58 protein-coding genes, 2 tRNA genes and 1 other RNA gene (2 of these 61 running past the window's edge) are annotated in these 57671 nt (G+C 49.9%); 46 read left to right on the top strand and 15 right to left on the bottom strand.

The features are described 5' to 3' along the window. The 4 genes from XMM383_RS08300 to XMM383_RS08315 all read left to right on the top strand — a co-directional run. On the top strand, positions 1–2202 hold the 3' portion of the coding sequence (locus tag XMM383_RS08300; protein WP_173494979.1) for an efflux RND transporter permease subunit. It extends 837 nt beyond the left edge of the window; 2202 of the gene's 3039 nt are visible here — the last part of the coding sequence; its start codon lies off the left edge, out of view; it ends in the stop codon at positions 2200–2202. Between the two features lie 95 nt (positions 2203–2297). Then, positions 2298–3266, top strand: coding sequence for an IS5 family transposase (locus XMM383_RS08305; RefSeq protein WP_173494980.1), 969 nt, complete (start codon positions 2298–2300; stop codon positions 3264–3266). Between the two features lie 242 nt (positions 3267–3508). Then, positions 3509–4108 carry a hypothetical protein gene (locus XMM383_RS08310; RefSeq protein WP_173482836.1) on the top strand — a complete coding sequence of 200 codons (600 nt, stop codon included), beginning with the start codon at positions 3509–3511 and terminating at the stop codon, positions 4106–4108. A gap of 226 nt (positions 4109–4334) precedes the next feature. Further along, positions 4335–4610 (top strand): hypothetical protein, encoded by a 276-nt coding sequence (locus XMM383_RS08315; protein WP_173498369.1) that lies wholly within the window; start codon positions 4335–4337, stop codon positions 4608–4610. 672 nt (positions 4611–5282) lie between these two features. Here the strand turns inward: XMM383_RS08315 and ssrA are convergent. Both ssrA and smpB read right to left on the bottom strand, forming a co-directional pair. After that, positions 5283–5642: a transfer-messenger RNA gene (ssrA, locus tag XMM383_RS08320) on the bottom strand. Positions 5643–5685: 43 nt separating this feature from the next. Next, on the bottom strand, positions 5686–6162 hold the full coding sequence (gene smpB / locus XMM383_RS08325; protein ID WP_173480194.1) for an SsrA-binding protein SmpB: 477 nt from the start codon (positions 6160–6162) through the stop codon (positions 5686–5688). Positions 6163–6275: 113 nt separating this feature from the next. Here smpB and XMM383_RS08330 point away from each other — a divergent pair, with 113 nt between their 5' ends. Together XMM383_RS08330 and XMM383_RS08335 are read left to right on the top strand one after the other, a co-directional pair. After that, positions 6276–6707 carry a type II toxin-antitoxin system RatA family toxin gene (locus XMM383_RS08330; RefSeq protein WP_173494981.1) on the top strand — a complete coding sequence of 144 codons (432 nt, stop codon included), beginning with the start codon at positions 6276–6278 and terminating at the stop codon, positions 6705–6707. 8 nt (positions 6708–6715) lie between these two features. Continuing rightward, entirely contained in the window at positions 6716–7015 is a 300-nt protein-coding gene (locus XMM383_RS08335) for an RnfH family protein (protein ID WP_173494982.1), read from the top strand. A gap of 31 nt (positions 7016–7046) precedes the next feature. Here the strand turns inward: XMM383_RS08335 and XMM383_RS08340 are convergent, their stop codons facing one another. Further along, on the bottom strand, positions 7047–7367 hold the full coding sequence (locus XMM383_RS08340) for an outer membrane protein assembly factor BamE (RefSeq protein ID WP_173480197.1): 321 nt from the start codon (positions 7365–7367) through the stop codon (positions 7047–7049). A 67-nt stretch (positions 7368–7434) separates the two neighbouring features. Next, the gene (recN, locus tag XMM383_RS08345) at positions 7435–9111 is read right to left on the bottom strand and encodes a DNA repair protein RecN (protein WP_173494983.1); all 1677 of its coding nucleotides are present in this window, start codon (positions 9109–9111) and stop codon (positions 7435–7437) included. A 166-nt stretch (positions 9112–9277) separates the two neighbouring features. Between recN and grpE the strand changes: the two genes are divergently transcribed. The 5 genes from grpE (at position 9278) to dapB (ending at position 14777) form a co-directional block, all read left to right on the top strand. After that, the gene (gene grpE, locus XMM383_RS08350) at positions 9278–9868 is read left to right on the top strand and encodes a nucleotide exchange factor GrpE (protein WP_173480738.1); all 591 of its coding nucleotides are present in this window, start codon (positions 9278–9280) and stop codon (positions 9866–9868) included. 105 nt (positions 9869–9973) lie between these two features. Beyond that, complete coding sequence (dnaK, locus tag XMM383_RS08355) at positions 9974–11899, top strand: molecular chaperone DnaK (protein WP_173489029.1); 1926 nt, start codon at positions 9974–9976, stop codon at positions 11897–11899. Between the two features lie 114 nt (positions 11900–12013). After that, positions 12014–13144, top strand: coding sequence for a molecular chaperone DnaJ (gene dnaJ, locus XMM383_RS08360; RefSeq protein WP_173494984.1), 1131 nt, complete (start codon positions 12014–12016; stop codon positions 13142–13144). A gap of 3 nt (positions 13145–13147) precedes the next feature. Continuing rightward, complete coding sequence (cysE, locus tag XMM383_RS08365; RefSeq protein WP_173494985.1) at positions 13148–13945, top strand: serine O-acetyltransferase; 798 nt, start codon at positions 13148–13150, stop codon at positions 13943–13945. Between the two features lie 22 nt (positions 13946–13967). After that, on the top strand, positions 13968–14777 hold the full coding sequence (gene dapB, locus XMM383_RS08370; RefSeq protein WP_173482666.1) for a 4-hydroxy-tetrahydrodipicolinate reductase: 810 nt from the start codon (positions 13968–13970) through the stop codon (positions 14775–14777). Between the two features lie 175 nt (positions 14778–14952). On the opposite strand, the gene XMM383_RS08375 is transcribed toward dapB, so the two are convergent. From XMM383_RS08375 to XMM383_RS08385, 3 genes are all read right to left on the bottom strand, one after another. Then, positions 14953–16185 (bottom strand): glycine betaine/L-proline ABC transporter ATP-binding protein, encoded by a 1233-nt coding sequence (locus tag XMM383_RS08375; RefSeq protein ID WP_173494986.1) that lies wholly within the window; start codon positions 16183–16185, stop codon positions 14953–14955. Next, positions 16178–17074: a proline/glycine betaine ABC transporter permease gene (locus XMM383_RS08380; protein ID WP_173482989.1), complete on the bottom strand. Its 897-nt coding sequence runs from the start codon at positions 17072–17074 to the stop codon at positions 16178–16180. The genes XMM383_RS08375 and XMM383_RS08380 overlap by 8 nt, the downstream gene beginning before the upstream one ends. Positions 17075–17151: 77 nt before the next feature. Next, the gene (locus XMM383_RS08385; protein ID WP_173482988.1) at positions 17152–18147 is read right to left on the bottom strand and encodes an ABC transporter substrate-binding protein; all 996 of its coding nucleotides are present in this window, start codon (positions 18145–18147) and stop codon (positions 17152–17154) included. Between the two features lie 203 nt (positions 18148–18350). Here XMM383_RS08385 and XMM383_RS08390 point away from each other — a divergent pair, with 203 nt between their 5' ends. After that, a complete protein-coding gene (locus XMM383_RS08390) occupies positions 18351–18833 on the top strand; it encodes a MarR family winged helix-turn-helix transcriptional regulator (RefSeq protein WP_173480206.1) in 483 nt (160 codons plus the stop codon). On the opposite strand, the gene XMM383_RS08395 is transcribed toward XMM383_RS08390, so the two are convergent. After that, complete coding sequence (locus XMM383_RS08395; protein WP_173480207.1) at positions 18827–19144, bottom strand: helix-turn-helix domain-containing protein; 318 nt, start codon at positions 19142–19144, stop codon at positions 18827–18829. The two genes, XMM383_RS08390 and XMM383_RS08395, sit on opposite strands and share 7 nt — an antisense overlap. Further along, entirely contained in the window at positions 19144–19725 is a 582-nt protein-coding gene (locus tag XMM383_RS08400) for an NUDIX hydrolase (protein ID WP_173480208.1), read from the bottom strand. The genes XMM383_RS08395 and XMM383_RS08400 overlap by 1 nt, the downstream gene beginning before the upstream one ends. Before the next feature lie 53 nt (positions 19726–19778). Between XMM383_RS08400 and XMM383_RS08405 the strand changes: the two genes are divergently transcribed. Together XMM383_RS08405 and XMM383_RS08410 are read left to right on the top strand one after the other, a co-directional pair. After that, on the top strand, positions 19779–20375 hold the full coding sequence (locus XMM383_RS08405; protein ID WP_173494987.1) for a CoA pyrophosphatase: 597 nt from the start codon (positions 19779–19781) through the stop codon (positions 20373–20375). Next, positions 20375–20593, top strand: a complete 219-nt coding sequence (locus tag XMM383_RS08410) for a DUF1289 domain-containing protein (RefSeq protein WP_173480210.1) — start codon at positions 20375–20377, stop codon at positions 20591–20593. Before XMM383_RS08405 ends, XMM383_RS08410 begins: the two co-directional genes overlap by 1 nt. On the opposite strand, the gene XMM383_RS08415 is transcribed toward XMM383_RS08410, so the two are convergent. Together XMM383_RS08415 and XMM383_RS08420 are read right to left on the bottom strand one after the other, a co-directional pair. Then, positions 20541–21818: an HlyC/CorC family transporter gene (locus XMM383_RS08415; protein ID WP_173480211.1), complete on the bottom strand. Its 1278-nt coding sequence runs from the start codon at positions 21816–21818 to the stop codon at positions 20541–20543. The two genes, XMM383_RS08410 and XMM383_RS08415, sit on opposite strands and share 53 nt — an antisense overlap. A 65-nt stretch (positions 21819–21883) precedes the next feature. After that, positions 21884–22678 (bottom strand): inner membrane protein YpjD, encoded by a 795-nt coding sequence (locus tag XMM383_RS08420; protein WP_173480212.1) that lies wholly within the window; start codon positions 22676–22678, stop codon positions 21884–21886. A 161-nt stretch (positions 22679–22839) separates the two neighbouring features. Here XMM383_RS08420 and ffh point away from each other — a divergent pair, with 161 nt between their 5' ends. The 22 genes from ffh (at position 22840) to XMM383_RS08530 (ending at position 45179) form a co-directional block, all read left to right on the top strand. Next, positions 22840–24222, top strand: a complete 1383-nt coding sequence (gene ffh / locus XMM383_RS08425; RefSeq protein WP_173482986.1) for a signal recognition particle protein — start codon at positions 22840–22842, stop codon at positions 24220–24222. 168 nt (positions 24223–24390) lie between these two features. After that, a complete protein-coding gene (gene rpsP, locus XMM383_RS08430) occupies positions 24391–24639 on the top strand; it encodes a 30S ribosomal protein S16 (RefSeq protein ID WP_173480214.1) in 249 nt (82 codons plus the stop codon). 20 nt (positions 24640–24659) lie between these two features. Next, entirely contained in the window at positions 24660–25193 is a 534-nt protein-coding gene (rimM, locus tag XMM383_RS08435; protein ID WP_173480215.1) for a ribosome maturation factor RimM, read from the top strand. Positions 25194–25196: 3 nt separating this feature from the next. Beyond that, the gene (trmD, locus tag XMM383_RS08440) at positions 25197–25937 is read left to right on the top strand and encodes a tRNA (guanosine(37)-N1)-methyltransferase TrmD (protein WP_173480216.1); all 741 of its coding nucleotides are present in this window, start codon (positions 25197–25199) and stop codon (positions 25935–25937) included. Positions 25938–25965: 28 nt separating this feature from the next. Further along, entirely contained in the window at positions 25966–26322 is a 357-nt protein-coding gene (gene rplS / locus XMM383_RS08445; protein ID WP_173480217.1) for a 50S ribosomal protein L19, read from the top strand. A 127-nt stretch (positions 26323–26449) separates the two neighbouring features. After that, positions 26450–27784 carry a hypothetical protein gene (locus XMM383_RS08450; RefSeq protein WP_173489034.1) on the top strand — a complete coding sequence of 445 codons (1335 nt, stop codon included), beginning with the start codon at positions 26450–26452 and terminating at the stop codon, positions 27782–27784. Continuing rightward, positions 27784–28710: a site-specific tyrosine recombinase XerD gene (gene xerD, locus XMM383_RS08455; protein ID WP_371731422.1), complete on the top strand. Its 927-nt coding sequence runs from the start codon at positions 27784–27786 to the stop codon at positions 28708–28710. Before XMM383_RS08450 ends, xerD begins: the two co-directional genes overlap by 1 nt. A gap of 35 nt (positions 28711–28745) precedes the next feature. Further along, positions 28746–29462 carry a DsbC family protein gene (locus XMM383_RS08460; RefSeq protein WP_173480219.1) on the top strand — a complete coding sequence of 239 codons (717 nt, stop codon included), beginning with the start codon at positions 28746–28748 and terminating at the stop codon, positions 29460–29462. A gap of 239 nt (positions 29463–29701) precedes the next feature. Further along, entirely contained in the window at positions 29702–31003 is a 1302-nt protein-coding gene (locus XMM383_RS08465) for a homoserine dehydrogenase (protein WP_173480220.1), read from the top strand. A 12-nt stretch (positions 31004–31015) separates the two neighbouring features. Continuing rightward, positions 31016–32410, top strand: coding sequence for a threonine synthase (gene thrC / locus XMM383_RS08470; protein WP_173480221.1), 1395 nt, complete (start codon positions 31016–31018; stop codon positions 32408–32410). A 35-nt stretch (positions 32411–32445) separates the two neighbouring features. Further along, positions 32446–33243 carry a YdcF family protein gene (locus XMM383_RS08475; RefSeq protein ID WP_173482984.1) on the top strand — a complete coding sequence of 266 codons (798 nt, stop codon included), beginning with the start codon at positions 32446–32448 and terminating at the stop codon, positions 33241–33243. Continuing rightward, positions 33240–34970: a single-stranded-DNA-specific exonuclease RecJ gene (gene recJ, locus XMM383_RS08480; protein ID WP_371744231.1), complete on the top strand. Its 1731-nt coding sequence runs from the start codon at positions 33240–33242 to the stop codon at positions 34968–34970. Before XMM383_RS08475 ends, recJ begins: the two co-directional genes overlap by 4 nt. A gap of 21 nt (positions 34971–34991) precedes the next feature. Beyond that, complete coding sequence (locus tag XMM383_RS08485; protein ID WP_173480223.1) at positions 34992–35174, top strand: hypothetical protein; 183 nt, start codon at positions 34992–34994, stop codon at positions 35172–35174. Beyond that, the gene (nfo, locus tag XMM383_RS08490; RefSeq protein WP_371731420.1) at positions 35162–36049 is read left to right on the top strand and encodes a deoxyribonuclease IV; all 888 of its coding nucleotides are present in this window, start codon (positions 35162–35164) and stop codon (positions 36047–36049) included. Before XMM383_RS08485 ends, nfo begins: the two co-directional genes overlap by 13 nt. After that, positions 36046–36681 (top strand): NUDIX domain-containing protein, encoded by a 636-nt coding sequence (locus XMM383_RS08495; RefSeq protein ID WP_173480224.1) that lies wholly within the window; start codon positions 36046–36048, stop codon positions 36679–36681. Before nfo ends, XMM383_RS08495 begins: the two co-directional genes overlap by 4 nt. After that, positions 36674–37126: a DUF1249 domain-containing protein gene (locus tag XMM383_RS08500; protein WP_173480225.1), complete on the top strand. Its 453-nt coding sequence runs from the start codon at positions 36674–36676 to the stop codon at positions 37124–37126. Before XMM383_RS08495 ends, XMM383_RS08500 begins: the two co-directional genes overlap by 8 nt. Then, positions 37126–37713 (top strand): YqiA/YcfP family alpha/beta fold hydrolase, encoded by a 588-nt coding sequence (locus tag XMM383_RS08505; protein ID WP_173494988.1) that lies wholly within the window; start codon positions 37126–37128, stop codon positions 37711–37713. Before XMM383_RS08500 ends, XMM383_RS08505 begins: the two co-directional genes overlap by 1 nt. Before the next feature lie 12 nt (positions 37714–37725). Continuing rightward, entirely contained in the window at positions 37726–39618 is a 1893-nt protein-coding gene (gene parE / locus XMM383_RS08510; protein ID WP_173480227.1) for a DNA topoisomerase IV subunit B, read from the top strand. A gap of 206 nt (positions 39619–39824) precedes the next feature. Continuing rightward, positions 39825–40964 carry a glutamine-hydrolyzing carbamoyl-phosphate synthase small subunit gene (gene carA / locus XMM383_RS08515; RefSeq protein WP_173480228.1) on the top strand — a complete coding sequence of 380 codons (1140 nt, stop codon included), beginning with the start codon at positions 39825–39827 and terminating at the stop codon, positions 40962–40964. A 46-nt stretch (positions 40965–41010) separates the two neighbouring features. Continuing rightward, a complete protein-coding gene (gene carB, locus XMM383_RS08520) occupies positions 41011–44232 on the top strand; it encodes a carbamoyl-phosphate synthase large subunit (protein WP_173480229.1) in 3222 nt (1073 codons plus the stop codon). Continuing rightward, positions 44229–44711 carry a transcription elongation factor GreA gene (gene greA / locus XMM383_RS08525; RefSeq protein ID WP_173480230.1) on the top strand — a complete coding sequence of 161 codons (483 nt, stop codon included), beginning with the start codon at positions 44229–44231 and terminating at the stop codon, positions 44709–44711. The genes carB and greA overlap by 4 nt, the downstream gene beginning before the upstream one ends. Positions 44712–44762: 51 nt before the next feature. Then, on the top strand, positions 44763–45179 hold the full coding sequence (locus XMM383_RS08530) for an acyl-CoA thioesterase (RefSeq protein ID WP_173480231.1): 417 nt from the start codon (positions 44763–44765) through the stop codon (positions 45177–45179). Between the two features lie 262 nt (positions 45180–45441). On the opposite strand, the gene XMM383_RS08535 is transcribed toward XMM383_RS08530, so the two are convergent. The 4 genes from XMM383_RS08535 to yhbY all read right to left on the bottom strand — a co-directional run bounded on the left by XMM383_RS08535 (position 45442) and on the right by yhbY (position 48870). After that, positions 45442–46755, bottom strand: a complete 1314-nt coding sequence (locus XMM383_RS08535; protein WP_173482976.1) for a TRAP transporter large permease — start codon at positions 46753–46755, stop codon at positions 45442–45444. Next, a complete protein-coding gene (locus XMM383_RS08540; protein ID WP_173482975.1) occupies positions 46752–47264 on the bottom strand; it encodes a TRAP transporter small permease in 513 nt (170 codons plus the stop codon). The genes XMM383_RS08535 and XMM383_RS08540 overlap by 4 nt, the downstream gene beginning before the upstream one ends. Before the next feature lie 15 nt (positions 47265–47279). Beyond that, a complete protein-coding gene (locus tag XMM383_RS08545; RefSeq protein WP_217361972.1) occupies positions 47280–48323 on the bottom strand; it encodes a TRAP transporter substrate-binding protein in 1044 nt (347 codons plus the stop codon). A 244-nt stretch (positions 48324–48567) separates the two neighbouring features. Then, a complete protein-coding gene (gene yhbY, locus XMM383_RS08550) occupies positions 48568–48870 on the bottom strand; it encodes a ribosome assembly RNA-binding protein YhbY (protein WP_173480234.1) in 303 nt (100 codons plus the stop codon). Between the two features lie 98 nt (positions 48871–48968). Between yhbY and rlmE the strand changes: the two genes are divergently transcribed. The 10 genes from rlmE to infB all read left to right on the top strand — a co-directional run. Continuing rightward, positions 48969–49592, top strand: coding sequence for a 23S rRNA (uridine(2552)-2'-O)-methyltransferase RlmE (gene rlmE / locus XMM383_RS08555; protein ID WP_173494989.1), 624 nt, complete (start codon positions 48969–48971; stop codon positions 49590–49592). A gap of 52 nt (positions 49593–49644) precedes the next feature. Further along, positions 49645–51636, top strand: coding sequence for an ATP-dependent zinc metalloprotease FtsH (gene ftsH, locus XMM383_RS08560; protein ID WP_173494990.1), 1992 nt, complete (start codon positions 49645–49647; stop codon positions 51634–51636). 56 nt (positions 51637–51692) lie between these two features. After that, positions 51693–52562 carry a dihydropteroate synthase gene (gene folP / locus XMM383_RS08565; protein WP_173494991.1) on the top strand — a complete coding sequence of 290 codons (870 nt, stop codon included), beginning with the start codon at positions 51693–51695 and terminating at the stop codon, positions 52560–52562. A 1-nt stretch (position 52563) separates the two neighbouring features. Beyond that, entirely contained in the window at positions 52564–53913 is a 1350-nt protein-coding gene (gene glmM / locus XMM383_RS08570) for a phosphoglucosamine mutase (protein WP_173482973.1), read from the top strand. 77 nt (positions 53914–53990) lie between these two features. Further along, on the top strand, positions 53991–54353 hold the full coding sequence (gene secG, locus XMM383_RS08575) for a preprotein translocase subunit SecG (RefSeq protein WP_173480239.1): 363 nt from the start codon (positions 53991–53993) through the stop codon (positions 54351–54353). A gap of 7 nt (positions 54354–54360) precedes the next feature. Next, positions 54361–54445, top strand: a tRNA-Leu gene (locus tag XMM383_RS08580). Positions 54446–54490: 45 nt separating this feature from the next. Next, positions 54491–54567: transfer RNA gene (locus XMM383_RS08585), tRNA-Met, on the top strand. A 235-nt stretch (positions 54568–54802) separates the two neighbouring features. Next, on the top strand, positions 54803–55258 hold the full coding sequence (gene rimP / locus XMM383_RS08590) for a ribosome maturation factor RimP (protein ID WP_173480240.1): 456 nt from the start codon (positions 54803–54805) through the stop codon (positions 55256–55258). Positions 55259–55290: 32 nt separating this feature from the next. After that, complete coding sequence (gene nusA / locus XMM383_RS08595; RefSeq protein WP_173480241.1) at positions 55291–56784, top strand: transcription termination factor NusA; 1494 nt, start codon at positions 55291–55293, stop codon at positions 56782–56784. Positions 56785–56812: 28 nt separating this feature from the next. After that, positions 56813–57671: the start of a translation initiation factor IF-2 gene (gene infB / locus XMM383_RS08600; RefSeq protein ID WP_173494992.1), read on the top strand. The gene runs 1649 nt beyond the window's last position; the window shows 859 of its 2508 coding nt (coding positions 1–859); its start codon is at positions 56813–56815; its stop codon lies beyond the right edge, outside the window.

Consider the following 57671-nt stretch of genomic DNA (forward strand, 5'->3'; position numbering starts at 1 on the left):
CATGAAGCGATTACGTTGGCCGTGTCAGCTTTGAATGATGTCAATATTGTAGAAGTTGGTGAGCGTGTAAACGCCAAAGTTGAGCAATTACTCAGTGAACTGCCGGCCGGTATCACATTGGCCCCCATATATGATCAAGCTGCACTGGTAGACGAATCGGTACAAGGTTTTATTAACAACCTCATTTTGTCAGTTACTGTGGTAACACTCACCTTAATGGCATTTATGGGTTGGCGTAGCGGCATGGTAGTGGGTTCTGTATTACTTATTACAGTTATGGGCACCGTGTTGCTGATGTGGTTAATGGGTTTGCAGCTTGAGCGGATTTCATTAGGCGCAATGGTTATCGCCATGGGCATGTTAGTCGACAATGCGATTGTAGTGGCAGAAGGTATGTTGCTACGTATGCGTCAGGGTAAGTCTGCGATTGAAGCTGCTAGCTTTATCGTCAAGCGTACTCAGTGGCCATTGCTTGGCGCTACGGTTATCGGCATTGCGGCGTTCTCCGGCATCGGATTGTCAGATGATGCAACAGGTGAGTTTTTGTATTCATTGTTTGCCGTTGTTATGGTTTCTTTGCTACTAAGCTGGGTGCTTGCGGCGACCGTTGTGCCGTTATTTGGTAAGTACTTCTACAAAGTAGGCACTGAAGAAGAGTCTGATACCAGTAATGGCATCGTATATACAGGGTATTTAAAGGTGCTCACGGCAGCGCTGAAATTACGTTGGATCACCGTTGCAGTACTGCTGGCGATTACTTTGGTGGCTTATGCCGGCTTTGGTATGGTTAAGCAAGGCTTCTTCCCAGCATCCAATGCACCACTGTTTTTTGTACATTACTGGGGCCCACAATCTCAGGACATAAGACAAACTGCAGATATTGTGGCAAAAGCTGAATCTCTAATTCTTAACAGTGAACATGTTGTGTCGGTAACTAGTTTCATTGGTCGTGGTGCTGATCGTTTTACACTTACTTATGGTCCGCAGCAGCCCAATGAAAGCTACGGTTTCTTCCTCGTCAGGATGGAGTCACGTGATCAGATTGACGCTTTAATAGAGGACTTATCTGCTCGTTTGCCTAATGTTGATTTGGATGCGCATTTTTATACCGAGCGGATGCAATTTGGACCGGGTGGCGGCGCTAAGATAGCCGCTCGTTTTTCAGGCCCTAACACTGAGGTGCTAAGAGAGTTGGCTGCTAAGGCCGAAGCCGTCATGTTGCAAGATGGGCAGATCCGCGATATTCGTCATAACTGGCGAGAAAAAGGAATGGCGCTGAATGCGCATTTCGATGCGTTTAATGCTGGGATTGCAGGTGTTTCGCGCACAGATTTTACTCAAGCCATTCAATATGCATCTATTGGTGTTGAGCTGGGGCGTTTACAAGACGGTGACTACAGCTACTCTATTCGTGCAAAAATGGCAGGACTCAATGTGCCAGAGGTCGATGCAATAGAGAATAGCCAGGTATGGAGCTCAGGCCAGCGAGAATATATACCCTTCTATCAAGTGTCAGAGGGGCTAGAACTGGTTAACGAAGAAACGCAAATTCACCGTCGTAATCGATTAAGAACGATAACAGTGTTGGCAGAGCCGGGTTTTAATGAAACCGCAGGAAAGGCATTTACACGTATTCAACCGCGCATTGAGGCGATTCCATTACCAGATGGGTATTCACTGGAGTGGGGCGGCGAATACGAGTCCTCTCGAGATGCTCAACAAGCGTTGGGTACTGGTCTTCCGGTTGGCTTTTTGGTCATGCTACTGATTTCAGTGTTGTTGTTTGGTCGAGTACGACAGCCATTGATTATTTGGTTAATCGTGCCGATGGCAGCTGTTGGTGTTGTTAGCGGGCTGCTTGCTACTGATATGCCGTTTGGCTTTATGTCCTTGCTAGGTTTCTTGAGCTTATTTGGCATGTTGATCAAAAACGCCATCGTGCTGTTAGAAGAGATAGATCTGCAAATCGCTGAAGGACGCGCGCCGAATACTGCCATTCTAACGGCAAGTGCATCAAGGTTACGACCTGTAGCGTTAGCAGCAATAACCACTATTTTGGGTATGGCGCCATTGCTGTCTGATGCGTTTTTTGCGGATATGTCGGTAACGATAATGGGGGGACTAGCGTTCGCTACAGTACTGACATTGATAGCAGTACCTGTGTTTTACAGTATTTTCTATCGGGTGAGTTACCGAAAATAATGGTTGGTGTTTACGTTGGGTATACAGCTATGGATGTTGCGAATAAGTCCTACTGCCTGAGAGAATCCACGTCTTTCTCCTGATCGGATCATCCAATGGATCACCAACTCACCTTTGCTGATAGCGAGTTCAATCAAAAACGCCGCAAGACTCGGAAAGAGGTCTTTTTAGGGCGAATGGATAAGTTGATTCCATGGGCTCGTTTGGAATCGATCATAGAGCCGCACTATCCTAAAGCTGGCAATAGTCGCAGACCCTATCCGCTATCGACGATGCTGCGGATCCATTGCATGCAACATTGGTACAACCTAAGCGATCCTGCCATGGAGGATGTCCTCTATGAGATAGCCTCTATGCGCCAGTTTTCAGGACTATCGCTAGATAAGACGATTCCTGACCATACTACGATTATGAACTTTCGACATTTGCTGGAGCGCAAGGGTCTGGCACGAAAGCTATTCGCCGAAGTTAACCAGTGGTTAGTTGAAGCAGGAGTTCTCCTGAAAGAAGGCACCTTGGTTGACGCCACAATTATCGAGGCTCCAACATCAACTAAGAATAAATCAAGAGATCGTGATCCAGAGATGCACCAAACGAAGAAGGGTAATCAATGGCACTTTGGACTCAAAGCGCATATTGGAGTGGACGCTCGTACTGGATTAACTCACAGCCTCACAACAACATCGGCAAACGAGCACGATTTGAATCATGCCGATACCCTTCTTCATGGCGAGGAATCGTTTGTCTTTGCAGACTCTGGCTATCGCGGTGCTCATAAGCGCGAAAGTCTGAAATCTGGGAAGGCTGACTGGCATGTCGCTGAACAGCCTGGGAAGATCCGTGCCTGGAAAAAACACCCAAGGATAAACAAAGAAAAGATCCGCACTGAATATCTGAAAGCCAGCATACGGGCTAAAGTTGAACATCCGTTTCGGATCATCAAATGCCAGTTTGGTTTTGTAAAAGCTCGCTACCGAGGCCTACACAAGAATGATGGTAAGTTGGCGATGCTGTTTACTCTGGCGAACATTGTGCGTGTAGATCAGATGTTACGGGCTCGATAGCAGGGCAAATCCGTCTGGAATCTGCCAATCAGCTTCCAGACAGTGAAATTTAGGGGAGTTCTGGCTCAAATCCAGCGAAAATGGTGGCTAAAAGATCTGATTACCGAAAACTGGATACTTGATCGTAGGTTCCCTAGCCTCACTCAACTGAAGGGGCATTCTGTTGTGGTCTTTGCGCCGAAATGCTGAGTTGTGTTAGATAAAAAGAACTAATCAGGTTTTTATGACAGGAGACGTTGTTGGTGGCAAAAGATTCAAGGTTAGACGAACTGCTTGAACGACTTCGCAAAGCTGAAAACGATGTTTCGGAAGAGGTCGACCGGCTTCTCGAAGAGCACAAACAACGATTTCACTACACCTTTGAGCGAGGTAAGGTTAAGTTTGAAGAGGCCTTTGCAGACCTTCAGCGTCGTTACCGAGTTGGATCATGGCAATATCTTCGCGAAGCAAAATTAAGTTACATACTCTCAGCACCAATCATTTATGGCATGGTCGTCCCGATCGCATTGCTCGATCTTTCGTTAACCATCTACCAACAGATCTGCTTTCGACTATACGGAATACCACGCGTGAAGCGTGCGAAGTACTTTGTGTTCGACCGTCACCTATTGCAATACCTGAATACGATCGAGAAGTTAAACTGCGTTTATTGTGGCTACGGAAATGGGGTAATGGCTTATGGTCGCGAGATCACCGCTAGAACTGAGCAGTTTTGGTGTCCGATAAAGCACGCTAGACGTCCAAGAGGCTGGCATCAGCGTTCTGACAATTTTTTCGAGTATGGCGATGCAGATGCATGGAAGGAGAAATTGAAGCGAATTCGTCAGGAGTGGCGCGACTAGTCTTGGTTGTCCTGATGGGTTAGGAGTCATAAAAAGTACACGATTTAATGGTACGTTTGCGACTACTATGATTCTATTGCTTAACCTTGCTCGGCTTTCCGCATGACCACCGTCTTGATACTTGATAAAAACGATACGAGTTGTGCCATGATTGAGCACTTACTGAATATGTCGGGCTTTAAAGCGCATGCCTGCCTGCGAGCGAGCATCACAGGCGTTTGCTCTGTTGATGAGGTACTTAAATACCGAAGTTTTAGTAGTCGATTACTGGTTAATAGACGAAACGGCCATAGAGTTCTGTTCAAGACTCATTCGCTTTGATCTGAAAATACCGCTCGTAGTGATTTTGAGTGATGATGACAACGAAGCCATCAAACGAGAGTGCGAGAGTGTTGGTGCAGTGTTCTTGTCAAAATCTAAGCTTTACAGCCTTCCCGTAATTCTCAGTTCTAGAATACCCGCAGGTGTCGCCAAACCGTTGGGTCTGTCGTTCAATGGTTGACCGGGTTTGAGGCAGCCTCCCGTTTGAGGGCAGAATTCTTCGGGTTTTCCTGAGATGAGAGTAGGAATAGGATCTCTCTGCAAATGTCGGCTTCAGGGAAATCTATCAGATCGTGTAAGTGCTGCAATGTGCGCTTATCAGCTCTGAGAAAATTGGAAGCTAATGTCTGGTATTGCGCAGTCATTCACAGAGTTATTGGGTTCACTTGTTCACGCGGTTCCAGAGGGTAAAGCACAGCCTTCAATTCCGAGAGGCTAAATACTAATCCCGATACTTGCAGTCACTTGTCACTCTACGTTCGTTAGTTTGGCTAACGTCCGCTTCTGAGGATTCTCTTCAGTAGCCTTTGGGTCGCTGTTTACACTTTGCAACTATTCACCGTTTTGAGGCTAGGGTCCGGAGTGTGCCGACTCCGGCAGATCTACGGTTTGGATGCCTTCCGTCTGCTATAGAGAAATCATCACAAACCTGTAACGGCTGAAATGTGCGCTTAACCGCCATCTGGCGTTCCGTTGCAAATGACGCCTAAGTGCCGTTCTGAGACACTCAGCTGGAATGCTCGCTGTACCTTTGTAGGTTAAATTAAGTTGATTTAAGCGTTTTCTTTTTTGTGGGAATAGTTGTGGTAATAATAAAAAAGGGGCAATTAAGCCCCTGATTTATAAAGGTATTTGGTGGAGGTGGCGGGTTTCGAACCCGCGTCCGTCAATCCTCTGCCTCAAGCTCTACATGCATAGACATCTCTATTGAGTTAACCCGTCACGAGCCGAGAGTCAGGCTGTTATGGGCGAGCCTTTTTGAGTTTTAACCCTTTGCCTTAAGGCGAAGTCTCCGGGCGATTCTATCTCATATGACACTGCCGAAACTCTGAGTTATAGACACCTTAGAGGGCAGCGCTAGCAGGCTTAGGCTGCTAGAGCGTAGTTATCGTCGTTTGCAACTATAACTGTGTGATGAGGGATTTACGAGAATCATCACATTCTCGACATGCACCTAAGGGTTCGCAATCGGCGTCGAATCCAAGTCACCCCCAGAACTGGCCAGTATAGCGTTTGCTATCTGGGTTACAAGAACTCTATTGGTTCTTGCTGAGAACACGCTGTTTTTCACGGTTCCAATCGCGCTCTTTTTCAGTCGCACGTTTGTCGTGAAGTTTCTTACCTTTTGCTAAACCGATCTCACACTTAATTTTGCTCTCTTTCCAGTAGAGGCTCAGTGCGACACAGGTGAAACCTTTGGCTTCGACTGCACCGGCTAGGCGGTTCAGTTCTGTGCGGTTCAGCAACAGTTTGCGTGGTCTAACCGGATCTGCAACAACGTGTGTGCAGGCGGTTTTTAATGGCGAGAAGTGGGCACCTAATAGCCAAGCTTCACCGTTTTTAAAATCGATGTAAGACTCAACCAGTTGTGCGCGGCCTTCGCGTAGGCTTTTGACTTCCCACCCGGTCAGCACAAGGCCAGCTTCGAATTTATTTTCGATGCTGTACTCGAATCGTGCACGTTTATTTTGGCAGATGGTGTTTCCGCCAGGAGCTTTCTTCTTTTTTGCCATGCGGCGGATTATATAGAGCTGTTGTAAGCAAAGGAAGGAATCCTCTTGTTCAAAGCGTATATAAACTGGACAATAAGCAGCTTGTAACTGTTATTTGAGACTTGCCACCCGTTATGACGGTCGTAAATAGAACCGCCCTTGTATTACACACCGCTGAGCAGATGTTTGATCTGATCAACGATGTGCGTCGCTACCCAGAGTTCCTGCCTTGGTGCTCTGGCACGGAAGTGATCGCTGAGAGTGATGATATGCTCGAAGCGACACTGAAGCTCGCTAAAGGGGGGCTTAGTTATGATTTTACGACGCGTAATCGTCTGGTCCGTCCCGCTTCAATGACCATTGGTTTGGTTAATGGCCCCTTTAAAAGTCTTGAGGGGGTTTGGACGTTCACTGAGTTGTCAGATGAAGCTTCTAAGGTAGAACTCAATCTCAGTTTCGAGTTTGAAGGCAAGCTAACTGGAATGGCGATGTCTAAAGTGTTTAATAGTGTCGCGACAACTTTGGTGGATGCCTTTGTGTCGCGCGCTGATCAAATTTACGGATGAGGTGATCAGTGATTAACGTTGAAGTGGCCTATGCTCTGCCGACTGAGCAGAAGATCATTGCTCTGCAAGTAGAAGAGGGTACAACGGCATATGATGCGGTTGTTCGCTCGCGCATTGCTGAGCTGTATAAACAGATCGATATCAACAGTGACACAATGGGTATCTTCAGTCGTGCGATCAAGGACCCTAAAGCAGAGGTCTTGCGTGACGGTGATAGAGTAGAGATCTACCGCCCGTTAATTGCTGACCCTAAAGAGGTTCGCGCTCGTCGAGCAGCCGAAGCTAAAGCCAAAAAAGCCAACTCGTAAGTTGGCTTTTTTGTATTCGTTGAGCTCTGCGTTACTGAGGTTTCAGATCGCCTTCCAAACGCACCAGCTTGTCGTTTTCAAAGTAGACGCGAAACTGACGTAGCTCTACCACTTCATCCTCTTGTACCAACTGGAAGACATAGTCCCATCGGTTCTGGTTGAAGGTATCCGTTAACAGGGGTGTTCCTAGCACATAGCGAACTTGGCTCGGCGTCATTCCAGGGCGAAGCTGATCTACCATCTCTTGTGTCACCTGGTTGCCTTGCGGAACATCCATTTTGTACACGCCTGGAAAGGTTGTACAGCCGGTCACGAGAGTAGCAAGAAAGGCAGAGATGATGAGCTTGCGCATGTTCAGGTTGTTCCTGTTACTGTTCAAAGTGGCATTAGTTTACACGCCACTGTTTGAATCGACCAGTCTATAGCGCGCTGGTCAGCATCTCTTTAGCGTGCTCAAGGGTGGTATCAGTCATCTCAAGTCCACCCAGCATTCGAGCGATCTCATTAATGCGCTGATTTTCGGTGAGTGGTGTGATTTTGGTCTCAACCGAACCGGTGTCTGCGCCTTTGCTGACAAACAGGTGTTGGGTTCCTTGTGAAGCCACCTGAGGTTGGTGTGTGACACAGAGAATCTGTGCTCGTTCACTCAAATGACGTAACAGTCGGCCAACGACTTCGGCAATGCCTCCGCCAATACCGACATCGACTTCGTCAAAAATGAGTGTCGGGGTGTCAGTCGTCTTAGCCGTTACAACTTGAATCGCAAGGCTAATTCGTGACAGTTCACCACCCGAGGCAATTTTGGCCAGCGGTTTTGCGGTTTGGCCCTGATTGGTATTGATCAGGAACTCAATCTCTTCCAAGCCCTGAGCCGTAATGTATTTAGGATCGATATCACTCAAACTGGCTGTGAAACGCGCGCTGTTCATGCCCAGCATGGCAAGTTGTTCATTCACCTCTTTATCAAGCTGTTTGGCTGCTTTGCTGCGTAGTTTGCTGAGTTGGCGAGCTTTCTCAATCAATGCGGCATTAGCCGTAGCAACCTCGGATTCGAGTTGCTCTAAGTTCTCATCGACATGAGCCAAAGAGTCGAGTTCAGTATTTAGTTGGTCTTTTAATTCCGGTAACTGCTCTGGCGCAATGCGGTGTTTCCTGGCTAGATCGTAGATGCTGGTTAAGCGATCTTCCACCTCTTGTAAGCGCTCAGGGTCCAACTCAACTCGTTGAACAAAATGGCTCAACTCGCGTTCGGCCTCTTCCACTTGAATCAGAGCAGCGTTTAGCATCTCGGCGGTCTGCTGTAGTGCAGGTGAGTCCGCTTCGATGTCGCCCAATAGGTGCAGTGCTTGGTTGAGTACCGCTGTGGCGTTGCTCTCTTCACCCTCGCTAAGAAGCATCTGGATCTGTTGGCCACTGTTAAGGATTGACCCTGCGTTGGAGAGTATCTTCTGCTCCTCTTCTAAGGCTTGCAGTTCACCTGTTTGAGGGTCTAAACGGTTGAGCTCTTCCGTTTGATAGCTCAGCAGTTGCAGTTGCGCATTCGCCTCTTCACTCATGTCTTGAAGGCGTTTCAACTCACTCTGCTTTGATTGCCACTGGGTAAAGAGTTTACGTACTTCCTGTGCTGTCTCATTGGCTTTGGCGTAGTTGTCTAGCAGGGTGCGGTGAAAATCACGCTTTAATAGTCGTTGGTGTTCGTGCTGGCCGTGTATATCGACAAGCAGCTCACCCAGCTCTTTGACGCGGTTCAGTGGGCAGGGGTGGCCATTAATATAGCTACGGCTGCGACCGTCGGCACTCAGTGTACGGCGTAAAATACACTCGTTAATCTCTTCCGACTCTAGCTCATTCGCCTCTAACCAGCGTTTCGCTTCGGGTAGTGCTTGTATATCGAACGCGGCGCTAATCTCAGCTCGTTTTGCCCCTTCTCGGACAGAGTCGGCTTCAGCGCGTTTGCCTAAGGCTAATCCCAGTGCATCAAGCATGATCGATTTGCCGGCACCGGTCTCACCGCTGACGACGGTCATGCCCGATTTCAGTTCTAGGTCGAGTGTTGAGACGATCGCAAAGTTTCGGATGCTGAGTAGCGTTAACATGGCTTAATACCTGTTTAGATATACAGTTACTGTATTTTTAACCAATGTTTGTGTATTAGGCAATAGAAAAGTGCAGTCTTAGGTCAAAAAAGCGCGTGGAAGGGTTGAATTTCAGATGGTCGATACCACATAGGAGACAAGATTGAATGATTCTGGAGATAACACCATGGCGAATGAAGATCAGACACACCAAGATCAGGTTGAAGAGAGTCAAGTCGACGCGACGGCTGAAGAGAATCTTGTGGAGCCTGAACTGGTTGAGACGGAAGAGTTAACCGTTGAATCCCTTCAAGAAGAGCTAGCCGCTGCGAATGCGACGATTGCTGAGCTGCAAAAACAGCTGGCAGAGCTTGAACCTCGTGCCCAAGCGGAGATCGCTAACCAGCGCCGTCGTGCTGAGGTTGAGGTGGATAAAGCGCGTAAGTTTGCTGTTGAGAAATTTGCCGAAGAGCTACTGCCGGTCATCGACAGTCTAGAGCGCGCTATTGAAGCGAGCCAGGTTGAAGATGAGGTGGTTAAACCGCTTCGTGAAGGCGTTGAGATGACGCACAAAATGTTCATCGATGGCGTTGCTAAATTCAATCTAGAAGTGATCAACCCAGAGGGTGAGGCGTTCAACCCAGAGCACCATCAAGCGATGTCGATGGTTGAAGCGGAAGGTGCAGCACCAAACTCTGTTATTGCGGTGATGCAGAAGGGCTACCTACTTAATGGTCGCTTAGTTCGTCCTGCGATGGTGATGGTCGCTAAAGGTTAAGACCTTTTTATAAACCAGACTTGATATTTGAAAGACCACACCCATATAGGGGTTAAGGTAAAACAGTTTTAAGCACCCAACGCGGTGTCATTAGGAGATTTAAACATGGGTAAAATCATCGGTATTGACCTAGGTACTACCAACTCGTGTGTAGCAGTACTTGAAGGCGATAAAACTAAAGTTATTGAGAACGCTGAAGGCGATCGCACCACTCCGTCGATCATTGCCTACTCAGCAGAAGGCGAAACTCTGGTTGGTCAGTCGGCGAAACGTCAGGCAGTTACTAACCCAGACAACACTCTATTTGCGATCAAGCGTCTAATCGGTCGTCGTTTTGAAGACGATGTTGTACAGAAAGACATCAAAATGGTGCCTTACAACATCGCTAAAGCGGACAATGGCGATGCGTGGGTTGAGGTAAAAGGCGAGAAGCTAGCACCGCCTCAGATCTCTGCAGAAGTTCTTAAGAAGATGAAGAAGACTGCTGAAGATTACCTAGGCGAATCGGTAACGGAAGCGGTTATCACGGTTCCTGCTTACTTCAACGACTCTCAGCGTCAAGCAACAAAAGATGCGGGTCGTATCGCAGGCTTAGAAGTTAAACGTATCATCAACGAGCCAACCGCTGCAGCACTTGCATACGGCATGGATAAAGCAGCCGGTGATCGCACGATTGCAGTGTACGACCTAGGTGGTGGTACTTTCGATATCTCGATCATCGAAATTGCAGACGTTGATGGCGAGCACCAGTTTGAAGTACTTGCAACCAACGGTGATACATTCCTAGGTGGTGAAGACTTCGACCTTGCGGTTATCAACTACCTAGCAGACGAGTTTAAGAAAGAGTCTGGCATCGATCTACACAACGATCCGCTAGCGCTACAGCGTCTAAAAGAGGCGGGTGAGAAAGCGAAAGTTGAGCTTTCATCGGCACAGTCTACTGACGTTAACCTGCCTTACATCACTGCGGATGCAACAGGTCCTAAACACTTGAACGTTAAACTGTCTCGTTCGAAGCTAGAGTCACTGGTTGAAGATCTTGTACAACGTTCACTTGAGCCATGTCGCATTGCACTGCAAGATGCTGGCCTATCCGCTTCTGAAATCGACGACGTTATCCTCGTCGGTGGTCAGACTCGTATGCCAATGGTGCAGGCGAAAGTGGCTGAGTTCTTCGGTAAAGAGCCACGTAAAGACGTTAACCCAGACGAAGCGGTAGCGATGGGTGCTGCGCTTCAGGGTGCGGTACTGTCAGGTGATGTGAAAGACGTTCTTCTACTCGACGTAACACCACTGACTCTAGGTATCGAAACAATGGGTGGCGTTGCGACACCACTGATCGACAAGAACACGACGATCCCTACGCGTAAGTCGCAGACCTTCTCGACAGCGGAAGACAACCAGACAGCGGTAACCATTCACGTTGTTCAGGGTGAGCGTAAGCAAGCGACTCAGAACAAGTCGCTGGGCCGTTTCGACCTTGCCGATATCCCACCAGCACCACGTGGCATGCCACAGATCGAAGTGACCTTCGACATCGATGCTAACGGTATCCTAAACGTTTCTGCTAAAGACCAGGCGACTGGCAAAGAGCAGTCGATCGTTATTAAAGCCTCTTCTGGTCTAAGCGATGACGAAGTCGAGAAGATGGTTCAGGATGCCGAAGCGCACGCTGAAGAAGATAAGAAATTTGAGGAGCTAACGGCAGCTCGTAACCAAGGTGATGCCATGGTTCACACAGCACGTAAGACGCTAGAAGATGCGGGTGATAAGGCTTCTGATGAAGAGAAATCGAACATCGAAGCAGCCATCACTGCACTTGAAGAGGCGTTGAAAGGCTCTGACACTGCAGAGATCACAGCAAAAACTGAAGCGCTAACAGAAGCGGTTTCGGGTGTTGCTCAGAAGATGTATGCAGAGGCTGCACAACAAGCAGAAGCTGGCCAAGGCGCTGAAGCTGAAGCGGCTCGCGATGCAGGCGATGACGTTGTTGATGCTGAGTTTGAAGAAGTCAAAGACGACAAGAAGTAAGCTTAGCAAGCAATAACGAGAGTTAAGACTCTCACAAAATCGTGTGTCAGCGCGGGGGTCTTTACTCCCGCGTTGTCATATTCACGATAGCGTAATTACAGGTTTACACGCAGTATGAGCAAGCAAGATTATTATGAACTCTTAGGTGTCTCTCGTGATGCATCTGACCGTGACATCAAAAAGGCTTACCGTCGCTTAGCGATGAAGTATCACCCTGACCGCAACCCGGATGACGAGGCGGCTGAACTCAAGTTTAAAGAGATCAGTGAAGCGTATGAAGTGTTGTCCGATGCGCAGAAGAAAGCGGCCTACGATCAGTATGGTCATGCTGGCTTGGGTGGCCAAGGCGGCATGGGCGGTGGCTTTGAAGGTGGCTTCTCAGATATCTTTGGCGATGTCTTTGGCGACATGTTCGGTGGCGGCAGCGGTGGTCGTGGTCGCGGTCGTTCCAGCGTGCGTCGCGGTGCCGATCTGCGTTACAACCTCGATTTGAGTCTTGAAGAGGCCGTTCGCGGTTGTGAAAAGACGCTAAAAGTTCCAACCTACGTCTCTTGTGAAACCTGTGATGGTAGCGGTGCTAAGAAGGGTACTACGGCTAAGACCTGTGGTACCTGTGGTGGTGCCGGTCAGGTCCGTATGCAGCAAGGTTTCTTTGCGGTTCAGCAGACCTGTCCAACCTGTCATGGCGAAGGCAAAGTGATCTCTGATCCTTGTAATGTCTGTCACGGCCAGGGCCGCACGCAGAAGACCAAGACATTGGAAGTTAAGATCCCAGCGGGTGTTGATACCGGTGATCGTATTCGTCTATCTGGCGAGGGCGAAGCAGGAGCCCACGGCGGCCCTTCAGGCGATCTCTATGTTCAAGTGAGTGTTAAAGATCACCCAATTTTTGAACGCGACGGTGCCAATCTCTACTGTGAAGTGCCGATCAGCTTTGTCGATGCGGCGTTGGGCGGTGAACTAAACGTGCCAACACTGGATGGTCAGGTTAAACTGAAGATCCCGGCCGAGACACAGACTGGCAAAATGTTCCGTCTGAGAGGCAAGGGTGTGAAGCCAGTGCGCGGTGGCGCGTTGGGTGATTTGATGGTTCGCGCGGTTGTTGAAACTCCGGTCAGCCTCACTTCACGTCAGAAAGAGTTGCTAGAAGAGTTCCGTGACTCTACGGAAGAGCACCAGAAACATGGACCGAAGAAGCACGGCTTCTTTGATTCAGTAAAAAAATTCTTTGAGGATATGACCTAAGTTATGGGTGATCAGGCGGTTGCAGAGGTATGGCAAGCACTTCAGAGTGAGGCGAGTACATTAAGTGCTAACGAGCCGCTTCTGTCGAGTTTCTATCATACGACGATAAACAGCCATCCGACCTTGCGTTCGGCACTCTCTTATCTGTTGGCTGAAAAGCTGTCGGATGATGTGGTGCCGGCCGTGGCGATGCGTGAGATCTTTGAGGTCGCTTATGAAGCGGACCCTAAACTGATCGAAGCTGCCTGTGCCGATCTCCTTGCCGTCTACACGCGTGACCCTGCAATCCGTGACTACAGCACGGTACTGTTGTACTTAAAAGGGTATCACGCGCTTCAATCCTATCGAGTGGCTAACTATATGTGGCGTCAAGGGCGTCAATCCTTGGCAAACTATCTACAGAGTCGCATGAGCTCAACCCTGCAGGTTGATATTCACCCCGCTGCTAACATCGGTCAGGGTGTAATGTTTGACCACGCAACAGGCATTGTTATCGGTGAAACTTGTGTCATTGAGAATGACGTCTCGATACTGCAATCAGTGACCCTAGGGGGTACCGGTAAGGAGTCGGGCGATCGACATCCGAAAATCCGTGCTGGGGTTTTGATTGGCGCTGGTGCTAAGATTCTTGGCAACATCGAAGTAGGCCAAGGTGCCAAAGTGGGTGCAGGTAGTGTGGTTTTAGAGCCTGTAGAGGCGCATACGACGGTAGCGGGTGTCCCTGCCAAAGTGGTGGGTTGCCTAATGAGTGATATGCCAGCCTTGGATATGGACCAAGGGCTGAGTGTCACTGACGAATAGATTTTTAGTTAAGGAAAAAGAGATGACACGTATTGCCATCACGGGTGCCGCAGGGCGCATGGGGAAAACATTGATCGAAGCTGTAGACGCGGCAGAGGGTGTGACCCTAGGCGCAGCCATTGTGCTTCCTGATAGTTCTTTGATCGGTGCCGATGCAGGTGAGTTGGCAGGCGTGGGTCGTCTGGGTGTCGCAATTACTGGCTCGTTGGAGACTGTGACAGACGATTTTGATGTGTTGATCGACTTTACTAGCCCAGAGTCGACTCTTGCTAATCTTGAGATCTGTAAAGCGGCTGGTAAGTCGATGGTGATTGGTACGACGGGGTTAAACGAGTCGCAGAAGGCGAAGTTGGCAGAGGGCGGTGAGTCTATCTCCATTGTCTTTGCACCGAACATGTCTGTTGGCGTAAACCTCTGTTTCAAACTGCTTGAAGTGGCTGCCAAAGCACTGGGTGACGATGGTGGTTACGACATCGAAGTGATCGAAGCACACCACCGTCATAAGGTGGATGCGCCATCAGGCACAGCATTGCGTATGGGTGAAGTGGTTGCCGATGCACTGGGACGTGATCTGAAAGAGTGTGCGGTCTACGGTCGTGAAGGTCAGACCGGTGCGCGCCCTGAAAAAGAGATCGGTTTCGAGACCATTCGTGCCGGTGATGTGGTCGGTGATCACACTGTACTCTTTGCCACAGAGGGCGAAAGAATCGAAATTACCCACAAAGCGTCTAGCCGTATGACCTTTGCAAAAGGCGCTGTACGAGCAGCAGGTTGGTTGTCAGGCAAGGGTGCAGGTTTGTTCGATATGCAGGATGTTTTAGAGCTTCGTTAAGCCCGCTCCAGAGAGTTGAGGACTGTACTTTTCCTACCTCTCTCTGATATTATCTTCATGTTGTTGTTCCTTTTATGGGCCCGTGTCGAGTTACTCACACGGGCCCTGTTTTATTCAGGGCGAAAAAAAGCCAGCTACATGAGCTGGCTTTTTTGTGTCTGTATCAATGGGCTTGTTAAACCTTTTGATTCTCTACAGATTCTGACTCTGTTTCAGAAGAGTCGACCAGTACTTCCGCCAAGCTTGAGCGAGATAGCTCACCTTGCAGCTGGCCCTCCTCATCCACAACAGGGATTGGGTGATCCGCTTCAAGCGTCTCCGGGATAACCGTTTCAAGTACTGCATCAGAGGTGATGGTCGTTGTCTCGGTTAGATCGGCTTCTTCCCAAGTGGAATCTGCATTACCGCCCTTAGCTTCCTCTTCAAGCCATTCTTGAGTGACGGTGCCTTGGTAGCTACCTGAATCGTCCACCACGTGACCGTAATCGTAAGCGCCTCTCTTCATCTCTTTCAGCGCTTCACCGATGGTTTCAGCTGTAATACGGTGTTCCGGCTCCTTCATAACAGTCTCTACCGTCAATGCGCGGGCACGGTTCACATCCTTAACGAACGCTTCTACGTATTCATCGGCAGGGTTAAGTAGAATCTCTTCTGGCTCACCTTGCTGGACCAGCAGGCCATCTTTAAGAATCGCGATACGATCACCTAGGCGTAGTGCTTCGTCCAAATCGTGCGTGATGAAGATGATGGTCTTATTGAGCTTGTGTTGCAGTTCAATCAGTTGATCCTGCATCTCTGAACGGATCAGAGGATCCAGTGCCGAGAAGGCTTCATCCATCAAGAGGATTTCAGCATCAGTACAGAGTGCGCGAGCAAGACCAACACGCTGTTGCTGACCACCCGATAGCTGGTTTGGGTACTGCTCTTCATAGCCTTTCAGACCAACCGTCTCTAACCACTCAACCGCTTTCTGCTCACGAACTGACTTGTCGACACCTTGGATTTTAAGCCCGTATGCGACGTTATCGAGTACTGTGTAGTGAGGCATCAAACCGAAGCGTTGAAACACCATCGACATCTTGTGACGACGGAACTGTTCAAGCTCCTTAGTGTTGAGTTTCATGACGTCGGTGCCTTCAACAATGATCTCACCCGCAGTCGGTTCAATTAGGCGGTTGAAGTGGCGAATCAGTGTTGATTTGCCTGAGCCGGATAGGCCCATGATGACAAAGATCTCACCGCGATTGATTTCGAGATCGATCTCTTTAAGACCGACGGTGTGGCCAGTTTCCGCTAGGATCTCATCCTTGCTTTTACCCGCTTTAACCATCGGCATAACGCTTTCTGGTTTGTCGCCAAAGACTTTGTAAAGGTCTTTAACCTGAATCAATACGTCTGAATTACTCATGGCCACCTCCTAGGTGCGCCTGAGTGCGCTTTCCGTATGCCTGTGAAACGCGGTCAAAGATGATCGCAAGTACAACGATGGCTAAACCATTCAGAAGACCGATGGTGAAGTATTGGTTGGTGATCGATTTAAGTACCGGTTGCCCAAGGCCTTTTACACCGATCATAGAGGCAATAACGACCATGGCGAGCGCCATCATGATGGTCTGGTTGATGCCCGCCATAATTGTCGGCATCGCCAACGGCAGCTGAACACCTAAAAGACGCTGACGTGGGTTAGCACCATAGGCCGTCGCTGCTTCAAGTACCTCTTTATCAACCAGGCGAATACCCAAATTGGTTAAGCGAATTACAGGCGGGATAGCATAGATCACTACCGCGATCACGCCAGGGATACGGCCAATACCCAGAAGCATAACGACCGGGATCAGGTAGACGAAGGCTGGCATGGTCTGCATGATATCGAGCATCGGAGTGACAGTGGATTGCACGCGGTTAGATCGCGCCATGGCAATGCCGATTGGGATACCCAATACAATAGAGATCAGTGTGCAGACGGTGATGATACTCATGGTCCGCATGGTGTCGTCCCACATGCCAAAGTAGCCAACCACAACCAGGGATACAGCAACGCCGATCGTCAGTTTAGCTGAGCGACTTGCAGCATAGGCAAGACCAGCAATGACACCCAGAACCAACCACCAAGGGCTGTTGAGTAGGAGTTTTTCAAACCAGATTAAGAAGGTAAGAAGCGGATCAAAAAATGCTTCGATAGAGTCGCCATATTCACGTGAAAAGTCACGATATGCACCGTCCATCGTTTTGCGAAGCTGCAGTAGTGAGCTTCGGTCCATCTCAGGAATATCCGTTAACCAGGATTTCTCTGCCATAGATACCTCTTGTTATTACACAGAAACGCCTCGCTTTTATTCAAAGCGAGGCGTGAGTATAACGCAGTTGTTAAGGATTAAAGAGCGCCTTCAACCTTAGCCGCTTGATCAGCTGTTAGCCACGTTTTCCAAATGTCTGCGTGCTCGGTTAGGAAGTACTCAGCTGCGTACTCACCATCTGCTTGGTTCTCATCCATCCACGCTAGAAGGCTGTTAAGCTGTGGGTTTGTGAAAGAACGGTTAGCTAGGTACTCAGCTGCTGCTGGAGCGCGATTAGAGAACTCAGCAGTTGTGTATGTGTAGACAGGTGATTCAGGGTACATAGACGGTTTTGGATCCTGACAGTCTGCTTTGTAGATACAGTCGATGAAATGCTGCTCATCAACACCTGAACCGAAGTCCACTTTAACCATCTCGTACTTACCAAGAATCGCTGTTGGTGCCCAGTAGTAACCGAACCAACCTTGGCCGCGCTCGTATGCACGTGCAATCGAACCGTCTAGGCCTGCTGCAGAACCTGGATCAACCAGTTCAAAGTTAGCATCGGCTAGGTTAAGTGCTTTGTGAAGGTTGCCTGCAGTGATCTGACAGCCCCAACCAGAAGGACAGCCTACGAAACCTGCTTTTGAATCATCTTCTGGGTGTGGGAACAGTGCTGCGTTTGCTTTGATACCCTCGATTGTTGCAAGGCTTGGATCCTTCTCAACCATGTATTTAGGTACCCAGAAGCCCTCTTCACCGCCATCGCTGAAGACTTTGCCAGCAACCGATAGTTTGCCTTCTGCTACCGCTTTCTCTAGACCCTCTTTGAAAGAGTTAGTCCAAAGCTCAGGTGCGATGTCTGGCTGCTGTTTCTCAATCATTGACGTTGAAGTCGGAACGGTGTCGCCAGGAACAACTTCAGCGTTACAGCCAAATGCGTGCTCTAGGATGAAGCGGTCAACGTTGGCGATAAATGTTGCTGATGCCCAGTTCATGTCGGCAATCTGAACGTCACCACAAGACGCGTGTGAACCTGCAAATGCAGTTGAGCTAGCGGCTAGCAGTGATGCAGCAAGAATCTGTTTTTTCATGTGTCTGTTCCCATTCGTTTTCAGTTTCTTATTAGGTTATTAACCTGTCGTGATGAACATCCTAACAGGTCTAATTATTAGAGTTCAAATAATTATAGTTGTAATTATTTAAATAGTGATTGATGATGAAAAGGGGATGGGCTATAAATGCGCCCGCTCAGCAGGTTGTTAATCGTGCTACTTATCTCAATGACAGGCTTTACATGACAGACATTCAGCAATCACAAGATGTACTCATTGCTCTGCGTAAGATTATTCGTGCGACGGATATTCAATCAAAGCGTATTGCGAAGAGCTGTGGCCTCACCATTCCGCAGGTAATGGTGTTGCGTGCAATTGGGGATCTGGGTGATGTGACTGTTAAGACGCTGTCGGAAAGCGTTTCACTGAGTCAGGCGACGGTAACGACTATTTTAAACCGCTTAGAGCAGCGCGGTTTAGCGGTGCGTGTTCGTTCAGTGACCGATAAGCGTAAAGTAAATGCGCGTCTGACCGAAGAGGGTGCTTCTACCCTTGGTTCCGTTCCACCACTTCTGCATGAGCGTTTTGAAGAGCGCTTTTCTAAGTTATCTGAAGCGAAGCGATTCCAGGTCGTTAATACCCTGCAGGATCTTGCTCAGATGATGGATGCTGAGGCGATCGACGCTTCGCCGCTTCTCGATTTGGCGGCGACGGCGAATCAGTAGTCGAGCTGAAGCTTTATCTCTAAGGATTCCGCGATTGATTCAATATTCTGGTTAACCCAGTCTGGATCAATACAGCCCCACTGATCAATGCGGTAGACGCCCTGGTTATTCAAAGCCCCTTCAGTTTGTTGAAATGAACACTCGATCGACAGATCATCCAGATCTTTAATGGCATCCTGCAGTGTCCGTCTTGGCATGCCCGTGAGTTTCTGTAGGTGGGTGAGGTTGCCTGGGTGCTGATCAATACACCAAGCGATCAGCAGTTTGCGTTGGAAGGCTTTGGCCGCTTTGCTCTCTTTTAACACTGGCATTAAATGTGAATCTCATGTTGGGTGGTCGATGCATTGTTCTGCTCGTTGTGGCGATCGATACTGATTCTGTGGAAGTTAAACGGCCCGCCAGCGTTTCTCTCTTTAAAGAACAGACGCAGTGCGTTGCTGACCGTGGGGAAGGCGATCTCATCCCAAGGGATCTCATCTTCGCTGAACAGTGCGACCTCATTGGATTCTGACGTCGTTGAAAAGCTTGGGGTGCGCATCTTGGCTAGGAAGAAGAGCTGCAGCTGATTCACATGCACAATGGAGGTGTGGGTGTAGAGCGATATGATATCGACTTCCGCTTCAGCCTCTTCCCAAGTCTCACGCATGGCGCCCTGTTCAGTGGTTTCACCATTCTCCATAAAGCCTGCCGGTAGGGTCCAATAGTTTTTGCGTGGTTCGATGTTGCGACGACACATCAATACTTTCTCTTCCCAGATGGGTAGGCAGCCGGCGATGATTTTGGGGTTGGAGTAGAAGATCGTCTCGCAGTTGGGGCAGACGTGTCTGGGAAGGTGGTCACCCTCTGGAATGGTCCATTCAACAGGTGTGGCGCACTCGCTGCAGAACTTCATCGAATCTCCTATCTTTTGCGTAGCTTTCTTCTATTCGGTGTATGATTAAACTAATGATTTCGAAAATAGAGCAAACCCTGACTCACTACAAGCCTTGGCAGCTATCTGACCACTATTCGTCTGATCGGCAGGCGGGTGTGATGATGTTAATCACCGATCTGGCCATACCAGAGGTGATACTGACCTTGCGACACAGCAAGCTGTCGAGTCATGCCGGTGAGGTGGCTTTTCCAGGTGGTCGCAGAGATCCCGAGGATCAGGATATTCTTGCTACGGCTTTGCGTGAGACCCATGAAGAGCTAGGTATTGAGCCTTCACAAGTTAGGCCCTTGGGGGCTTTAAGTGATGTGCTCTCTAAGCATCGCCTCAAAGTGGTTCCCTGGGTTGGTGTTGTGCCGCATACGGTTGTCGAGCAACCTAATCCCGATGAGATCGAAGCTGTTTTTCGAGTACCGTTGAGCTTCTTTATGGAGCCGGGCCGTGCGCGATTTGATCAGTTCATGGATCTATCCGGTAAGACTCGATATGCACCAGCATGGGATTATCAAGGCTATGAGATCTGGGGGCTAACCGCCTGGGTCATTGCTGAGCTATTAAACTGTGCCTTTGATGCACAGATTCAAACCAGACCGAGGCCAGAGCGAACATAATGGATTCAGAAAAACCGATTCCCAATCCTTGCATGGGCGTGTGCGCTCTCGATGAGGACGATCTCTGTATTGCCTGTCGTCGTTCAGGTCTAGAGATCGCCTATTGGAGTACCTACTCCAACGAGAAAAAACGTGAAGTCTGGGCGTTGATTCGAGAGCGGGAGGCTACTCCTCCTCGTCACTCTCGATCTCGAGACGCTGGACACGAACCGTCTTAATCAGGTTGTCACTGATTTGTAGCGTCTCTAAACGGTACTCATTCAGTTCGATACAGACGTTTGCATCGGGAATGGATTCAAGCTGTTCCGTGATCAGGCCGTTAAGCGTTTTTGGCCCTTCGGTCGAAAGCTCCCAATTCAGTGCTTTATTGATCTCACGAATGTAAGCCGAGCCATCGATAAAGTAGCTGCCATCTTCCTGTTGGTGGATGTCTTCATGGATATCCGATTGATCGTTAGAGAGTTCTCCGACGATCTCTTCTAAGATATCTTCCAGGGTGACAATGCCTTGTACATCACCGTACTCATCAACGACGACGCCGATGCGGCGGCTCTCTTTCTGAAAGTTAAGGAGCTGTGTCTGCAGCGGTGTGCTCTCTGGAATAAAGTAGGCCTCATGAACCACCGCCATAATAGCGGGTTTGGTGACTTTTCCCTGTTGAATCAACTGGGCCAGATTGCGCATGTGAAGTACGCCGACGATCTGATTGATGTCGCCACGGTATACCGGCAGGCGGGTATGTTTGGTCTTAGAGAGCTGCTCAAGAATCTGGTCCATCTCATGGTCCAGATCGATGCCCTCTACCTCGTTGCGTGGAATGATGATGTCATTAACGGTCACTTCACCAAGCTCCAGGACCCCAAGTAGCATCGATTGATTCGATTGAGGGATCAGAGCGCCTGACTCATTCACGATGGTACGTAACTCTTCGGTACTAAGATTGTGGGCATCTTCCCCGGTCGTCTTGATACCGAGTAGACGGAAAATTCCATTGGTAATGAGGTTGACGGCAAACACCAAGGGGTAAAACACTTTAAGTAGCAGTACTAAAACATAGGAGGCCGGAAAAGCCACCTTCTCTGGATACATGGCTGCCAGTGTCTTTGGTGTCACTTCCGCAAAAATCAGCACGACCAGCGTCAAGGCGCCGGTCGCAATGGCGATACCTGCATCCCCCCAGATTCGAACCGCAATGACGGTCGCGATGGCTGATGCGAGAATGTTGACGAAGTTGTTGCCAATCAAAATCAGGCCGATCAGACGATCTGGGCGATCTAGCAGTTTGGCGGCTTTGCGTGCACCTAGGTGGTTATTCTTCGCTAAATGCTTCAAACGGTAGCGATTGAGCGACATCATGCCAGTTTCTGAACTAGAGAAAAATGCAGAACAGAGGATCAGGATAAACAGAAGAATTGAGAGCGAGCTTATCGACGCGTCTTCCAAGGGGAAATGCCTATATTGTTAACGGAAGCTCATTTTGTGTAGATGGGGCGTGGGTGTCAACCCAATTAAGCCCCAAGTATTAGCTCTAGAACGGCTTTTGAACCAAAGAAGCCGAGCATCAGCAGAACAAATCCGCTGAGTGTCCAGCGTAGAGCCGTGCGGCTTCGCCAACCAAACATCGCACGTCCTGTTAGCAGAATGGTGAAGACAACCCAAGCGCCAAGGGATAGCAGCGTTTTGTGAGCGAGGTGTTGTGCAAACAGATCATCGGTGTAGACGTAACCCGTTATCAACGCCAGCGTCAGTACCACCTGACCCGCAGTAATCAAATCAAACAGTAGGTTCTCCATCACCTGCAGTGGTGGCAGGGTATTCAGTAAGCCTCTGGTCTTATGGCTTTTCAGAGCATGCTCCTGCTTAGAGAGCAACAGAGCTTGCAGTGCGGCAAGCGTGAACAGGCTGTAAGAGATAATAGACAACAGAATGTGGCTTAGCAGTCCAGCGCTGTAGCTTGATTTGGTCCCTTCGCCAGGGAAAGCATAGGCCAGAGCCAGAGTGATGGCGGCCATTGGAAAGACCCACATAAACAGATTGTCGAGCTTATGACGTAGGCTACCCAATAGCAGAAGAACGACCACGGCGATCGAGATCATCGAGCCGGCAACAAAGAAGCTGAGGTTTAAGCCAAATCCGCCCGAAATGATCTGTAAAGTCGCGATCAGTTGAAAAATGACGGCGATGAAACCAAAAGCCTGTATGCGGTTGCGCGGTCCGCCTTGTTGAGTCGCGAACTGCTTCATTTGCCACTGGCTGGCAATCAGATAGAGGCCAATGGCGGCAAGGGTAAATAGCGATAGCATCCAAAACTCCGGACTGTGTAAACCTAATTCCACAAGTGTGGCACAAATTGCTGGGATGCGAAATATACAGTCAGCCTGTCCCTGCGCTATACTACGGCGCAAATTTGGCGGGATATCTCGATATCGAAACGACCCATTAGACCCGCGCAATGAGGAATAGAATGTTTGCAAATCTTCAAGAACGCTTAACTGGCACGCTTCGCTCCGTTACAGGACGCGCGAAACTGACCGAAGACAATATTAAGGATACGCTGCGTGAAGTACGTATGGCGCTTCTTGAGGCTGATGTTGCCCTGCCGGTGGTTAAAGAGTTTGTAAACGCGGTCAAAGAGCGTGCGGTTGGACAAGAAGTTTCTAAGAGCCTAAGTCCTGGTCAGGTTTTCGTTAAGATCGTTAACGAAGAGTTGGTTCGCGTGATGGGTGAAGCGAACGAGCAGCTTAACCTTGCGGCAACGCCACCTGCTGTGGTGATGATGGCCGGTCTGCAGGGTGCGGGTAAAACCACCTCGGTTGCAAAGCTGGCGCGTTTCCTCCGTGAGCGTGAAAAGAAGAAGGTGTTGGTCGTATCAGCTGACGTCTACCGTCCAGCAGCTATTCGTCAGCTAGAGACTCTGGCCGGCGAGGTGGATGTCGAGTTCTTCCCGTCGACTATTGAACAGAAGCCGATCGATATCGTTAATGGCGCGACGGCGCATGCAAAAATTCAGCACCATGATGTTGTCATTGTCGATACCGCGGGTCGTCTAGCGGTTGATGATGCCATGATGGCTGAGATTAAAGAGCTGCATGCAGCGGTTAATCCGGTCGAGACGCTGTTCGTCGTTGACTCTATGACGGGTCAAGATGCAGCGAATACTGCAAAAGCCTTTAATGAAGTCTTGCCTCTTACCGGTGTGATTCTGACTAAGACCGATGGTGATGCCCGAGGCGGTGCGGCTCTGTCGGTACGCCACATTACTGGCAAGCCTATTAAGTTCCTAGGTGTTGGTGAGAAGGTCGATGCCCTTGAGCCTTTCCACCCTGATCGTGTTGCTTCGCGTATTTTGGGTATGGGTGATGTGCTCTCCTTAATTGAGGAAGCTGAGCGCAAGATTGATAAGGATAAAGCGGAAAAGCTGGCGAAGAAGGTCAGCAAAGGTAAAGGCTTTGATCTAGAAGACTTCCGTGATCAGATCAATCAGATGAACAACATGGGCGGTATGATGTCGATGATGGAGAAGATGCCGGGTATGGGGCAGATGATCCAAGCGGCACAAACGGCTCAGGCTGAGCAGGGCATGAAGAAGTTTGCCGTGATCATCGACTCGATGACGGCTAAAGAGCGTCGCAACCCAGATATTATCAGCGGCTCGCGTAAACGTCGTATTGCAGCTGGTTCGGGTACCAACATCCAAGAGATCAATCGCCTGCTTAAACAGCACAAGCAGATGGCTAAGATGATGAAGAAGTTTGGTTCTAAATCGGGTATGGCGAAACTGGCGCGTGGCATGAAAGGGATGATGCCACCGGGTATGGGCGGTCCTGGTGGTTTCCCACGTATGTAATTGATCAAACTCTGATCAAAAAATAGCTTTTAATGGGCGCAGTATTCACGTAGAATCTGCGCCCTATTTAATTTGGCCTTCATCTGTCTGGGCAATTTGCTGGGATTGGTGAAGAAACAACAATGATGGGCGATCTCAAAACCCATCCGCGAAATAAAGGGGTCCTTAATGGTCACTATTCGTTTGTCCCGTGGTGGCGCTAAAAAGCGTCCGTTCTATCACATTCATGTCGCAGACTCTCGTTTTGCGCGTGACAGCCGCTTTATTGAGCGTGTTGGTTTCTTCAATCCGGTTGCTCGCGGCCAGGAAGAGCGTCTACGTCTTGATCTAGAGCGCGTAGAGTACTGGGTTAGCAAGGGCGCTCAAATGAGCGAACGTGTTAGCACACTGGTTAAAGAAGCACGTAAAGCTAAGTAATTGATTAAGGCCTGATAGCAGTGGCAGAGATTGCAGCAGAGGACTACGTAGTTCTTGGACGCTTCAACTCACCTTTCGGTGTACAGGGTTGGATTAAAGTCTACTCATACACTGATTCGATGGAGAATATCCTCAGCTATCGCCCCTGGTTGGTAAAACAACAAGGTGAATGGGTACCGGTTAAGGTAACCAGCGCTAAAAAACAGGGTAAGGGTTTAATCGCAAAATTGGACTCTATAGATTCACCCGAAGCAGCCCGCCAATATTGTGAAGCGGAGATTGCAGTACCACGCTCGGTTCTACCAGTGTTGGATGACGGTGAGTACTACTGGAGTCAATTAGAGACATTATTGGTTTATACCGAATCCGGCGAATTGTTGGGTCGGGTAGATCACTTAATAGAGACCGGCGCAAATGATGTGTTGGTTGTTAAAGGTACAGACGAGAGCGTTGATCGTGAGACACGATTGATCCCATATGTACCGGATCAGGTGATCAAACAAATTGATTTAAACGCTGGAACAATGCGGGTCGATTGGGACCCAGAGTTCTAAGTTGTGTGGTTTGGGATCGTATCGCTGTTCCCTGAAATGCTTGAGGCGGTTAGCCGTTTTGGTGTTACAGGCAGAGCAGTTAAAAACGGACTGATCCAAGTCGAGAGTTGGAATCCAAGAGATTTTACTCACGACAAACATCGCACCGTCGATGATCGCCCCTTTGGTGGTGGTCCTGGGATGTTGATGAAGGTTCAGCCATTGAGAGATGCGATAGCGGCGGCGAAAGCGGCAGCACCCAGTCAGGCTAAAGTGATCTATCTATCGCCACAAGGCAGACGCTTAGATCAACAAGGTGTGACAGAACTGGCCACGGCAGAGAGTTTGATCTTTGTCTGCGGTCGCTACGAAGGGGTTGATGAACGCCTGATCGAAGCGGAAGTGGATGAAGAGTGGTCACTCGGTGATTTTGTCCTGAGTGGTGGTGAGCTCCCAGCCATGGTGATGGTTGATGCGATATCAAGAATGGTGCCTGGTGTACTGGGTGACCAAGCCTCTGCTGAAGAGGACTCCTTCTCGGAAGGATTGCTTGATTGTCCACACTACACACGACCAGAACAGTTAGATGGCGTTGGCGTACCGTCGGTATTGATGAGTGGAAATCACGCAGAGATACGTAAATGGCGCCTAAAACAGCAGTTAGGAAGGACCTATGAGCGTCGCCCTGATCTGCTAGAGAAGATCGATTTGGACCCAGAACAGCAAACGTTGTTAAACGAATACATCGGCGAGACTAAAAAGTAGTCCGCAGTTGAAAAGTTAGGAGCGAGCGATGAGCAGCAAAAACTTAATCATTCAGCAGATCGAAGCTGAACAAACTGGTAAAGAAGTACCGAACTTCGGCCCAGGTGACACTGTAGTAGTTCAAGTACGTGTAGTAGAGGGCAACCGTAGCCGTCTACAGGCGTTCGAAGGTGTAGTTCTAGGTAAGCGTAACCGCGGCCTAAACTCTGCTTTCACTGTACGTAAAATCTCTCACGGTGTGGGTGTGGAGCGTACTTTCCAGACTTACAGCCCAGCGGTTGAAGCGATCGAAGTTAAGCGTCGTGGTGACGTTCGTCAGGCGAAACTTTACTACCTACGTGAGCGTAGCGGTAAGTCTGCACGTATCAAAGAGAAGCTTAACTAAGTTAATTTTATTAACTGAGTTGATCTCGATTAAGAAAGGCGGCCATGTGTCGCCTTTTTTATTGCTCAAATTTCTCCTATTTCTAATAGTGGTCTAGTATGAAGTGATGACTGTTGGGGGGAATCCTTTGCGTTGGTTTAAAACCGTTCTACTGTTATTGATAGCGACGCTACTGGTCGGTGGGGGCGGTTATGCCTATGTCTATTACAAAGCTAAAGCCTATATCGATGATACGTTGACGGTTCTGCTGCCTGGCTATCGTGTGCACTATGAGCAGTTGGTTCTGGATCCACGCGGTGAAGTCCGAATTGAGTCGCTGCAGGCGGCTCCTTTCGGTTATGAGTCTGCCATTAAAGTGGCCAATATCAGTATTCGAGCGGACGCGCCGCTCTTCTTCCTGCAACCCTCTCCTGTCAGCAGTGCTTCTGACTGGCCCAGTTTCTTGGCCATCAAAATCGATAAGTTAAGAATGGATCTGGCATCCGACTTTATGGAGACGGCCCTTGCGAATCAGAGTGCTGCTGCGAGCAAAGGGTTAGTTAACATCGCCGCTCTGGGTTGTGGCGATGTGCGTGAATTCTCTCTGCCTGTGTTACGAGATATGGGATACCTCGAAATTCAGGCGGATCTTAACATTCGCTTAGACCCAGATAACGATAATGGACGTCTAGTCTTGGGTAGTCAGATTCAGCTGTTGGGGATCGCCTCGCAACGATTGGTGTTGGAGGTTAGTTTTACACCTGGATACCTTGCACCACAGACCTTGTTGGCGGCCAGTCCGCGAGTCCAGCGTTTTCAGTTTGCCTACCAAGACCTTGGATTTAATGCTCGCCGCGATACCTACTGTGCTGAACAGACTGATGTAACCGAGGCGGAGTACCGCTTGGTGCATGCCGATCTGTTAAAAGCTCAGGCTACACAGTTGGGTATGCAGGTACCAGAGCGGCTTTGGAATGCCTATGAGCAGGCTATTGCTCCGGGCTCAAGTGTTGATTTGGGCATCTCACCCGCAGGCGGTATGGGCAGTGAGCTGTTCGTATTGATGAACGCCCCCCACGTCTTAGCTGAACGCTTGAATCCCTCTTTGCGCATCAACTCGGTGGGGCTTGATTTAGCGGGATTGGATTGGGAGTCCCTGTTGCCAGATGCGGAGCAGGCTGAACAGTTAACCCCTCAGGAGGAGGGATTGGTCAATGTTGAGCAGCTCAAGGAGAAGATTCTCTCCAGTCGCGAAGTGCAAAAGCTTGAGGATTCTAAGCAGTTCTATCCTGCTAGCTTTGATGAGCTGGATGACTATCTACAGTATCAGATTCGTCTCTACACCCACTTCGGGCGCTTTATTGAGGGGCGTTTGATCGAGGTGGCAGACAATAAGTTAGTTCTACTAAGAAGGGTCGATCAAGGGTATGCTTCCTACTCTGTTGATCGTAACTTTTTAGAAACTATTGAGGTCTACCGTTAGTGCCGGATGCACGTTTTACTGCGCAAAGCCCTGACTCCAAAGATGCCGCGTTAATCAAAGAGTTCATTCAAGGCTTGTGGATGGAGCGTGGCTTAAGTGACAACACGCAGAGCTCCTATCGACGCGATCTGAATCAGTTTGCCTGTTGGTTGAATCAGCAGGGTAAATCACTGATGGCTGTTACGCAGTCCGATTTACAGCACTATCTTGCCTGGCGCCTGTCTGAAGCGTTTAAAGCCAGCTCGACTGCTCGACAACTCTCCTGTATCCGTGGATTTTATCGCTACCTATTGCGCGAAAGTGTTATCGACGTTGACCCTACGTTGAATATCTCCAATCCAAAGCGCGGGCGCGCGTTGCCAAAGTCCATTTCCGAAGCAGAAGTCGATGCGCTGCTTGAGGCGCCGGATGTTGAAGATTCACTGGGGTTGCGAGATCGAGCTATGTTGGAGCTGTTGTACGGATCCGGGTTGCGTATCTCTGAGTTGATTGGGCTTGAGGTGGGTCAAATTGACCTGAGGGCTGGGCTATTACAGGTTGTCGGTAAGGGTGATAAAGAGCGACTGGTCCCTGTTGGCGAGGCGGCCATTGATTGGTTGAAACGCTATCAATCAGCTGCACGGCCACTGTTGATGGGTGCTACCAACCCTGAAGCGCTCTTCTTGAGTCGTCGAGGACAGCAGATGACCCGACAGACCTTTTGGCATCGTATTAAATTTTGGGCCCAGCAGGCGGGCGTTAAATCAGAACTATCGCCCCATACGCTTAGACATGCGTTTGCAACACACTTGTTGAATCATGGGGCGGATCTTCGTGCCGTGCAGATGCTATTGGGGCATGCCAATTTATCGACCACCCAGATCTATACGCAAATTGCCACGCATCGCTTAGAGCAGTTGCACAAGCAGTTTCATCCGCGGGGTTAAACTGGCACACTGGGCGCAATTTTTAAGGAGTTAAGATGAAAACCTTGTTCGTACTGTTGTTGTCCCTTGTGACTTTGCCGGCTCTGGCAAATACAGAGACCCTGATTGAAGAGAAGCTGAAAGCGGTTGATCCTTCGATTCCTATTACGCTGATTGAGCCGTCCGATATGACCGGTTTTTATGAGGTGCTACTCGGTTCTGGTGAGGTGCTCTACGTCAGTGAAGATGCGCAGTTTATTCTGTCGGGCAAGGCGTATCAGATCACACAAGAGAACCGTCTGATCAATCTTACCGAGAAGCGCTTAAGTGGGATGCGTTTAGATGCCATGCAGCAGGTGGCTGATAGCGATATGGTTATTTTCCCAGCTAAAGGTGAGAAGAGAACTCGACTTTATGTCTTCACCGATATCGATTGCCCCTACTGTCAGAAGCTGCACGAAGAGGTGGATGCTCTGAACGAAGCGGGTGTCGAAGTCGCTTACTTAGCCTTTCCTCGCTCTGGTCCTGGCGGTGCTACTGCGTCACGTATGGATCAGATCTGGTGTGCCGATGACCGCTTAGCAGCAATGGAGTCAGCGCTAGATGGTGGCTCTGTTAAAGCGGATGGCTGCCAAACACCCGTGCTTGAACAGCTGGCGCTGGGTCAAAAGCTAGGGGTTACCGGCACCCCTGCGATGATTACCGAGACGGGTGATCTATTACCGGGTTACATGCCAGCCGAGCGTCTGCTGCCGGTGTTGGGGATTAAGTAATCTCTGGAAAATGCTGGTAGGGTCGTGACAGGCTGAAAGCCAGTCACGTTTCTCTGTAGTTAGGTTGAAGCACTGGTGTCAGGCTTCAGCCTGACATCCGCCCTCTAATTACGCTTTTTATCAGTAAAACCTCCCTAATACCCATAGTTCAAACACCCTTTTTTAGCTATAATATGCCCCATTTTTTAACGCTCTGGGTCGGGTGAACCGCTCGAGCTCACTTCGAATGAGGTAAGGTTGTGAAGCCGGTAAAAGTTGGCATCTGTGGAATGGGTACTGTCGGTGGCGGTACGTTCGATGTTCTTAATCGCAATGCGTCTGAGATTGCACGTCGTGCGGGTCGTCGAATTCAGATTGAACAGGTCGCTATGCGTCGCCCTAACCCTGCGTTTGATACGACAGGAATCCACGTTACATCGGACATTTTCGAGATCGCAACCAACCCTGAGATCGATATCGTCATTGAGCTGATCGGCGGTTACGAGACAGCCTTTGATCTCGTGATGACGGCCATTCAAAACGGTAAACACGTCGTCACTGCGAACAAGGCGTTGATCGCGGTGCATGGCAACGAGATTTTTGCGGCTGCGCAAGAGAAGAATGTGATGGTCGCGTTTGAGGCCTCAGTTGCTGGTGGCATCCCAATCATCAAAGCGATTCGTGAAGGTCTATCTGCGAACAAGATCGACTGGTTGGCTGGCATCATTAACGGTACCGGTAACTTCATTTTGACCGAAATGCGTGACAAAGGTCGTGCCTTTGAAGATGTATTGGCGGAAGCTCAGGCGTTGGGCTACGCAGAAGCGGATCCGACCTTTGATGTTGAAGGCATAGACGCAGCGCACAAGCTGACCATACTTGCCTCAATCGCGTTTGGTATCCCGCTGCAGTTCGAAAAAGCCTACACCGAGGGTATCAGTAAGATCACTTCACAGGATGTGAACTACGCTGAAGAGCTAGGCTACCGCATCAAGCACCTAGGTATTAGCCGCCGCACAGCGAAGGGTATTGAGCTACGTGTTCACCCAACGATGATTCCAGAGAAAGCGTTACTGGCCAATGTCGATGGTGTCATGAATGCCGTCCTTGTTGATGGTGATGCGGTGGGTCAAACCCTCTACTATGGTGCGGGTGCCGGTGCTGAGCCAACGGCTTCTGCAGTAGTTGCTGATGTGGTGGATGTGGTTCGTACACTCACTGCTGACCGTGACAACCGAGTTCCCCACTTGGCTTTCCAGCCTAGCGAGCTTTCAGATGCTGAAGTGCTTCCTGTTGAACAGGTTGAGAGTGCTTACTACCTTCGCTTGCAAGCCGTTGAGCGCCCAGGCGTGATGGCTCACATTACCCGCATCCTCGGTGAAAAAGGGATCAATATTGAAGCCGTGATTCAGAAACCGATCCGTGAATCACAGGTGCCTGTCATTCTGCTGACTCAACGAGTGGTTGAATCGACAATGAACGAAGCGCTTCGCGAGATCGAAGCACTGCCAGACGTTGTGGGTGAAGTGACCCGCATCCGTGTTGAACAGCTGGCTGATTAAGAGGAATTTTCGATGCGTTATATTTCGACTCGTGGTGATGCGCCCGCACTCAATTTTGCGGATGTGCTATTAGCTGGTTTGGCGTCTGATGGGGGTCTCTATGTACCTGAGACTCTACCGACTTTCTCGAAAGAGGAGATCGCAAGCTGGGCAGGCCTTAGCTATGCGGATCTTGCCTTCAAAGTGATCAAGCCGTTCGTTGAAGAGTGCATTAGCGACGGGGATCTTAAATCGATGATCGATGAGACCTACGCTGTCTTTAAACACGATGCCGTAGCACCTTTGGTTCAGATCGATAGCAACGAGTTCGTTCTTGAGCTGTTCCATGGTCCTACCTTGGCATTTAAAGATTTCGCACTGCAGTTGCTCGGTCGTTTGATGGATCATGTGCTGAAACAGCGCAATGAACGCCTGGTGATTATGGGTGCTACCTCAGGTGACACGGGTTCTGCAGCGATCGAAGGCTGTCGTCACTCTGATCACTTGGATATCTTCATTCTTCACCCTTACAACCGTGTCTCTGAAGTACAGCGTCGTCAGATGACGACCGTATTGGAAGACAATGTCTTCAATATCGCCTTGGAAGGTAACTTTGATGACTGTCAGGAGATGGTGAAAGACAGTTTTGCTGATCAGAGCTTCCTAAACGGTATGAAGCTGGGTGCAGTGAACTCAATCAACTGGGCTCGTATCATGGCTCAGATCGTCTACTACTTCTCAGCCTCGCTGACGTTGGGTGGCCCTCATCGTCCAGTCTCTTTCTCGGTTCCAACGGGTAACTTCGGTGATATTTTTGCCGGCTACCTCGCTAAACAGATGGGTCTGCCGATCGATCAGTTGGTGGTAGCGACTAACCGTAATGACATTCTTCACCGCGTCATCAGCGGTAACGATATGTCTAAAGGTCAGCTTGAGCATACTCTGTCGCCATCGATGGATATTATGGTCTCGTCGAACTTTGAGCGTCTTCTATTTGATGTTTATGGTCGTGACGGTAAAGCCGTTGCTGATCTGATGGCGCGCTTTAAGAGAGAGTCTGTTCATCTTGGTGATGGTGAGTGGGATAAGGTTCGCGAGCTGTTTAACAGCTACGCCGTTGATGATGAGACAACCTGTCAGGTTATTGCTGATGTCTACGAGTCGACTGAGTACCTACTGGATCCGCACACAGCGATTGGTGTTAAAGCAGCACGCGAATGTCGTCGTGATATGAGTGTGCCGATGGTCACTCTGGCCACCGCGCACCCGGTTAAGTTCCCAGATCCTGTTGTGAAAGCGGGTCTTGAATCGCCTAGCTTGCCGGCTCATATGAGCGATCTGTTTGAACGAGAAGAGCGTCTGTCGGTGCTGGATAATGATCTGGCCACAGTACAACAGTTTGTGGCGACTCACTCGCACAAGAGCTAAATGAATCGCCCCTCACTTGAGGGGCGTTTTTTTGTATGGACAGTTTCTTCTCACTCTCAAAGCTTTTCTGGTTTCTCGCTGCACCTGACCATCTTTTGGTCTGGTTGATGCTGCTTGGCCTTTTTTTGCTTTGGTTAGGTAAACGCCGTTTAGCCGGCTGGTTGCTCTCCATTGATCTACTGCTGTTGATGGCGGTTCTATTGATGCCCTTGGGAGATGCGGTTTTGTACCCTTTGGAGTCACGTTTTAAGCAACCGGATCTGAATCAGATTGAGCCCGCCGGGATCGTGATTTTGGGCGGCGGTGAAAACCCTGAGCTCTCTTCGGTTTGGCAACAGTCCCAGTTCAATGCCGCTGCTGAGCGGGTGATGGTGATTCCAGCCTTGGCTAAGCGTTTTCCTGAAGCGAAAATCATCTTTACCGGTGGCAGTGGGTCCGTTCTCCGTCAATCGTTCAAAGGGGCGGATGGTGTGGCCGATTATCTGGGGCAAATAGGTCTTGCGGATAGGGTCCTTTTGGAGAACCAGTCCCGAAACACCTATGAAAATGCGCTATTGTCGGCAAAATTGTTGGGTGCTGTGCCTGATAAGCCGTGGTTGTTGGTGACCTCGGCTTTTCATATGCCGCGCTCTGTAGGTATCTTTGAGAAACAGGGTTGGCAGGTCATTCCCTACCCAGTGGATTACTACACGACGACTACAACAGGCTTTAAGTTGGATCCAAGGCTGTGGCGTAACATGCGAGACCTTCACACCGGTTTGCGCGAATGGATAGGCCTGGTTGTCTACTACCTAACCGATAAAACTGATCAGCTTTTGCCAGGTGAGTCTTGAGCGAAGCGATGATTATTGAGCGCCCAATAGGCGCTGTATCTTCCTCACTTGCCTCTTTGCATCCGGTGATTGCGCGTATCTACGCCGGGCGCGGCGTGTCTGAGCTCAGTGAGCTTGAAAAGGGGTTGGAGACCCTGCTCCCCGACGGTGCCATGTTAGGCATTGATGCCGGGGTGGCAAGGCTTGTCACTGCGCTTCGGCAACAGGAGTCGATCCTGATCGTTGGCGATTTTGATTGTGATGGTGCGACCAGTACGACGACGGCGTTACTGGCTCTGCGTGCGTTTGGTTTTAATCAGGTCGACTATCTCGTTCCAAATCGATTCGAATACGGCTATGGCCTGTCTCCGGAAATTGTTGAGGTTGCTCAGCAGAAACAGCCCGATCTAATCATTACCGTCGATAATGGCATCTCCAGTATCGAAGGTGTTGATCGAGCCAATATGCTAGGGATCGATGTGATCGTGACCGATCACCACCTGCCGGGCTCGGTATTGCCCAAGGCGGTGGCAATCATTAATCCCAATCAGGCCGGTTGTCAGTTTATGGCGAAATCGACCTGTGGTGCCGGTGTCATCTTCTACCTCTTAATCGCACTTCGTCGTCAGCTGCAGCAGCTTGGTTGGTTTGAGAAGAGCGGAGTTAAGGCTCCGAATTTGGCTAACTATCTTGATCTTATTGCCCTGGGTACGGTAGCGGATGTGGTGCCTCTGGAGCGGAATAACCGAACACTGGTACATCAAGGGTTGGCGCGAATCCGTGCTGGTAGAGCGCGCCCGGGCCTGCTTGCGCTTTTAGAGGTTGCTGGGCGTGATCATCAACGCATCAGTAGCTCTGATCTGGGGTTTGCCGTTGCACCACGCCTAAATGCAGCAGGTCGTTTGGATGACATCAGTTTGGGTATAGAGTGTCTTCTAGAGGAGGACCCACAACGTGCACGAGAATACGCTGAGCAGCTGGATGCCTTAAACCGCGAGCGACGCTCCATTGAGTCTGAAATGCAGGCTCAAGCGATGGCCTATTTAGAGTCGTTGGATCTCTCTGAAGCTGAACGTCCAGCCGGCATAGCGCTCTTTAACGAGCAGTGGCATCAGGGCGTTATTGGTATTCTAGCCTCTCGCGTTAAAGAGAAGCTGCATCGACCGGTGATTGTGTTTGCGCCGGGTGAAGAGGGTGAGATTAAAGGATCGGCTCGTTCCATTGAGGGGTTTCATATACGCGATGGGTTGGATCGTATAGCGACCGAACACCCTGGCTTAATCTCAAAGTTTGGTGGTCATGCGATGGCAGCGGGTTTGACCATCGCCAAAGCGGATCTGGCTCGTTTCGAGACTGCTTTTGCGGCTGAAGTGACTCGTCAGACACGCAAAGAGGATCTGGATCGAGTGATCGAGACGGATGGTGAGCTGGCGCCTAATCAATTTACCATGGAGCTGGCCCAGATGATTCAAGAAGCGGGCCCCTGGGGACACCAATTCCCAGAGCCGAGCTTCCATGGTGAGTTTCGACTGTTGCAGCAGCGTATCGTCGGTCAAAAACATCTGAAAATGGTACTGCAAGAGCCGACAACAGGCTTGGCACTGGATGCAATCGCCTTTAATGTAGAGTCTGATATTTGGCCGAATGCGTCGATCAATCGTGTGCGTGCCGTCTACCGATTGGATATCAATGAATTTCGTGGGCAGCGCAGCTTACAGCTAATGGTGGAGTGGCTTAAGCCACTCTAGCCCGATAATAAGGAGAAGAGAATGAACGATTTTACGACAGACGAACTGGGTATTTTGGTCTCTGTATTTGAGCGTGCTGGAGTCGCTGAAGATGGATCCGCTGAGGGTAGTCTATTGAAGGTGATTAAAAGCGCACACTCTGAGCGAATGGAGCTTGAGTCGATGGACTTTGACGACTGTGCAGGTGGTGCGTGCAAGCTGTAAGTAACTCACTGAAGCCCTACTACGTTGGTGCCCATGTTAGCGCAGCGGGTGGGGTGCAGAATGCGCCATTGAATGCGGCGGCGATCGGTGCCAATGCGTTTGCGCTGTTTACTAAGAATCAGAGACAGTGGGTAGCTAAGCCGCTTGCCGATGAGACAATCGAGCAGTTTAAAGCGAACTGTGCCGAGCATAGCTTTCTGCCAGAGCAAATTCTTCCGCACGACAGTTACCTGATTAATTTGGGGCACCCAGAGGCAGAGCCACTTGAGAAGTCACGCGACGCCTTTGTTGATGAGATGCAGCGTTGCGAGCAGTTAGGGCTCTGTTATCTGAATTTTCATCCGGGCAGTCATCTTAAAAAGATCGATGTGACAAGCTGTTTAGCGACCATCTCTGAATCGATCGATATCGCGACTCAGGAGACCGAACAGGTCATCGCCGTGATTGAGACGACGGCGGGGCAGGGATCCAATTTAGGTTACAGATTTGAAGAGATTGCGGCCATCATCGACAAAAGCCGATACCCTGAACGCATTGGTGTCTGCATCGATACCTGCCATATTTTTGCTGCAGGTTATGATCTACGCACTTTTGAAGCCTGTGAGCAGAGTTTTGCCGAGTTTGAACGACTGATCGGCTTTGATAGGTTGTGCGGTATGCACATTAACGACTCTAAAATAGCGCTGGGTGGTCGCGTCGATCGTCACCACTCATTGGGTCAGGGTGAAATTGGCTGGGAGGCGTTTCGTTACATCATGCAGGACGATCGTTTTCGTGGTGTCCCGCTCTGTTTAGAGACTATTGATGAGACGATTTGGCCAGAAGAGATTCAGCAGTTGCGTCAATTTGCTGGCGAGAAACAGGCTGCGCAATGAGTTCTGAGCACTCCAAACCGGCTTGGGCTCCCAGCTTTGGGCAACAAGATTATCGCTTGATCAACGATGAGACGGCCTTTCAGGGTTATTTTCGGGTTAAGCGGTTAACGCTTGAGCATAAGACTTTTTTAGGTCAATCGATTGAGATCACACGCGAACTGTTTCAGCGGGGAGATGCGGTCTGTGTGCTGCTTTATGATCCTGCGAAGGACTCTGTCGTGTTGGTTGAGCAGTTTCGGGTTGGGTCTCTGCAGGGCCCCTCTCCATGGATGCTTGAGGTGGTTGCTGGTGTGGTGGAAGAGGGTGAAAGCTCTGTACAGGTTGCTAAGCGTGAGTCGATTGAGGAGGCTGGCTTGGTGATCGGCGAGCCGCGTAGAATTATTCGTTATCTGCCCAGTGGCGGTGGCTGTGATGAGTGGATCGATCTGCTTTATGCTGAGGTGGATTCGGAGCAGGCCAGAGGCATTCATGGTTTGCCGGAGGAGGGTGAAGATATTCGTGTTCACGTCCTTTCGAGTGATGATGCCATAGAGTTAGTCAATCAGGGTGTTATTAATAGTTCGCCTGCCATCATAGGTTTGCAGTGGCTGGCGCTGAATAAATTAAGTTTACAAGGTGCTGTTGATGCATGATGTGAAGCGTAAGTACGTACCGGATTTGGTAAAACAGAGTGTTGTCTCTGAGACCAACTATGCCCGTCTGATGCGTCTGCTTCCTGCTCAGCAGGAGTCTATTGAGTTTCGTATCGAGTGGCATCAACACGCCTATGTTGTCGCCATTAAACGCGATGAGGAGTTTGCCTACACCTCGACGTGGACACTCTCTTACTGGCCTGAGCAAGCTTCCCCATGGTTTAACCCACAGTCTTTTGTGATACGTCTCTATCATGATGCACGGATGGCGGAAGTGGTCTGTTTAAAACGTCGCTCACAACTGCCTGGACGTTACGATTACCCTAATGATGCGATGCATCAGCCAGATGAAAAATACCAGCTTAATCAACATCTTGCGGAGTGGTTAGGACACTGTGCGACTCAGGGTGTGCGTCATGATGTGAAGGTGGTGAGCGGACAGTAATGCATTTTCTCTATATTCACGGTTTTAACAGTTCACCCGAGTCGCTTAAAGGTCAGCAGTTGATACGCCACTTTGAGTCGATCGGTAGGGCATCGCAGCTATCAGTACCCGCATTGTCGCACTGGCCAGAAGAGGCGATGCAGCAGCTAGAGACGATTGTTCAGCAGCATGACGAGCTACTATTGATTGGCAGCTCTTTGGGTGGTTTTTATGCGACTTGCCTCAGTGAGCGCTACGCACATGTAAAAGCCATTTTAGTTAACCCGGCGGTTGCGCCACACACACTGTTGGGTGCGTTACTAGGTCCGCAAAAGAATTTCTACTCTGGCGAAGAGTATGAATTGACGCTTGAACATATGGCTCAGTTAGAGCGGTTGTATTATCCTCAACTGACATACCCGGAACGTCTACTGCTGATGCTGCAAGAGGGAGATGAGACCCTCGACTATCGTGAGGCTGTTAGCTACTACATTGATTCCTCGCAGATTGTTCAACCGGGCGGCCATCACGGCTTTGAAAATTTTGAATCCATGTTGCCGACGATTTTTGCCTTCGCTGAGAATCGCTGGCAGCCTGAGAACGGCTAGGAAAAGAGAGATATGTCAAAGGACTATAATGCTGGTTCGATCGAGGTACTAAGCGGGCTTGACCCAGTAAAGCGTCGCCCGGGAATGTACACAGAAACGGATCGTCCCAATCACCTAGCACAAGAGGTGATCGACAACTCAGTCGATGAGGCGTTGGCAGGCCATGCAAAGCAGATCGATATCATTCTGCACCCCGACAACTCACTCTCTGTGTCCGATGATGGTCGCGGTATGCCGGTGGACATTCACCCAGAGGAGGGTGTCCCAGGGGTTGAGCTGATTCTGACCAAGCTTCATGCCGGCGGTAAGTTTAACAATGACAACTACAACTACTCGGGCGGTCTCCACGGGGTGGGTGTCTCCGTTGTTAACGCACTCTCTAAGCTGTTGGAGGTGCAAATTCGTCGTGGTGGTCAGGTGCATCGCATCGGCTTTGCAGACGGCGAGAAAGTATCGGATCTTGAAGTGGTCGATACCTGTGGTCAGCGCAATACCGGTACCACTGTTCGCTTCTTGCCCGATCCTAGTTACTTCGATTCGCCTAAGTTTAGTGTCAGTCGTCTGAAGCATAATCTGCGTGCCAAGGCCGTTCTCTGTCCCGGTTTGAAAGTGACCTTTACCGATCTCTCTACTGGTAAGAAAGAGAAAGAGGAGTGGTACTACGAAGATGGCTTAGTGGCGTATCTGAAAGGTAATACACAAGTTTATGAAACCCTCCCAGAGGAGCCATTTTGTGGCTCTTTGCAGGGTGAAGAGGATGCTGTTGAGTGGGCCGTGCAGTGGCTAAAAGAGGGTGGTGAGATGACCTGCGAAAGCTACGTCAACTTGATCCCGACCGCGCAAGGCGGAACCCATGTGAATGGCCTGCGTACCGGTCTTTTGGAAGCGTTGCGTGAGTTTTGTGACTTCCGCAGCCTGCTGCCACGCGGTGTGAAGCTGTCGCCAGAGGATGTCTGGGATCGTTGCTGCTTTATTCTTTCAGCTAAGATGCGTGACCCGCAGTTCTCTGGTCAAACCAAAGAGCGTCTCTCTTCACGTCAAATTGCGGCGTTTATCTCAGGTGCGGTAAAAGATGCCTTCCTATTATGGCTAAATAAGCACGTTGAAGAGGGTGAGGCGATTGCTGAATTGGTGATCGCCAATGCACAAAAACGTCTGCGTTCTGCTAAGAAAGTGGTGCGTAAAAAGGTAACGCAGGGGCCGGCTCTACCAGGTAAATTGGCCGACTGTTCGGGCACCGACCCTATGCGCAGTGAACTCTTCTTGGTCGAGGGTGACTCGGCAGGCGGTTCAGCAAAACAGGCGCGTAGTCGGGACTTTCAGGCGATCATGCCGCTGCGCGGAAAGATCTTGAATACCTGGGAAGTCGACTCTTCAGAGATCCTCGGTTCGCAAGAGATTCACGATATTTCGGTGGCCATTGGCGTGGATCCGGGTGCCGAAGATCTGAGTAATTTGCGTTACGGCAAGGTCTGTATTCTTGCAGATGCCGATTCTGATGGTGCGCACATCGCCACGCTGATCTGTGCACTCTTTCTGAGGCACTTCAAACCCTTAGTGGCTGCAGGGCATGTCTATGTCGCTATGCCACCGTTGTTCCGAATCGATGTCGCGAAAGAGGTCTTCTACGCTCTGGATGAGTCTGAGAAGAATGGCATCGTTGAGCGCATCAAAGCGGAGCGCAAAAACGCGCGCATCGGTGTGCAACGATTCAAGGGATTGGGTGAGATGAACCCGATGCAGTTGCGTGAAACAACGATGGATCCTGATACCCGTCGTTTGGTTCAGCTAACGCTGGAGTCCGGAGATGATACTCACCAGGTGCTTGATATGTTGTTGGCGAAGAAGCGGGCTTCGGATCGCAAGAGCTGGCTTGAGGAGAAGGGCAACTTAGCTACAGTTTAAGTTGACTTTTACTCACCATATTCGACCGATTCGGCATGGACTTGCGCAGCTAATTCCCTTAGAATACCGCAGGTTTTGCCCGCGATAGCGGCGCATCCCACCGAAGAGATGTTTTTGAAAGCGAGGCGGACCCCAAGTTGGCCTCGCTTTTTTGCAGCCAAGCCACAGTAATTTTTCATATCTAGCCAGCGCGCGGGGAGGTTCTTTTGACGCAGCCAGCCATCTTAGCCCTTGAAGACGGTTCTATTTTTAGGGGTATTTCGATCGGCGCCGAAGGCGAATCATCAGGTGAGGTTGTATTCAACACCTCAATGACCGGTTATCAAGAGATCCTTACCGATCCATCCTACTGCCGCCAGATCGTGACACTCACCTACCCACACATTGGTAACGTGGGTTGTAACGCTGAAGATGCAGAATCTGATCGTACTTGGGTTGCAGGTCTTGTGATTCGTGATCTGCCTCTACTTGCGAGCAACTTCCGCTCTGAACAGGCGCTAGATGAGTACCTAAAAGAGCGCAACATCATGGGTATTGCCGGCATTGATACACGCCGCTTAACTCGTATTCTTCGTGAGAAAGGTGCCCAGAATGGTTGCATCGTTGCGGGTGATAACATTGATGAAGCGAAAGCACTCGATGCTGCTCGTGGCTTCCCTGGCCTGAAAGGCATGGACCTAGCAAAAGTCGTCACACGTGACAGTTCTGATGCTTGGCGCACTTCGACTTGGGAGCTTGGTACTGGCTACACAGAGAAAGCCGATGCTGATCAACCGTTCAACGTAGTGGCTTACGATTTCGGTGTTAAACAAAATATTCTACGCATGCTGGTTGAGCGAGGCTGCCGTTTGACGGTTGTGCCTGCACAGACACCAGCATCTGAAGTGCTTGCAATGAATCCAGATGGCGTTTTCTTGTCGAATGGTCCTGGTGACCCAGAGCCATGTGATTACGCGATCGATGCGATCTCTGACATTCTAAAAACAGAACTGCCAGTTTTCGGCATCTGTCTTGGTCACCAGCTACTTGCGCTTGCGTCAGGTGCTAAGACTGAGAAGATGAAGTTTGGTCACCACGGTGCCAACCACCCCGTTCAGGATCTAGATAGCAAGCAGGTGATGATCACCAGCCAGAACCACGGTTTCGCGGTGGCTGAAGATTCACTACCTAGCACACTACGTGCAACACACAAATCACTGTTCGATGGCTCACTACAGGGTATTGAGCGTACTGATCGTCCAGCGTTCAGTTTCCAAGGGCACCCAGAAGCGAGCCCTGGTCCACACGATGTGGCACCACTCTTCGATCGCTTCGTTGAGATGATGCGCTCACGCCAACAGGGCTGAGTTGTAACGGGTAACTTAGAGAAACAGATTTAGACCAGGTTTTACGATGCCAAAACGTTCCGACATACAAAGTATTCTTATCCTAGGTGCAGGCCCGATCGTTATCGGTCAGGCGTGTGAGTTTGACTATTCTGGCGCACAAGCGTGTAAAGCGCTTCGCGAAGAGGGTTACCGAGTTATTCTTGTTAACTCAAACCCAGCAACGATCATGACCGATCCAGCGATGGCTGATGCGACATACATCGAGCCAATCAACTGGAAAACGGTTGCTAAGATCATTGAGAAAGAGCGTCCAGATGCGCTGCTACCGACTATGGGTGGTCAGACTGCACTGAACTGTGCGCTTGATCTCGACCGCGAAGGCGTATTGGCTGAGTTTGGTGTAGAGATGATCGGCGCTACTCAAGATGCGATCGATAAAGCGGAAGACCGTGAACGTTTTGACAAGGCGATGAAGAACATCGGCCTTGAGTGTCCACGCGCCTCTATCGCTCACTCGATGGAAGAGGCTCTTCAGGTACTGGATCAGGTTGGCTTCCCAGCGATCATCCGTCCATCATTCACTATGGGTGGTTCTGGTGGTGGTATCGCCTACAACCGTGAAGAGTTCATCGAAATCTGTGAGCGTGGTCTGGATCTATCACCAACCAACGAGCTTCTTATCGATGAGTCGTTGATCGGTTGGAAAGAGTACGAGATGGAGGTTGTCCGCGACAAGAACGATAACTGTATCATCATCTGTTCGATCGAAAACTTTGATGCCATGGGCGTACACACTGGTGACTCGATCACAGTCGCACCAGCGCAGACCTTGACCGATAAAGAGTACCAGTTGATGCGTAATGCTTCGATTGCAGTTCTGCGTGAGATCGGTGTTGAAACAGGCGGTTCGAACGTACAGTTCGGTGTTTGTCCAAAGACTGGACGCGTTGTGGTGATCGAAATGAACCCACGCGTATCGCGCTCTTCAGCACTGGCTTCAAAAGCAACAGGTTTCCCAATTGCGAAAGTGGCGGCAAAACTGGCGGTCGGTTACACCCTTGATGAGCTTCAGAACGATATCACTGGCGGTCAAACACCAGCGTCCTTCGAGCCTGCCATCGACTACGTAGTAACTAAGATCCCTCGTTTCACCTTTGAAAAATTCCCACAAGCAAATGATCGCCTAACGACTCAGATGAAGTCGGTGGGTGAGGTGATGGCGATTGGTCGTACTCAGCAAGAGTCTTTGCAGAAAGCGCTACGTGGTCTAGAGGTTGGTTCTGAAGGCTTCGATCCGATTGTTGATATTACCGCTGAAGATGCACGCGATAAGATCGTATACGAACTCACAACTCCAGGTTCTGAGCGCATCTGGTACATCGGCGATGCCTTCCGTATGGGTATGAGCGTTGATGAGATCTACAAACTGAGTGGCGTTGATCCTTGGTTCTTGGTTCAGATCGAAGACATCATCAAAGATGAGCAGCGCGTATCGGAAACCGCACTGAGTGAACTCTCTACAACCGATCTGTTCATGCTGAAGCGCAAAGGTTTCTCAGATGCTCGTCTAGCTAAGCTATTGGGTGTTTCAGAGAAACAGTTCCGCAAGCATCGTCAGGCGGCTGGTATTAAGCCAGTCTACAAGCGTGTCGATACCTGTGCCGCAGAATTTGCGACAGATACCGCTTACATGTACTCAACGTACGAAGAGGAGTGTGAAGCGAACCCATCGGATCGTGACAAGATCATGGTCATCGGTGGTGGCCCTAACCGTATCGGTCAGGGTATAGAATTTGACTACTGCTGTGTTCATGCAGCGCTTGCAGCGCGTGAAGATGGCTACGAGACCATCATGGTTAACTGTAACCCTGAAACCGTCTCTACCGACTATGACACATCAGACCGCCTCTACTTCGAGCCGATCACTCTAGAAGATGTGTTGGCAATCGTTGAAGTTGAACAGCCTAAAGGCGTGATTGTTCAGTACGGTGGTCAGACTCCTCTGAAATTAGCCGTAGCTCTAGAACAGGCTGGCGTTCCAATCATTGGTACCTCGTCTGAAGCGATCGACCGTGCTGAAGACCGTGAACTGTTCCAGCAGATGCTTAAGCGTCTTGGTCTGAAACAGCCAGAGAACTCAACAGTACGTAGCCTTGAAGAGGCGATCATTGAAGCCGAGAAGATCGGTTACCCACTGGTTGTTCGTCCATCTTACGTATTGGGTGGTCGTGCGATGGAGATCGTCTACAAAGAGGACGAGCTGCGTAAGTACATGAATACAGCCGTTCAGGTCTCTAACGAATCACCTGTCCTGCTTGATCACTTCCTAAACGCAGCGATCGAAGTGGATATCGATGCGGTCTGTGACGGTAAGCAGGTCGTGATTGGAGCGATCATGCAGCACATTGAGCAGGCGGGTGTTCACTCAGGTGACTCAGCATGTTCATTCCCTCCGTACAACCTTGCAGCAGACGTCCAGGACGAGATGCGCGAGATGGTGCGCAAGATGGCACTTGAATTGGGTGTTGTTGGCTTGATGAACGTCCAGTTAGCCTACCAAGATGGCGAGATCTACGTGATCGAGGTTAACCCTCGTGCATCACGTACAGTTCCTTTCGTATCTAAGTGTATCGGTGTTTCTCTAGCGAAAGTCGCTGCACTGGTTATGACCGGTAAGTCATTGGAAGAGCTAGGCTTTACGAAAGAGATCGTACCAAGCTACTTCAACGTGAAAGAGGCGGTATTCCCGTTCAATAAATTCCAGGGCGTTGACCCAATCCTTGGCCCAGAGATGAAGTCTACGGGTGAAGTCATGGGTACCGGTGAAACCTTCGGTGAAGCATTCATGAAGGCTCACTTGGGAGCTGGCGACAAGCTACCTAAGCCAGGTACTGCGTTTGTTTCAGTGCGTGACGTCGATAAAGAGGCCGCTTGTGAACTGACTAAACAGTTGGTTGAACTTGGCTTCGATATCGTTGCAACCAGCGGTACAGCAGCACTACTAGAGACTCACGGCATTACAGCTAAGGTTGTGAACAAGGTCACTGAAGGTCGTCCAAACATCGTTGATATGTTGAAGAACGGCGAAGTTAACTACGTTGTAAACACAACGGAGGGCCGTAAAGCGATTGCTGATTCAGCCGATATCCGTCGTGCAGCACTGCAGCATAAAGTGCCTTACTCAACGACGATGGCCGGTGCCGTCGCGATTACCGAAGCACTTCGTTACGGTGAAGAGCGTACCGTGCGTCGTCTACAAGAGATCCACGCGGAGGCGTCTGCATGAGTGTCAATCGTGTTCCCATGACGGTTGAGGGCGAAGTGGCACTTCGCGCTGAACTGGAGCGTCTTAAAACCCAAGATCGCCCAACCGTGATTGCAGCGATTGCTGAAGCACGTGAGCACGGTGACCTTAAAGAGAATGCTGAGTACCACGCAGCGCGTGAACAGCAGGGCTTTATCGAAGGTCGTATCGCGGACATTGAGAGCAAGCTTTCAGTGGTTCAAGTGATCGATGTCACCAGCCTGCCTCACACGGGTAAAGTGATCTTTGGTACGACGGTTGATCTAATTAACGTCGATACCGACGCGGAAGTGACCTACAAGATCGTCGGTGACGATGAAGCAGACATCAAACTGAATAAGATCTCTATCAACTCCCCGATTGCACGAGCACTGATCGGTAAAGAGGAGGGCGACATCGCCGCGGTTGAGACCCCGGCCGGTGTGACTGAATATGAGATTGCAGAAGTTAAGCATATCTAAGCTGATTCAAAAAACCGCCTTCGGGCGGTTTTTTATTATTTGGAGTTCCTCATGTCCCAAGAAACCCCTACAGGCCGTCTTACTACCCGTACCATCGCAATGCCGGCTGATACCAACCCCTCAGGCGATATCTTCGGTGGTTGGGTATTGTCACAAATGGATATGGCTGCCGGTATATGTGCGGGCCAGCGTGCACAGAGTCGAGTGGTGACGGTTGCACTGGATGGTATGAGCTTTATCCGCCCGGTTCGTGTCGGAGATGTACTGGGTGTCTACACCGAAGTGGTTAGAGTCGGCAGTAGCTCAATGGATATCAAAGTGGAGTGCTGGGTGCGCCGCAGTCGCATAGGTCATCGTGAAAAAGTGACCGAAGCGATTTTCAAGTTTGTTGCACTGGATGAGGAGGGTAACTCCAAGCCAGTACCGCCAGCACAAGAGCTGCCGGAGTATGTTGAGACACTGCTCTAGCGTAATTTCAAATCAGGTGACAAGCTTCGGAATATTTTCGCGGTTTGCCCTACGGGCAATTCGCTCCTACAGTAGGACTCCGTTACGGGCTTGTCGCGAAGTCCTATTGTAGGAGGGAATTCAGCTCTGCTGAAACCCCGATCGATTTCAACAGCGGATGACAGGCTGAAGGCCAGTCACCGAAAAGATCGCCACATCTTCGATATGGCTCCAACAAAAAAAACCGCCATAAAGGCGGTTTTTGCAGTACGATTTAACGCGCTTAATCCGGAATAATACCCCAGGTCAGAACAGGGAATAGCAGTAGCAAGGCTACGCGAACGAAGTCTGACGCCAAGAAGGGTAGAACACCCACAAAGGTATCCCGCATCGGAACGCCCTCTGCGATTTTGTTGATGATGAAGACGTTCATCCCTACCGGTGGGGTGATCATGCCGACCTCAACCACGATCAAACAGATGATACCGAACCAGAGCGCGGTCTGCTCTTCAGTCATGCCGAAGTCTAAACCCATGATGGCTGGGAAGAAGATCGGTACTGTCAGAAGGATCATCGAGAGTGAATCCATCAAACAGCCCAGCACTAGGTAGACAGCTAACATCAACATCAGTACCAGCATAGGCGACAATTCGCGATCCAGAATCCACTCCGCCAGTGTCTCTGGCATGCCGCTTAGACTCAGGAAGGCATTGAAGATATCGGCACCTAGAAGGATGACAAAGATCATCGCGCTGTTGATAGCGGTCTGCTTGATACAGTCGATGAATCCATCCCAGGTAAGTTGGCGGTTGATTAGCGCAATGACGATGGTACCGACCACACCGTAAGCGGCTGCTTCAGAAGGTGTGAAGATACCGCCGTAGATACCACCCAATACACCAATGAATAGGAAGCTTGCAGGTAGCAGTTCAAGCAGTGCCTTACCGCGTTCAGACCAGCTCGCTTTCGCGCTCTTGTCCGCGTAGTGAGGCTTCAGCTTCACCAGAATCGCGATAACCAGCATGTAGCCCATGATCGCCATGATGCCGGGTACCATCGCTGCCATGAAGAGCTTGACGATGTTCTGCTCGGTCATGATCGCGTAGATGATCAGAACGATGGATGGTGGGATTAGAATGCCTAGAGTACCACCAGCGGCTAGTGCGCCTGTTGCCATAGCACCGTGGTAGCCGTGCCGTTTCATCTCTGGAAGTGCCACCTGACCCATAGTCGCTGCTGTTGCCAGTGATGAACCACAGATCGCACCAAATACACCACAGCCGCCAACGGCAGCTAACGCCAGGCCACCGCGGTAGTGGCCAATAAAGGCGTTAACACCGGTGAATAGTGAACGGCTAATACCTGAACGAGTTGCGAGGTTACCCATCAGTAGGAACAGAGGAATGATCGATAGCGAATGGCTTGCCATCTGTCCGAAGGATGAGCCCTTCATGTAGAACATTAGGGTGCTGAAGTCGTCGATGATTGAGTAACCGACCGCACCGGCAAGCATCATTGCGATGCCGATCGGCACACGCAAAAACATGATGACTAGCATGAACAGGATAATGACGCCTGCCGTTAATTCGTCACTCATTTCACACCCTTATATTCTGCAATCATTGCCAGTGGTTTAAGCACACCAGCGATAGAGGTAAGGCTAAAGCCAAAGGCGATGGTCATATAGAACCACCACTCTTTCATCCGCAGCATCATCGTCTCATTGCCGTATTTCTGGGCAGCTAAGCCACCCTCATAGGCCTGTGTCGCCAGGAAGTAAAAGAGCACGGCCAAAATTAGGCTGCCGATAACATCCATAGTGAGACGGAAAGGCGCGGGAGCTGAAGCTGTTAAGACGTCGACAATGACGTTGCCAAAGCGCATTTGGCAGTAGGGCATTGCTAACGCAACAACCACAGCGGTAAACATTTGGACAATCTCGGTATCACCATTGATGGGCGAGGAGAAAAAGTATCGTCCCGCCACACTGGTCACCGTAGTGAATGCCATGATCGTCAGGATGAATCCTGATAAAAGAGCGAGCCACAAAGTGGCTCGCTCGTAGAGGTCTGCTAGAGACCGGGTTTTCAGTAACAGTGTTGTCACTTGAACACCTTTTAATTATTTGCTGTATTTCTCAAGCATAGCGTTAGCTGAGTCAAGAAGCTTCTGGCCTGGTAGACCTAGACCGTCCATCTCTTTAACCCACTCAACGGGTACGTTAGCGGTTACTTCCTGCATTTTCTTCACTTCTGCAGCTGGCATCTGTGAGCGAGTTGCGTTCTCGTCAATCAGCTTACGACCGTAGTTTTCAGCGTTTTTGAAGAACTCACCGCCTAGCTTGGCGAAGTACATGCCAGCGTGGTCATCCATGATCTGTTGAAGATCAGCAGGCATTGATTCGTACTTAGCTTTGTTCATGCCCAAAAGGAATACTGCGGTGTATAGACCACGGCCATCTTCTGTTTGAACTTCAACCGCGTTGTCGACAAGCTCATGAAGTTTGAGAGCAGGTACGATTTCAAATGGAATCACTGTGCCGTCGATCACGTTTTTGGCCAGTGCCTGTGGCATCTCTGGTACAGGCATACCGACTGGAGTAGCGCCTAGAGCATCTAGAGCAGCAGCAACTGGACGGCTTGGGTTACGAATCTTTTTGCCAGCGAAGTCAGCAACAGAGTCGATTGCGTCACCTTTAGAGTAAACAACGCCACGGTCATGCGTCCAGAATGCTAGAGGGTGCATATCAGCAAACTCTTTCTGAACTTCTGGGTTAGCTTCGTAGTAAGCCTGAAGTGCCTGCGACGTTTCGTATGCATCCGTTACCATGAATGGGTTTTCAAATGCAGAGATCGCTGGGAAACGGCCTGGAGTGTAACCAGGAAGCGTCCAGATGATGTCAACGAAACCGTCTTGAACTTGGTCAACTAGCTGAGGTGGTTTACCACCCAGAGACATTGAACCGTAAATCTTGATCTTGATACGGCCTTCAGACGCTTCTTCAATAGAATCAGCCCATGGCTGGAAGAACTTAGCGTGTGCAGGTGCCTTCGCAGGAAGGAAGTGGTGCATCTTTAGGTTAAATTCAGCGGCCTGTGCAGAAGCTGCAATAGCAGCGCCAAGAACTGCAACACCGGCAGTCTGAGCGATAATACGTTTGATCATTATTTTTCTCCTTGGGGTTTTAAACAAGACATCGACTAACTTGTTAATACTAGCTCAAGAATCATTAAACTCGTTGAGTTGGATCTAGATATTAGAAGTTGTTTTTCTTCTATTAAAGCGACTCGTTGCGTAACACTATTTTTTATACGGTTGTTCAACAATCCCTTGTTCACATTTTTGAATAGGGGGTTGGTTACATTTAATTAAGCTGTAAGGCCTGTAATATCAATAAATGAACCAATGATTAACGCATTAGATTGGAGAGTTTTGGATTTGGTTCATCCGACGCTCTGAATAGCACCGCTACGTTACCGATCTCTTGCACCAGTTCTGCTTCAACAACAGCGACTAGCTCTTTAATCAGTTCGCGCTTTAGGTCACGATCGCCAACGGCGAACTTTACTTTGATCAGTTCGTGATCTTCCAGCGCTCGGTCTACTTCTAACTGAACGTTTTCAGTCAGTCCGTTGCCGCCAACCATAACGATTGGGTTTAAAGTGTGTGCACGCGTGCGAAGACGCTTTTTTTGATCAGTTGTTAAGCTCATATTAGAATTAGTGCCTTAAATTTGGTGGGCGTTACAATTTCTTCATTTTAACCCCTTTGTTGCATGCATCATAGAGTGATGCTTTCTAGGAACATCCCTTGGCAAGATCTAAAAGCAGTAGTCGTTGGTTAAAAGAGCATTTTGACGATCAATACGTAAAGCGTTCTAAAGATGATGGGTACCGTTCACGCGCCTGCTATAAGTTGATGGAAGTGAATGATAAAGACCATCTGTTAAAGCCTGGAATGACGGTTGTCGATCTGGGCGCTGCGCCAGGTGGTTGGTCTCAAGTGGCGGCCGAAATCGTGGGTGACTCTGGTCGTGTAGTGGCTTCAGACATTCTTGAGATGGCTCCGCTGGGCGGAGTTACATTCGTTCAGGGTGACTTTACTGAAGATTCCGTCTTCGAGGAGATCCTCTCTGCGATAGGAGATGAGCCAGTAGACCTTGTAATTTCAGATATGGCCCCCAATATGAGTGGTAATGCATCATCGGATCAGCCAGCTGCGATGTACTTGGTGGAGTTGGCGTTGGATATGGCGCGTCAGATACTGAAACCGAACGGCAACTTTTTGGTGAAAGTATTTCAGGGTGAAGGGTTTGATCCCTACCTTGCAGAACTGCGCAGTAGCTTTAAATCGGTGGTCACCCGTAAGCCAGATTCTTCTCGCGCGCGTTCGCGTGAGGTCTATCTGCTCGGAAAAGGTTTTAAAGACGTATAGCTTTTAAACAGAGCTTTCGTTTTAGTTTATAGAGGGTAAGAAGTTGAACGATATGGCAAGAAATTTGGTGCTATGGTTAGTGATTGCAGCCGTACTGCTAACCATCTTTAATAATTTTAGCGCCGAGACCGAGAGCGGCCGCCTGAGCTACTCTGACTTTGTGGCAGAGGTTCAATCAGGCCGTATTGAGCGTGTGACGGTTGATGGTTTTACCATCGAAGGTGTGCGTCAGAATGGCGATCGTTTTGAAACCGTTCGCCCAGCGATCTCGGATCCCAAGCTGATTGATGACCTTCTAGAGCACAATGTCGTCGTTGAAGGCAAAATGCCTGAGCAGCAGAGTCTATGGCAGCAGCTGCTCGTCGCGACCTTCCCGATTCTTATCATCATTGCCATCTTCATGTTCTTTATGCGTCAAATGCAGGGCGGTGCCGGCGGTAAAGGCGGCCCTATGTCTTTCGGTAAATCGAAAGCGCGCATGATGAGTGAAGATCAGATCAAAACAACCTTCGAAGATGTCGCAGGTGTAGAAGAGGCCAAAGAGGAAGTTGCTGAGTTGGTCGACTACCTTCGCGATCCAGGTAAATTCCAGCGTTTAGGTGGCCATATCCCTCGTGGTGTCCTAATGGCAGGTAACCCTGGTACCGGTAAGACGCTGCTTGCTAAGGCGATTGCTGGCGAAGCTAAGGTGCCTTTCTTCAGTATTTCCGGTTCTGACTTCGTTGAGATGTTTGTCGGTGTCGGTGCGTCACGCGTGCGTGACATGTTTGATCAAGCTAAGAAACATGCGCCTTGTATTATCTTCATCGACGAGATTGATGCGGTCGGTCGTTCACGTGGTGTCGGTCTTGGCGGTGGTAATGACGAGCGCGAACAGACGTTGAACCAGCTTCTTGTCGAGATGGATGGTTTCGAAGGCACTGAGGGTATCATCGTGATCGCGGCAACCAACCGTCCCGATGTGCTTGACCCTGCTCTGCTACGTCCAGGTCGTTTTGACCGTCAGGTGCACGTTGGTCTGCCTGATATTCAAGGTCGTGAAAAAATTCTTAAAGTCCACATGCGCAAAGTTCCGCTGGGTGATGATGTTAAGCCTGAGTTGATTGCGCGTGGTACGCCGGGCTTCTCGGGTGCTGATTTGGCTAACCTGGTTAACGAAGCAGCCCTGTTTGCCGCACGCGATAGCCGTCGCACTGTCGGTATGGAGCAGTTCGAGAAAGCGAAAGATAAGATCATGATGGGTGCTGAGCGCCGCTCTATGGTCATGTCTTACAAAGAGCGTCTGAATACGGCATTCCACGAGGCAGGTCACGCGATTGTCGGTCGTCTGATGCCTGAGCATGATCCTGTCTACAAAGTGTCTATCATCCCGCGTGGTCGTGCGTTGGGTGTGACGATGTTCCTTCCTGAAGAGGATCGCTACTCGTTCAGTCGTCAGGGCATTATCTCGCAAATCTGTTCGCTTTACGGTGGCCGAATTGCGGAAGAGATGACACTGGGTAAAGAGGGTGTAACAACCGGTGCCTCAAACGATATTCAGCGTGCGACTCAGCTTGCGCGCAACATGGTGACGCGTTGGGGTCTGACCGATGAGTTGGGTCCACTGCTCTACGGTGATGAAGATGATGATCCATTTGGTCGCGGCATGGGGCAGCCATCTAAACCGATGTCGGGTGAAACTCAGAACAAGATCGATGCCGAAGTTCGCAAAATCATCGATGAGTGCTACCAGAAGGCTTACCAAATTCTGACGGATAACCGTGATATCCTTGACTCAATGTGTGAAGCGTTGATGACCTACGAGACGATCAGCAGCGATCAAATTGATCAGTTGATGGCGCGTCAAGAGGTGACTCCGCCAGAGGGTTGGAACGACTCTCAAGAGCGTGTTGATGCAGTCAAAGAGGAAGAGGCGGCTAACAGTTCTGAGGCTGAGTCTGATGTGCCAGAGGTAGATCAGGATGATCAGGCGTCTCACTCTAATGAGGGTCAGACAGGTTGGGGCGATCCTCAAGATGATCAAAAAGATGAGCCCAAACAGTAAGTCGTGATTCACAAAAGCCCTCACTCGTGAGGGCTTTTTCGTTATTTGTAGAGTGTATGAATAAAGGTAGAAATGTGACGCAGCTACAGTGTGCCGGTCGAGTGCTGGATCTCTCTAAAACGCAGGTAATGGGTATTCTTAATGTGACGCCTGACTCCTTTTCGGATGGCGGTCACCTCTATCAACACTCTGCGCTCTCTATCGATAAAGCGCTCCAGCATGCCCAGCAGATGGTTAACGACGGCGCGACGATTGTTGATATCGGCGGTGAATCGACTCGCCCTGGTGCCGCTGAAGTCAGTGAGCAGGAGGAGATGGATCGTGTATTGCCGGTTCTGGAACGAATCAATGCCGAGATCGATGTGGTGGTCTCTATCGATACCAGCTCTGCTAAATTGATTTCAGAATCGGCTAAGCTAGGGGCTGGTCTCATTAATGATGTTAGAGCGCTTGGGCGTGAAGCCGCGCTAGAAGCTGCTGCGAAAACGGATCTGCCAATCTGTCTGATGCATATGCAGGGCAGCCCTGCGACAATGCAGCGACAGCCAGAGTATGCCGATGTGGTCTCTGAGGTGATGGATTTTCTCGATCAGCAGTTGAGTCGATGTGTGGCTGCAGGGATTGCGAAACAGCGATTGATCGTAGATCCCGGTTTTGGGTTTGGCAAAACCTTGCAACATAATTTACAGTTACTCAATCGCTTGGATAAATTATTGGACTTAGGCGTGCCAGTGTTATCGGGCACCTCTAGAAAAACCATGGTGGGCCAGGTGCTTAATCGTGAGGCTGACCAGCGACTCTTTGGTAGTCTTGCAACCGTTGCGCTCGCGGTTGAGCGCGGTGCAAAAATTATTCGTGTGCATGATGTTTTAGCAACCGTCGATATGGTTCGTATGACGGAAGCCGTTTTAAAGGAAGGGATCTAAATTGGGTCGTCGTTATTTTGGTACAGATGGTATTCGTGGACAGGTAGGAACCTTTCCTATCACCCCAGATTTTGTGTTGAAGCTCGGTTGGGCTGTGGGTCGTGTGTTTGCCCGTGAAGGACGTAGTAAAGTCCTGATTGGCAAAGATACTCGAATCTCCGGTTATATGTTTGAGTCGGCGCTTGAGGCAGGCCTGTCTGCCGCCGGTGTTGATGTGTTATTGCTAGGCCCTATGCCAACGCCAGCGATCGCTTACCTAACTCGTACCTTCCGCGCTGATGCCGGTATTGTGATCAGTGCATCGCACAACCCCTATGACGACAATGGTATTAAGTTCTTCAGCTCGGCGGGCACTAAGCTGCCAGATGATGTCGAAGAGCGCATTGAAGCCCAGCTTGATCTGGCTATGACTACGGTTAGCTCAGCCGAATTAGGCAAGGTTCGTCGAGTCAATGATGCCGCTGGGCGATACATAGAGTTCTGTAAATCGACTGCCGCGGGTTGTTTGAATTTAGCGGGCCTTAAGGTTGTCGTTGATTGTGCCAACGGCGCTGGTTATCACATTGCGCCTAAGGTCTTTGCTGAGCTAGGCGCTTCAGTCATCGAGATTGGTACCGATCCAGACGGCCTAAATATTAACGAGCAGTGTGGTGCGACGGCGCCTGCAGCACTTCAAGCTAAAGTGCTCGAAGCAGAGGCAGACCTGGGTATTGCATTAGATGGTGATGCCGATCGATTGATTCTTGTTGACCATAAGGGAGAGATCGTCGATGGCGATGAGATCCTCTTCATCATTGCCCAGGCGTTACAGCAGAGCGGTGAGTTGCAGGGCGGTGTCGTTGGTACGCTGATGACTAATCTTGGTTTAGAGCAAGCGCTGGCAAAAATGGATATTCCCTTCGTGCGAGCTAAAGTGGGCGATCGCTATGTATTAGAGCAGCTCGCAGAGCACGACTGGAATTTGGGTGGCGAAGGGTCAGGTCACATTGTCTGTCGTAATATTCTACCGACGGGTGATGCGACCATTGCCGCTGTTCAGGTGCTTAAAGCGGTCGCGCAGTCAGGCAAAACGATTAATCAGCTGAAGCACGGTATGCAAAAACTACCGCAGAAGATGATCAACGTGCGCTTGGCTAAGAAGGTAGATATCGCATCTTCGCCAGCCGTGGCAGAGCATGTTGCAGCAGCCGAGGCGCGTTTGGCTGATCGTGGTCGCGTATTGCTACGTCCCTCCGGGACTGAGCCTGTGGTCCGTGTTATGGTTGAAGGCTCCGATCTTGATGAGGTGGATCAGGTCTGTGAGACACTGGCGGGGCAGGTTGAAAAAGAGCTGCAGGCGCTTGTATCTTGACGGGTGCTCGGGTAAGATTTGCGCCTCTTTTAAATGGCACCCCTGTTTTCGGTGCGTAATTAAGGTTTAAAGCTAGAATGGAAACCATCGTTCTTATCATTCACGTATTGCTTGCAGCAGCGGTTATCGGCCTGATTCTTATTCAGCAGGGTAAGGGTGCAGAAGCGGGTGCGTCATTTGGTGGTGGTGCCTCTCAAACTGTTTTCGGTAGCCAGGGTAGCGGTAGCTTCCTAGGTCGCGTTACAGCCATTCTTGCTGCGGGTATCTTTGTAACCAGCTTCGTTTTGGCTGTGTTCGCGAAAGAGAAAGCCGCGTCTGTTGGTGATGCAGGTATCCCTGATGCTGCAACGATTGAAGCGGCTGCCCAGGTTGAGCAAGCGTCAACAACGGAACTGCCTGTTGTGTCGGAATCAGAGATTCCAACAGCAGGAGACAACTAAAAGTTTAGCCCAGGTGGTGGAATTGGTAGACACGCTATCTTGAGGGGGTAGTGTCTTAGGACGTGCCGGTTCGAGTCCGGCTCTGGGCACCAAGTTGTAAACGCAGTGGGTGAAGCGTAAAATTTACCTGTTTTTGATGCGGGGTGGAGCAGCCTGGTAGCTCGTCGGGCTCATAACCCGAAGGTCGTCAGTTCAAATCTGGCCCCCGCTACCAACTTTACGTTGGGTATTTGTGAAAATCCTGAAGACTAGTTTTGACGGGTTTTTACTACCACTTTTAGGATGTTACATCCTTGTTTGGTAAGCCCCTTTATGGGGCTTTTTCGTAGCTATTTGATGGCCGCGTCCAAACAGAAGACAGTGATATCTGCCTTCCGTACATGGTGGTAGATAAGTCAAAAATGGGTCTATATGACCCATTTTTTGTTTTTGAAATTTATAGGTGAACAGTGTCAGCAAAATTAAAGCTGTTACAAGAGTTGATTGATCCAGTTGTGCAGGGCTTAGATTTGGAGCTTTGGGGGCTGGAGTACAACGCGTCAGGTAAAAATAGCCTGTTGCGTATCTATATAGATGGCCCTAACGGAGTGTCGGTCGATGACTGTGCGCGCGTTAGCCAGCAGGTGAGTGCTGTGATGGATGTAGAAGACCCCATCTCAGAGAACTACACCCTTGAAGTCTCATCCCCAGGGATGGATCGTCCCCTTTACACTCTAGAGCAATTCGCTGCGTATGCTGGCCATACGATTCAACTGCGTCTGCGCTCGCCGTTTGAGGGGCGTCGCAAGTTTAAAGGGATTCTTAACGGCATCGAAGGCGAAGATGTGCTTTTGGTCGTTGATGATCACGAATATTTATTACCGCATGACCTGATCGATCGGGCCAATGTGGTGCCGCAATTTTAATCCGCTTTGACTATTAGGAGCGAAGAACTGATATGAATAAAGAGATTCTACTGGTTGCTGAAGCCGTCTCTAACGAAAAAGATGTCCCGAAAGCGGTCATCTTTGAGGCGATTGAAGTCGCGCTGGCAACAGCCACTAAGAAGCGCTACGACGAAGAAGCTGATATCCGAGTGGTTATCGACCGTGCAACGGGCGATTATGACACCTTCCGCCGTTGGTTGGTTGTGGATAACGAAGCGGTTCCTGCACTGGGTACCGAGTTGACCATGCAAGAGGCAGAAGAGATCGACACTAATCTGCAGCCTGGTGATTACCACGAAGAGCAGGTTGAGTCGGTTGCATTCGGTCGTATCGCAGCTCAAACAGCGAAGCAAGTTATCGTACAAAAAGTCCGTGAGGCTGAGCGCGCTAAAGTAGTTGATCTTTACCGTGATCGCCAGGGCGAATTGATCGCGGGTACTGTTAAGAAAGTGACTCGCGACAATGTGATTGTTGATCTGGGTAACAACGCAGAAGCACTTCTGCCACGTGAAAACCTACTACCTCGTGAAATCTTCCGTATGGGTGAGCGTGTTCGCGCGGTGCTTCAAGAAGTTCGTTCTGAAGGTCGCGGCCCACAGCTTATCCTTAGCCGTACTTCAAACGAGATGTTGATCGAACTCTTCTCTATCGAAGTGCCAGAGATCGCCGAGCAGATGATTGAGATCCGTGCAGCGGCTCGTGATCCAGGTGCTCGCTCTAAGATCGCTGTTAAGACTCAGGATCGTCGTCTAGATCCTGTAGGTGCCTGTGTTGGTATGCGCGGTGCGCGTGTTCAAGCCGTCTCTGATGAGTTGGGTGGTGAGCGTGTCGATATCATCCTTTGGGACGACAACCCTGCGCAGCTTGTGATCAATGCAATGGCGCCTGCTGAAGTCGCTTCGATCGTTATGGACGAAGAGACTCACTCAATGGACGTCGCGGTTGATGAAGATGCTTTGGCGATGGCGATCGGTCGTGCCGGTCAGAACGTTCGTCTAGCAGCAGAGTTGACTGGTTGGGAACTGAACGTGATGAGCGAAGCGGAAGCGGCGTCTAAACACGAGTCTGAAGTGGGTAAAACAGTGGATCTGTTCATCAAGCACCTTGATGTCGACAGCGACCTTGCTGAGATCCTAGTTGCTGAGGGCTTCACCACGCTTGAGGAAGTTGCCTACGTACCGGCTAACGAAATGCTTGAGATCGAAGAGTTTGACGAGGAGATCGTTGACGCCCTTCGTGAACGCGCAAAAGATGCACTGCTTAACCTTGCAATTGCAGGTGAAGAGCAACTTGGCGATGTAGAGCCAGCAGAAGACCTCCTAACTATGGAAGGTATGGAACGTACCCTAGCGTACACATTAGCAAGCCGTGGTGTGGTTACCATGGAAGATCTTGCAGAACAGTCTATTGAAGAGCTGCTAGACATTGAAGGCATGACCGAAGAGCGCGCAGGTGAGTTGATTATGACAGCGCGTGCACCTTGGTTTGCAGAAGATCAGCAGTAATTAGACAACGGAAAAGGAGAACCCATTTATGGCAGAAGTAACGATTAAACAGCTTGCCGATGTGGTTGGTGTATCCGTTGAGCGTTTGTTAACACAGATGCAGGAAGCGGGAGTCGAAGGTAAATCCAACGATTCAACTGTCACAGAGATAGAGCGTCAGCAGCTATTAGCCCATTTGAAACGCAGTCACGGCGAAGATGCCGATGACGTTGGCGCACCGAAGAAGATCACGCTTAAGCGTAAGACAACCTCTACGCTGAAAGTGGGCGGTGCCGGCAGTCGTAAAACCGTTAACGTTGAAGTGCGTAAAAAGCGTACCTACGTGAAACGTACAGAGATTGAACAGGCTCCAGAAGCTCCAGCAGTGGAAGAGACTCCAGTGGCAGCGCCTGAACCACAGGTTGAAGCACCGGTCGTTGAAGCGGCACCAGAGGTGGCGGTTGAAACGGCTGCAGAGCCTAAAGTGGAAGCGCCAAAAGCAGAAGTTAAAGAGGCCGCTGAACCGGTTAAAGTTGAAGAGCCTAAGCCTGAGCCAGTGGTTGAAACGCCGGTTGAGAAGAAACCAGCTGCGGAACCTAAAACTGAAAATCCTCGCAACAAGAACAAGCAGCGCGATGAGCGCCGTAACAACCAGCGTGATAACGACGATCGTCGTAAGTCGAAAGGTCGTGGTAATGGCACGCTGAACGCTCGTCCGGGTAAAGGCGGTAAGCCAGGTCGTGGTAAGCCAATACGTCAAGGCGATAACCAGCACGGCTTTAAAGAGCCGACGACTGCGATTGTTCATGAAGTCTCTATTCCAGAGAGCATCACGGTTGCTGATCTGGCTAAGAAGATGTCGATCAAAGCGGCTGAAGTGATCAAGGTGATGTTCAAGATGGGTGCGA

This window comes from Marinobacterium sp. xm-m-383 (assembly GCF_013283255.1).
In the GTDB taxonomy this organism is placed as follows: domain Bacteria; phylum Pseudomonadota; class Gammaproteobacteria; order Pseudomonadales; family Balneatricaceae; genus Marinobacterium_E.

Excerpts from the sequence above, each read along its gene's own strand:
- XMM383_RS08305 (WP_173494980.1), top strand. The coding sequence starts at position 2,298 with ATGGATCACCAACTCACCTTTGCTGATAGCGAGTTCAATCAAAAACGC.
- smpB (WP_173480194.1), bottom strand. The coding sequence starts at position 6,162 with ATGGCAAAAAAGAAGAAAGCTCCTGGCGGAAACACCATCTGCCAAAAT.
- XMM383_RS08330 (WP_173494981.1), top strand. The coding sequence starts at position 6,276 with ATGACGGTCGTAAATAGAACCGCCCTTGTATTACACACCGCTGAGCAG.
- XMM383_RS08340 (WP_173480197.1), bottom strand. The coding sequence starts at position 7,367 with ATGCGCAAGCTCATCATCTCTGCCTTTCTTGCTACTCTCGTGACCGGC.
- recN (WP_173494983.1), bottom strand. The coding sequence starts at position 9,111 with ATGTTAACGCTACTCAGCATCCGAAACTTTGCGATCGTCTCAACACTC.
- grpE (WP_173480738.1), top strand. The coding sequence starts at position 9,278 with ATGGCGAATGAAGATCAGACACACCAAGATCAGGTTGAAGAGAGTCAA.
- dnaK (WP_173489029.1), top strand. The coding sequence starts at position 9,974 with ATGGGTAAAATCATCGGTATTGACCTAGGTACTACCAACTCGTGTGTA.
- dnaJ (WP_173494984.1), top strand. The coding sequence starts at position 12,014 with ATGAGCAAGCAAGATTATTATGAACTCTTAGGTGTCTCTCGTGATGCA.
- cysE (WP_173494985.1), top strand. The coding sequence starts at position 13,148 with ATGGGTGATCAGGCGGTTGCAGAGGTATGGCAAGCACTTCAGAGTGAG.
- dapB (WP_173482666.1), top strand. The coding sequence starts at position 13,968 with ATGACACGTATTGCCATCACGGGTGCCGCAGGGCGCATGGGGAAAACA.
- XMM383_RS08375 (WP_173494986.1), bottom strand. The coding sequence starts at position 16,185 with ATGAGTAATTCAGACGTATTGATTCAGGTTAAAGACCTTTACAAAGTC.
- XMM383_RS08380 (WP_173482989.1), bottom strand. The coding sequence starts at position 17,074 with ATGGCAGAGAAATCCTGGTTAACGGATATTCCTGAGATGGACCGAAGC.
- XMM383_RS08385 (WP_173482988.1), bottom strand. The coding sequence starts at position 18,147 with ATGAAAAAACAGATTCTTGCTGCATCACTGCTAGCCGCTAGCTCAACT.
- XMM383_RS08390 (WP_173480206.1), top strand. The coding sequence starts at position 18,351 with ATGACAGACATTCAGCAATCACAAGATGTACTCATTGCTCTGCGTAAG.
- XMM383_RS08395 (WP_173480207.1), bottom strand. The coding sequence starts at position 19,144 with ATGCCAGTGTTAAAAGAGAGCAAAGCGGCCAAAGCCTTCCAACGCAAA.
- XMM383_RS08400 (WP_173480208.1), bottom strand. The coding sequence starts at position 19,725 with ATGAAGTTCTGCAGCGAGTGCGCCACACCTGTTGAATGGACCATTCCA.
- XMM383_RS08405 (WP_173494987.1), top strand. The coding sequence starts at position 19,779 with ATGATTTCGAAAATAGAGCAAACCCTGACTCACTACAAGCCTTGGCAG.
- XMM383_RS08410 (WP_173480210.1), top strand. The coding sequence starts at position 20,375 with ATGGATTCAGAAAAACCGATTCCCAATCCTTGCATGGGCGTGTGCGCT.
- XMM383_RS08420 (WP_173480212.1), bottom strand. The coding sequence starts at position 22,678 with ATGCTATCGCTATTTACCCTTGCCGCCATTGGCCTCTATCTGATTGCC.
- ffh (WP_173482986.1), top strand. The coding sequence starts at position 22,840 with ATGTTTGCAAATCTTCAAGAACGCTTAACTGGCACGCTTCGCTCCGTT.
- rpsP (WP_173480214.1), top strand. The coding sequence starts at position 24,391 with ATGGTCACTATTCGTTTGTCCCGTGGTGGCGCTAAAAAGCGTCCGTTC.
- rplS (WP_173480217.1), top strand. The coding sequence starts at position 25,966 with ATGAGCAGCAAAAACTTAATCATTCAGCAGATCGAAGCTGAACAAACT.
- XMM383_RS08460 (WP_173480219.1), top strand. The coding sequence starts at position 28,746 with ATGAAAACCTTGTTCGTACTGTTGTTGTCCCTTGTGACTTTGCCGGCT.
- thrC (WP_173480221.1), top strand. The coding sequence starts at position 31,016 with ATGCGTTATATTTCGACTCGTGGTGATGCGCCCGCACTCAATTTTGCG.
- XMM383_RS08475 (WP_173482984.1), top strand. The coding sequence starts at position 32,446 with ATGGACAGTTTCTTCTCACTCTCAAAGCTTTTCTGGTTTCTCGCTGCA.
- XMM383_RS08485 (WP_173480223.1), top strand. The coding sequence starts at position 34,992 with ATGAACGATTTTACGACAGACGAACTGGGTATTTTGGTCTCTGTATTT.
- XMM383_RS08495 (WP_173480224.1), top strand. The coding sequence starts at position 36,046 with ATGAGTTCTGAGCACTCCAAACCGGCTTGGGCTCCCAGCTTTGGGCAA.
- XMM383_RS08500 (WP_173480225.1), top strand. The coding sequence starts at position 36,674 with ATGCATGATGTGAAGCGTAAGTACGTACCGGATTTGGTAAAACAGAGT.
- XMM383_RS08505 (WP_173494988.1), top strand. The coding sequence starts at position 37,126 with ATGCATTTTCTCTATATTCACGGTTTTAACAGTTCACCCGAGTCGCTT.
- parE (WP_173480227.1), top strand. The coding sequence starts at position 37,726 with ATGTCAAAGGACTATAATGCTGGTTCGATCGAGGTACTAAGCGGGCTT.
- carB (WP_173480229.1), top strand. The coding sequence starts at position 41,011 with ATGCCAAAACGTTCCGACATACAAAGTATTCTTATCCTAGGTGCAGGC.
- greA (WP_173480230.1), top strand. The coding sequence starts at position 44,229 with ATGAGTGTCAATCGTGTTCCCATGACGGTTGAGGGCGAAGTGGCACTT.
- XMM383_RS08530 (WP_173480231.1), top strand. The coding sequence starts at position 44,763 with ATGTCCCAAGAAACCCCTACAGGCCGTCTTACTACCCGTACCATCGCA.
- XMM383_RS08535 (WP_173482976.1), bottom strand. The coding sequence starts at position 46,755 with ATGAGTGACGAATTAACGGCAGGCGTCATTATCCTGTTCATGCTAGTC.
- XMM383_RS08545 (WP_217361972.1), bottom strand. The coding sequence starts at position 48,323 with ATGATCAAACGTATTATCGCTCAGACTGCCGGTGTTGCAGTTCTTGGC.
- yhbY (WP_173480234.1), bottom strand. The coding sequence starts at position 48,870 with ATGAGCTTAACAACTGATCAAAAAAAGCGTCTTCGCACGCGTGCACAC.
- ftsH (WP_173494990.1), top strand. The coding sequence starts at position 49,645 with ATGGCAAGAAATTTGGTGCTATGGTTAGTGATTGCAGCCGTACTGCTA.
- folP (WP_173494991.1), top strand. The coding sequence starts at position 51,693 with ATGAATAAAGGTAGAAATGTGACGCAGCTACAGTGTGCCGGTCGAGTG.
- secG (WP_173480239.1), top strand. The coding sequence starts at position 53,991 with ATGGAAACCATCGTTCTTATCATTCACGTATTGCTTGCAGCAGCGGTT.
- nusA (WP_173480241.1), top strand. The coding sequence starts at position 55,291 with ATGAATAAAGAGATTCTACTGGTTGCTGAAGCCGTCTCTAACGAAAAA.